The sequence below is a fragment of the Vibrio breoganii genome (genome assembly GCF_024346795.1).
In the GTDB taxonomy this organism is placed as follows: Bacteria; Pseudomonadota; Gammaproteobacteria; order Enterobacterales; family Vibrionaceae; genus Vibrio; species Vibrio breoganii.
In genome coordinates this window covers 1,498,281-1,555,951 of the sequence record NZ_AP024864.1, presented here as the reverse complement: position 1 = coordinate 1,555,951, position 57,671 = coordinate 1,498,281, and the positions used below count along the sequence as shown (strand labels likewise).

General features: G+C 44.2%; 57 protein-coding genes (2 of these 57 cut by a window edge). 34 read left to right on the top strand and 23 right to left on the bottom strand.

All coding sequences use genetic code 11. The features are described from left to right. From OCU35_RS07270 to OCU35_RS07255, 4 genes are all read left to right on the top strand, one after another. A protein-coding gene (locus OCU35_RS07270) for a Cof-type HAD-IIB family hydrolase (RefSeq protein WP_261825083.1) crosses the window boundary here: on the top strand, positions 1 to 29 show its 3' end. The gene continues 775 nt to the left of window position 1, outside the view; 29 of the gene's 804 nt are visible here — the last part of the coding sequence; its start codon lies beyond the left edge, outside the window; its stop codon occupies positions 27 to 29. Positions 30 to 243: 214 nt separating this feature from the next. Further along, positions 244 to 642, top strand: a complete 399-nt coding sequence (locus OCU35_RS07265; RefSeq protein ID WP_065599495.1) for a helix-turn-helix domain-containing protein — start codon at positions 244 to 246, stop codon at positions 640 to 642. A gap of 103 nt (positions 643 to 745) precedes the next feature. Then, positions 746 to 1,132, top strand: coding sequence for a DUF4345 domain-containing protein (locus OCU35_RS07260; RefSeq protein ID WP_017030748.1), 387 nt, complete (start codon positions 746 to 748; stop codon positions 1,130 to 1,132). A gap of 9 nt (positions 1,133 to 1,141) precedes the next feature. After that, positions 1,142 to 2,644 carry an arylsulfatase gene (locus OCU35_RS07255; protein WP_261825082.1) on the top strand — a complete coding sequence of 501 codons (1,503 nt, stop codon included), beginning with the start codon at positions 1,142 to 1,144 and terminating at the stop codon, positions 2,642 to 2,644. A 90-nt stretch (positions 2,645 to 2,734) separates the two neighbouring features. Here OCU35_RS07255 and OCU35_RS07250 read toward each other — a convergent pair whose 3' ends face one another. After that, entirely contained in the window at positions 2,735 to 3,247 is a 513-nt protein-coding gene (locus tag OCU35_RS07250) for a glycine cleavage system protein R (protein WP_017030746.1), read from the bottom strand. A 270-nt stretch (positions 3,248 to 3,517) separates the two neighbouring features. Here OCU35_RS07250 and fabV point away from each other — a divergent pair, with 270 nt between their 5' ends. The 3 genes from fabV (at position 3,518) to OCU35_RS07235 (ending at position 6,190) form a co-directional block, all read left to right on the top strand. After that, positions 3,518 to 4,720 carry an enoyl-ACP reductase FabV gene (gene fabV, locus OCU35_RS07245; protein WP_017030745.1) on the top strand — a complete coding sequence of 401 codons (1,203 nt, stop codon included), beginning with the start codon at positions 3,518 to 3,520 and terminating at the stop codon, positions 4,718 to 4,720. 159 nt (positions 4,721 to 4,879) lie between these two features. After that, positions 4,880 to 5,833 carry a carbon-nitrogen hydrolase family protein gene (locus tag OCU35_RS07240; protein ID WP_102377029.1) on the top strand — a complete coding sequence of 318 codons (954 nt, stop codon included), beginning with the start codon at positions 4,880 to 4,882 and terminating at the stop codon, positions 5,831 to 5,833. A gap of 168 nt (positions 5,834 to 6,001) precedes the next feature. Continuing rightward, positions 6,002 to 6,190: a DUF1059 domain-containing protein gene (locus OCU35_RS07235; protein WP_261825081.1), complete on the top strand. Its 189-nt coding sequence runs from the start codon at positions 6,002 to 6,004 to the stop codon at positions 6,188 to 6,190. 152 nt (positions 6,191 to 6,342) lie between these two features. On the opposite strand, the gene OCU35_RS07230 is transcribed toward OCU35_RS07235, so the two are convergent. The 5 genes from OCU35_RS07230 to OCU35_RS07210 form a co-directional block, all read right to left on the bottom strand. Next, the gene (locus OCU35_RS07230) at positions 6,343 to 7,716 is read right to left on the bottom strand and encodes a YjiH family protein (protein ID WP_261825080.1); all 1,374 of its coding nucleotides are present in this window, start codon (positions 7,714 to 7,716) and stop codon (positions 6,343 to 6,345) included. A gap of 307 nt (positions 7,717 to 8,023) precedes the next feature. Then, positions 8,024 to 9,127 (bottom strand): phosphoribosylaminoimidazolesuccinocarboxamide synthase, encoded by a 1,104-nt coding sequence (locus OCU35_RS07225; RefSeq protein ID WP_017030741.1) that lies wholly within the window; start codon positions 9,125 to 9,127, stop codon positions 8,024 to 8,026. Between the two features lie 139 nt (positions 9,128 to 9,266). Further along, positions 9,267 to 9,641, bottom strand: a complete 375-nt coding sequence (locus tag OCU35_RS07220) for a hypothetical protein (protein ID WP_065209796.1) — start codon at positions 9,639 to 9,641, stop codon at positions 9,267 to 9,269. A 131-nt stretch (positions 9,642 to 9,772) separates the two neighbouring features. After that, positions 9,773 to 9,964 (bottom strand): hypothetical protein, encoded by a 192-nt coding sequence (locus OCU35_RS07215; RefSeq protein ID WP_017027543.1) that lies wholly within the window; start codon positions 9,962 to 9,964, stop codon positions 9,773 to 9,775. A gap of 173 nt (positions 9,965 to 10,137) precedes the next feature. Continuing rightward, on the bottom strand, positions 10,138 to 10,821 hold the full coding sequence (locus tag OCU35_RS07210; RefSeq protein ID WP_017030739.1) for a DUF2786 domain-containing protein: 684 nt from the start codon (positions 10,819 to 10,821) through the stop codon (positions 10,138 to 10,140). Between the two features lie 192 nt (positions 10,822 to 11,013). On the opposite strand from OCU35_RS07210, the gene ydiJ reads away from it, so the two are divergent. Then, positions 11,014 to 14,043 (top strand): D-2-hydroxyglutarate dehydrogenase YdiJ, encoded by a 3,030-nt coding sequence (ydiJ, locus tag OCU35_RS07205; protein WP_198589008.1) that lies wholly within the window; start codon positions 11,014 to 11,016, stop codon positions 14,041 to 14,043. 264 nt (positions 14,044 to 14,307) lie between these two features. Next, positions 14,308 to 14,691, top strand: coding sequence for a hypothetical protein (locus OCU35_RS07200; protein ID WP_017030737.1), 384 nt, complete (start codon positions 14,308 to 14,310; stop codon positions 14,689 to 14,691). Between the two features lie 32 nt (positions 14,692 to 14,723). Here OCU35_RS07200 and OCU35_RS07195 read toward each other — a convergent pair whose 3' ends face one another. After that, positions 14,724 to 15,725 (bottom strand): metal-dependent hydrolase, encoded by a 1,002-nt coding sequence (locus OCU35_RS07195; protein WP_261825079.1) that lies wholly within the window; start codon positions 15,723 to 15,725, stop codon positions 14,724 to 14,726. Between the two features lie 256 nt (positions 15,726 to 15,981). After that, complete coding sequence (locus OCU35_RS07190) at positions 15,982 to 16,455, bottom strand: peroxiredoxin (RefSeq protein ID WP_102321938.1); 474 nt, start codon at positions 16,453 to 16,455, stop codon at positions 15,982 to 15,984. Between the two features lie 281 nt (positions 16,456 to 16,736). Between OCU35_RS07190 and OCU35_RS07185 the strand changes: the two genes are divergently transcribed. Next, positions 16,737 to 17,639: a homocysteine S-methyltransferase family protein gene (locus tag OCU35_RS07185; RefSeq protein ID WP_241908889.1), complete on the top strand. Its 903-nt coding sequence runs from the start codon at positions 16,737 to 16,739 to the stop codon at positions 17,637 to 17,639. 89 nt (positions 17,640 to 17,728) lie between these two features. On the opposite strand, the gene OCU35_RS07180 is transcribed toward OCU35_RS07185, so the two are convergent. Beyond that, positions 17,729 to 17,920, bottom strand: coding sequence for a hypothetical protein (locus tag OCU35_RS07180; RefSeq protein WP_017030734.1), 192 nt, complete (start codon positions 17,918 to 17,920; stop codon positions 17,729 to 17,731). A 217-nt stretch (positions 17,921 to 18,137) separates the two neighbouring features. Next, entirely contained in the window at positions 18,138 to 18,458 is a 321-nt protein-coding gene (locus OCU35_RS07175) for a DUF4144 family protein (RefSeq protein ID WP_065209799.1), read from the bottom strand. Positions 18,459 to 18,644: 186 nt separating this feature from the next. Here OCU35_RS07175 and OCU35_RS07170 point away from each other — a divergent pair, with 186 nt between their 5' ends. Further along, entirely contained in the window at positions 18,645 to 19,301 is a 657-nt protein-coding gene (locus OCU35_RS07170) for an HAD family hydrolase (protein ID WP_102382034.1), read from the top strand. Positions 19,302 to 19,413: 112 nt separating this feature from the next. Here OCU35_RS07170 and OCU35_RS07165 read toward each other — a convergent pair whose 3' ends face one another. Then, positions 19,414 to 20,727 carry a 6-phospho-beta-glucosidase gene (locus OCU35_RS07165; protein ID WP_261825910.1) on the bottom strand — a complete coding sequence of 438 codons (1,314 nt, stop codon included), beginning with the start codon at positions 20,725 to 20,727 and terminating at the stop codon, positions 19,414 to 19,416. A gap of 120 nt (positions 20,728 to 20,847) precedes the next feature. Here OCU35_RS07165 and OCU35_RS07160 point away from each other — a divergent pair, with 120 nt between their 5' ends. After that, positions 20,848 to 21,825 carry a LysR substrate-binding domain-containing protein gene (locus OCU35_RS07160; protein ID WP_261825078.1) on the top strand — a complete coding sequence of 326 codons (978 nt, stop codon included), beginning with the start codon at positions 20,848 to 20,850 and terminating at the stop codon, positions 21,823 to 21,825. 100 nt (positions 21,826 to 21,925) lie between these two features. On the opposite strand, the gene OCU35_RS07155 is transcribed toward OCU35_RS07160, so the two are convergent. Beyond that, positions 21,926 to 22,633 (bottom strand): DUF3581 family protein, encoded by a 708-nt coding sequence (locus tag OCU35_RS07155; protein ID WP_017030729.1) that lies wholly within the window; start codon positions 22,631 to 22,633, stop codon positions 21,926 to 21,928. A 337-nt stretch (positions 22,634 to 22,970) separates the two neighbouring features. On the opposite strand from OCU35_RS07155, the gene thrS reads away from it, so the two are divergent. The 4 genes from thrS to rplT all read left to right on the top strand — a co-directional run bounded on the left by thrS (position 22,971) and on the right by rplT (position 26,150). Then, on the top strand, positions 22,971 to 24,899 hold the full coding sequence (thrS, locus tag OCU35_RS07150; protein WP_017027532.1) for a threonine--tRNA ligase: 1,929 nt from the start codon (positions 22,971 to 22,973) through the stop codon (positions 24,897 to 24,899). A 3-nt stretch (positions 24,900 to 24,902) separates the two neighbouring features. Next, positions 24,903 to 25,457, top strand: a complete 555-nt coding sequence (infC, locus tag OCU35_RS07145) for a translation initiation factor IF-3 (protein WP_082961343.1) — start codon at positions 24,903 to 24,905, stop codon at positions 25,455 to 25,457. A gap of 103 nt (positions 25,458 to 25,560) precedes the next feature. Further along, complete coding sequence (gene rpmI / locus OCU35_RS07140) at positions 25,561 to 25,755, top strand: 50S ribosomal protein L35 (RefSeq protein ID WP_017027530.1); 195 nt, start codon at positions 25,561 to 25,563, stop codon at positions 25,753 to 25,755. Positions 25,756 to 25,796: 41 nt separating this feature from the next. Then, entirely contained in the window at positions 25,797 to 26,150 is a 354-nt protein-coding gene (rplT, locus tag OCU35_RS07135) for a 50S ribosomal protein L20 (protein ID WP_004401084.1), read from the top strand. 324 nt (positions 26,151 to 26,474) lie between these two features. Here the strand turns inward: rplT and OCU35_RS07130 are convergent, their stop codons facing one another. After that, on the bottom strand, positions 26,475 to 27,404 hold the full coding sequence (locus OCU35_RS07130) for a LysR family transcriptional regulator (protein ID WP_261825077.1): 930 nt from the start codon (positions 27,402 to 27,404) through the stop codon (positions 26,475 to 26,477). A gap of 46 nt (positions 27,405 to 27,450) precedes the next feature. Continuing rightward, positions 27,451 to 27,933, bottom strand: a complete 483-nt coding sequence (locus OCU35_RS07125) for a GNAT family N-acetyltransferase (RefSeq protein ID WP_102328604.1) — start codon at positions 27,931 to 27,933, stop codon at positions 27,451 to 27,453. A 221-nt stretch (positions 27,934 to 28,154) separates the two neighbouring features. On the opposite strand from OCU35_RS07125, the gene OCU35_RS07120 reads away from it, so the two are divergent. Continuing rightward, on the top strand, positions 28,155 to 28,991 hold the full coding sequence (locus tag OCU35_RS07120) for a sulfurtransferase (protein ID WP_261825076.1): 837 nt from the start codon (positions 28,155 to 28,157) through the stop codon (positions 28,989 to 28,991). Positions 28,992 to 29,041: 50 nt separating this feature from the next. Here the strand turns inward: OCU35_RS07120 and OCU35_RS07115 are convergent, their stop codons facing one another. The 4 genes from OCU35_RS07115 to OCU35_RS07100 all read right to left on the bottom strand — a co-directional run bounded on the left by OCU35_RS07115 (position 29,042) and on the right by OCU35_RS07100 (position 35,473). Next, entirely contained in the window at positions 29,042 to 30,265 is a 1,224-nt protein-coding gene (locus tag OCU35_RS07115; protein WP_261825075.1) for a YadA-like family protein, read from the bottom strand. A 403-nt stretch (positions 30,266 to 30,668) separates the two neighbouring features. Then, positions 30,669 to 31,754 (bottom strand): PQQ-dependent sugar dehydrogenase, encoded by a 1,086-nt coding sequence (locus OCU35_RS07110; protein WP_261825074.1) that lies wholly within the window; start codon positions 31,752 to 31,754, stop codon positions 30,669 to 30,671. Between the two features lie 12 nt (positions 31,755 to 31,766). Further along, entirely contained in the window at positions 31,767 to 32,810 is a 1,044-nt protein-coding gene (locus OCU35_RS07105; protein ID WP_261825073.1) for a DUF3080 domain-containing protein, read from the bottom strand. Between the two features lie 32 nt (positions 32,811 to 32,842). After that, the gene (locus OCU35_RS07100) at positions 32,843 to 35,473 is read right to left on the bottom strand and encodes a DUF2339 domain-containing protein (protein WP_261825072.1); all 2,631 of its coding nucleotides are present in this window, start codon (positions 35,471 to 35,473) and stop codon (positions 32,843 to 32,845) included. A 455-nt stretch (positions 35,474 to 35,928) separates the two neighbouring features. On the opposite strand from OCU35_RS07100, the gene pheS reads away from it, so the two are divergent. From pheS to OCU35_RS07080, 4 genes are all read left to right on the top strand, one after another. Beyond that, positions 35,929 to 36,912 carry a phenylalanine--tRNA ligase subunit alpha gene (gene pheS / locus OCU35_RS07095; protein ID WP_017030158.1) on the top strand — a complete coding sequence of 328 codons (984 nt, stop codon included), beginning with the start codon at positions 35,929 to 35,931 and terminating at the stop codon, positions 36,910 to 36,912. 17 nt (positions 36,913 to 36,929) lie between these two features. Further along, positions 36,930 to 39,317 carry a phenylalanine--tRNA ligase subunit beta gene (pheT, locus tag OCU35_RS07090; RefSeq protein WP_102377123.1) on the top strand — a complete coding sequence of 796 codons (2,388 nt, stop codon included), beginning with the start codon at positions 36,930 to 36,932 and terminating at the stop codon, positions 39,315 to 39,317. 189 nt (positions 39,318 to 39,506) lie between these two features. Beyond that, entirely contained in the window at positions 39,507 to 40,799 is a 1,293-nt protein-coding gene (locus OCU35_RS07085) for a DEAD/DEAH box helicase (protein ID WP_261825071.1), read from the top strand. Between the two features lie 75 nt (positions 40,800 to 40,874). Continuing rightward, the gene (locus OCU35_RS07080; protein ID WP_261825070.1) at positions 40,875 to 41,066 is read left to right on the top strand and encodes a YwbE family protein; all 192 of its coding nucleotides are present in this window, start codon (positions 40,875 to 40,877) and stop codon (positions 41,064 to 41,066) included. Positions 41,067 to 41,072: 6 nt separating this feature from the next. On the opposite strand, the gene OCU35_RS07075 is transcribed toward OCU35_RS07080, so the two are convergent. Then, positions 41,073 to 42,053 carry an integron integrase gene (locus tag OCU35_RS07075; RefSeq protein ID WP_290238448.1) on the bottom strand — a complete coding sequence of 327 codons (981 nt, stop codon included), beginning with the start codon at positions 42,051 to 42,053 and terminating at the stop codon, positions 41,073 to 41,075. Between the two features lie 346 nt (positions 42,054 to 42,399). Between OCU35_RS07075 and OCU35_RS07070 the strand changes: the two genes are divergently transcribed. The 11 genes from OCU35_RS07070 (at position 42,400) to OCU35_RS07020 (ending at position 49,449) form a co-directional block, all read left to right on the top strand. Further along, positions 42,400 to 42,930, top strand: coding sequence for a GNAT family N-acetyltransferase (locus OCU35_RS07070; protein WP_025633766.1), 531 nt, complete (start codon positions 42,400 to 42,402; stop codon positions 42,928 to 42,930). A 108-nt stretch (positions 42,931 to 43,038) separates the two neighbouring features. Continuing rightward, positions 43,039 to 43,773 carry a DUF2971 domain-containing protein gene (locus OCU35_RS07065; protein WP_261825069.1) on the top strand — a complete coding sequence of 245 codons (735 nt, stop codon included), beginning with the start codon at positions 43,039 to 43,041 and terminating at the stop codon, positions 43,771 to 43,773. Between the two features lie 104 nt (positions 43,774 to 43,877). Then, complete coding sequence (locus OCU35_RS07060) at positions 43,878 to 44,672, top strand: hypothetical protein (protein WP_261825068.1); 795 nt, start codon at positions 43,878 to 43,880, stop codon at positions 44,670 to 44,672. A 94-nt stretch (positions 44,673 to 44,766) separates the two neighbouring features. Then, entirely contained in the window at positions 44,767 to 45,372 is a 606-nt protein-coding gene (locus OCU35_RS07055) for a hypothetical protein (RefSeq protein WP_261825067.1), read from the top strand. 214 nt (positions 45,373 to 45,586) lie between these two features. Continuing rightward, the gene (locus tag OCU35_RS07050; protein ID WP_261825066.1) at positions 45,587 to 45,748 is read left to right on the top strand and encodes a hypothetical protein; all 162 of its coding nucleotides are present in this window, start codon (positions 45,587 to 45,589) and stop codon (positions 45,746 to 45,748) included. 37 nt (positions 45,749 to 45,785) lie between these two features. Continuing rightward, positions 45,786 to 46,259 carry a GNAT family N-acetyltransferase gene (locus OCU35_RS07045; RefSeq protein WP_261825065.1) on the top strand — a complete coding sequence of 158 codons (474 nt, stop codon included), beginning with the start codon at positions 45,786 to 45,788 and terminating at the stop codon, positions 46,257 to 46,259. A gap of 79 nt (positions 46,260 to 46,338) precedes the next feature. Beyond that, on the top strand, positions 46,339 to 46,941 hold the full coding sequence (locus OCU35_RS07040) for a flavin reductase family protein (protein ID WP_261825064.1): 603 nt from the start codon (positions 46,339 to 46,341) through the stop codon (positions 46,939 to 46,941). A gap of 60 nt (positions 46,942 to 47,001) precedes the next feature. Beyond that, positions 47,002 to 47,787: a PhzF family phenazine biosynthesis protein gene (locus OCU35_RS07035; RefSeq protein WP_261825063.1), complete on the top strand. Its 786-nt coding sequence runs from the start codon at positions 47,002 to 47,004 to the stop codon at positions 47,785 to 47,787. 33 nt (positions 47,788 to 47,820) lie between these two features. Then, the gene (locus OCU35_RS07030; protein WP_261825062.1) at positions 47,821 to 48,291 is read left to right on the top strand and encodes an ASCH domain-containing protein; all 471 of its coding nucleotides are present in this window, start codon (positions 47,821 to 47,823) and stop codon (positions 48,289 to 48,291) included. Continuing rightward, the gene (locus OCU35_RS07025) at positions 48,281 to 48,976 is read left to right on the top strand and encodes a pseudouridine synthase (RefSeq protein WP_261825061.1); all 696 of its coding nucleotides are present in this window, start codon (positions 48,281 to 48,283) and stop codon (positions 48,974 to 48,976) included. The genes OCU35_RS07030 and OCU35_RS07025 overlap by 11 nt, the downstream gene beginning before the upstream one ends. Positions 48,977 to 48,990: 14 nt before the next feature. Continuing rightward, on the top strand, positions 48,991 to 49,449 hold the full coding sequence (locus tag OCU35_RS07020; RefSeq protein WP_261825908.1) for an NUDIX hydrolase: 459 nt from the start codon (positions 48,991 to 48,993) through the stop codon (positions 49,447 to 49,449). Positions 49,450 to 49,594: 145 nt separating this feature from the next. On the opposite strand, the gene OCU35_RS07015 is transcribed toward OCU35_RS07020, so the two are convergent. Continuing rightward, on the bottom strand, positions 49,595 to 50,020 hold the full coding sequence (locus OCU35_RS07015; RefSeq protein WP_261825060.1) for a hypothetical protein: 426 nt from the start codon (positions 50,018 to 50,020) through the stop codon (positions 49,595 to 49,597). 407 nt (positions 50,021 to 50,427) lie between these two features. Here OCU35_RS07015 and OCU35_RS07010 point away from each other — a divergent pair. Continuing rightward, a protein-coding gene (locus OCU35_RS07010) for an IS3 family transposase (RefSeq protein ID WP_261825059.1) occupies positions 50,428 to 51,599 on the top strand; the annotation gives its coding sequence in 2 pieces (ribosomal slippage) (positions 50,428 to 50,698 and positions 50,698 to 51,599; 1,173 coding nt in all). 71 nt (positions 51,600 to 51,670) lie between these two features. Here OCU35_RS07010 and pulA read toward each other — a convergent pair. Then, positions 51,671 to 54,865, bottom strand: a complete 3,195-nt coding sequence (gene pulA, locus OCU35_RS07005; RefSeq protein ID WP_261825058.1) for a pullulanase-type alpha-1,6-glucosidase — start codon at positions 54,863 to 54,865, stop codon at positions 51,671 to 51,673. A gap of 412 nt (positions 54,866 to 55,277) precedes the next feature. On the opposite strand from pulA, the gene ihfA reads away from it, so the two are divergent. Beyond that, positions 55,278 to 55,580 carry an integration host factor subunit alpha gene (ihfA, locus tag OCU35_RS07000; RefSeq protein ID WP_017027221.1) on the top strand — a complete coding sequence of 101 codons (303 nt, stop codon included), beginning with the start codon at positions 55,278 to 55,280 and terminating at the stop codon, positions 55,578 to 55,580. Positions 55,581 to 55,683: 103 nt separating this feature from the next. On the opposite strand, the gene purT is transcribed toward ihfA, so the two are convergent. Then, the gene (gene purT, locus OCU35_RS06995; protein WP_261825057.1) at positions 55,684 to 56,859 is read right to left on the bottom strand and encodes a formate-dependent phosphoribosylglycinamide formyltransferase; all 1,176 of its coding nucleotides are present in this window, start codon (positions 56,857 to 56,859) and stop codon (positions 55,684 to 55,686) included. Between the two features lie 150 nt (positions 56,860 to 57,009). Beyond that, positions 57,010 to 57,671, bottom strand: the 3' portion of a protein-coding gene (cdd, locus tag OCU35_RS06990) for a cytidine deaminase (protein WP_102322263.1). It continues 232 nt past the right edge of the window; only the last 662 of its 894 coding nucleotides appear in the window; its start codon lies off the right edge, out of view; it ends in the stop codon at positions 57,010 to 57,012.

The window sequence follows — 57,671 nt, the reverse complement described above, 5'->3', positions numbered from 1 at the left end:
CCATTAAAGAAAAAGTGTTAAGAGCCTAGTTTTATCTTTGCTGAGTCATCAATTCTTTTATAAAGAGCAGTTTATCTGCTCTTTTTTGATCTGATAGCATCTGAAAACCGTGATCAGGAATTACGTTTATTTCTGTTTGTATGTCATATGCAAACGCGGATCTCGAAACAACATAGTTATGCCCGTTTAATTTCGCTACGGTGGATTTATACATAAGAGGGAATAACTAAGTGTTTATAAACAATGAGTAAAATCACCAGAGCTTTAGAGTACGTGAACGAACACTACACACAACGCATTACCGCTGATGAAGTGGCGAACTACTGTGGCTGTTCAGTGTTCTATCTACCAAAGCTATTTAGAAACCATATGGACATGTCCTATCAAGACTACCTAACCTTCAAGCGCATTGAGCACGCCAAAAAGCTCTTGGCAAAACCTGGTCATTGCAAGATTGCGGGAGTAGCGTATGACTCTGGCTTTGTTGATGACACCTATTTTTGTCGCATATTTAAGAAGAAGACCAGCCTAACGCCGACCCAATATCGAAGGCAGTATCTTGAAATACAAAAGCGCGAGCAAGAGATGTATACGGGGCGAGATATGGCTGTGCAGCAGTCGTTCTTACTGGAAGAGGCCTAGAGGTACTAATTCAAAAAAAACAAAGCCTTAATCATAAAATTCTGGAAAAAGAGTCATTCTCTCCTAGGCTATGAATACGACTTAGCTAAAGAAGTGAGGGGAAATGAAGGCTCAATCTATTTTCTTATTAGTTGCCTCGGCAGGCCTGCTACCAATCGCGCTTTCCTATGGCTTAATGCCAACACAATCTCTCTCTTTCCTGTTCAGCATTGATGCTGAACCGGTCAACGTTCGTCATATTTTCCGAGCAGTGATGGGGCTTTACTTAGCCCTGCTGTCATTTTGGATTATAGGGGCGCTGTATGAAAAGGTTCGCTTACCCGCATTGTATAGCCTGACGGTTTTCATGCTTGGGTTGGCCTCGGGTCGTCTACTCAGTTTAATTGTTGATGGGACACCTCATTGGCTATTGGTGGTGTATTTGATCTTGGAAGTTGGTTTTGGCGTTGTGGGTATCGCAATGATCAAGAAAAGTGAAAACAAAGCATAAGGAATCACTATGAAAAGGACGCTTCGCTGTTTGTCTTATCTTCTGCTCGGGTCGCTGTCTTCAGCGGTCTATGCTGCCCAAGACAAGCCCAATATCTTTGTTATTTTTACCGACGATATTGGCATCTCAAATCTAAGTGCTTATCACAATGGCGTGATGAGTAGTGACACCCCCAATATTGATAGTATTGCTGAAAAGGGGATGTTGCTCACTGACTACTACGCTCAGCCCTCTTGTACGGCAGGACGCTCCGCCTTTTTGACAGGGCAATTTCCGGTCAGAACTGGGATGCACTCTGTTGGGCTTCCTGGCGGACCAGTAGGACTGCATCAAGATACTCCAACACTGCCTGAAATTTTGAAAACCATGGGGTATGCAACAGGTCAATTTGGTAAAAATCACTTAGGTGATAGAGACGAGTTTTTGCCAACGATGCACGGTTTTGATGAATACTGGGGCTGGCTATATCACCTCAATGCCATGGAATACACTGAAGATCCGGATTGGCCTAAAGATCCGGCTTTTCAAAAGTTTGCCCCACGTAACGTTATTCACGCAACATCAGATGGTAAGGGTAATCAAACTATCAAAGATGATGGGCCGTTGACGATTGAACGAATGCGAACCTTAGATGATGAAGTAAACAAGCATGCTATTAACTTCATTGAGCGAGCAGTGGAAGCCGACAAGCCATTCTTTACTTGGTACTGCCCGTCAAGGGGACATGTGTGGACTCATCTTTCACCTAAGTATGAAGCCATGCTTGGGCAAAATGGTTGGGGATTGCAAGAAGTAGTCATGAAGGACTTGGATGATCATGTGGGAGAGATGCTCGCTAAGCTTGAAGAGTTAGGAGTAGCGGACAATACCATTGTGATGTTCACCGCGGATAACGGCCCTGAGATCATGACTTGGCCTGATGGTGGTATGACGCCATTTAAGAGTGAGAAGGGTACGACTTGGGAAGGGGGCGTTCGCGCGCCAGCACTGGTCAGTTGGCCTGGTAAGATCCCGGCAGGAACCGTGAATAACGGCATATTTGATGGCATGGATTGGTTGCCAACCTTTGTTGCCGCTGCTGGTGGCCCGCAAGATCTGAAAGAGAAGATGCTAACGGGGCATGAAGGCTTTAAGGCGCACCTTGATGGTTACAATCAAATAGAAATGTTGACCAAAGATGGTGAATCAAGTCGTAAGGAGATCATCTACTACGAGCGAGACAATCTACAAGCGGTACGTTACCAAGATTGGAAGGCACACTTTGTCGTGCAAAATGAGGGATGGAGCGGTCCTAAAGAAGAGTTGAACGCACCTTTGTTATTTAACTTAAGACGCGACCCTTACGAAAGAGCAGCAGAAGAATCTGGAATGTATCTGAAGTGGATGGGAGAAAAAATGTGGGCCTTTGGACCAGTGCAAGCCGCGGTTGCGCAGCACAAAGCGACATTTAAAGAATGGCCAGCCTTAACACCAGAATCACCAGCGCAGAGAAACGGTGGAGTTGGTAACTAACGCCGTTAAAACTATAAAAGCTCGCTTTCATAAGCGAGCTTTTTCGTTTTATCTAGCTAAACTAATGTTCTAATAAGCTAGGGTTGCCTTTCAAGCCTCGACAACAACTCGAGTGTCTTCGCTAAGTGATTCTAGTTCTCGTGTTACATCATCAACATTAAGTTCTGCTGGCAACTTCAACGCCAATTCAGCTGTGAACAGGCTGGAACTTACACCGCCACCACCGGCGATAAACACACGATGACAGTCCATATCTAAGATACTGATACCTTGACCATCAAGGACTTGGGTTATTTCATTGACGATACCAGCTCGATCGGTAGAGTCGACTCTGAGGCTAAATATCTCCTCTTTGTCGTGCAAAGAGGCATCAGCATCAGTGAACTGACAGACAATATTCTCTGTGCTACTGAACGCGCTCTTAACGGTTTCTGCGTTGTTCGCTGGTAAATCAACCTTGATCACCCCAGCAACTTGTTGGTCGATGAAGTTAACCTTACTGATCAGCCACTTGCCGCCGTTTTCGTGGGTGATTGCGGAGAGGCGCTTAATCGTCGATGGCGATGCAGTGCCGATGAAGTTCACGATAAATGTAGTATGCATGGTGGTTCCCCCCACAGTTTTGATAAGTCTATGAAATTCAAAACTAAATAATTGATATCTCTAGTTTAGAAAACATTACCAAGGCTTGCATGATATTGGTCAAGAATTCACTCAACACATTGATTTTAATGTGAGAACTTAGATCTCAGATGTGTCTAATTTGCTTATAAGTGCTCCAACCACTGGCTATTAAGGGCAGATCTTCTATAAATAGGGTGAGATTTTGTGGAGAACCTTTTATGCTACGCAAGTTTATTTAAGGAAGTGAATATGATTATAAAACCTCGAATTCGTGGATTTATTTGTACCACAACACACCCAGTGGGCTGTGAAGCTAATGTAAAAGAACAAATCGCTTACACTAAAGCGCAAGGCCCAATTGCGAACGCACCTAAACGTGTTCTAGTAGTGGGTTCTTCAAGTGGCTATGGTCTATCTTCTCGTATTGCTGCTGCTTTCGGCGGTGGTGCTGCGACAATCGGTGTATTCTTCGAGAAGCCGGCAACAGAAAAGAAACCAGGCACAGCGGGCTACTACAACGCTGCGGCTTTCGACAAGCTAGCTCATGAAGAAGGCTTGTACGCAAAAAGCTTAAATGGTGATGCGTTCTCAAACGAAGCAAAACAAAAAACGATCGACCTTATCAAGGAAGACCTTGGTCAGATTGATATGGTGGTGTACTCACTGGCTTCTCCAGTGCGTAAGTTGCCAGAAACTGGCGAGTTGATCCGTTCATCTCTTAAGCCAATCGGCGACACTTACACCTCTACTGCGGTCGACACCAACAAAGACCAAATCATCGAAGCAAGCATTGAGCCTGCGACCGAAGAAGAAATTGCAGATACCGTTACTGTAATGGGTGGTGAAGATTGGGAATTGTGGATCAATGCTCTTTCTGAAGCGGGTGTATTAGCTGACGGTTGTAAGACTGTGGCGTACAGCTACATCGGTACTGAGCTGACATGGCCAATCTATTGGGACGGTGCTCTAGGCCGCGCTAAGATGGACCTAGATCGTGCTTCAACAGCATTGAACGAAAAGCTATCTGCTACTGGCGGTACAGCAAACGTTGCAGTACTTAAGTCTGTTGTGACGCAAGCAAGCTCGGCTATTCCAGTGATGCCTCTGTACATTGCAATGGTATTTAAGAAGATGCGTGAAGAAGGTGTACACGAAGGTTGTATGCAGCAGATCTACCGCATGTTTAGCCAACGCTTGTACAAAGCAGATGGCACTGCCGCTGAAGTCGATGAGAGCAATCGTCTACGTCTAGATGATTGGGAACTTCGTGAAGACATCCAGCAGCACTGTCGTGATCTATGGCCTCAAATTACCTCTGAGAACATCAGAGAGTTGACTGATTACCAAGAGTATAAAGACGAGTTTTTGAGCTTGTTTGGTTTTGGTGTTGAAGGCGTGGATTATGAAGCTGACGTTGATACGCTAGTAGACTTTGACGTTATCGATATCTAATTAGCGGTACCTAAAATACAGTGAAGCCCCAGTTGTTCTTTGAACGACTGGGGCTTTTTTTGTGTCTAGCCAACTCGTTTTAATTCTAACGAAGCACCAATTTGCTGGTTATTTTATGAGCTATCCTTGTGGTGGGCTGATACAAAGCAGGTGCAGAGTATGAAAGTCAAAGTAGCGATATCGCAAAAGCCACCAGTACTGTTGGAATTGGAAAATAGTATTGAGGTTGCTTTAAACATTATTGAAGAGGCTGCCGAGAAGGGCACCCAGTTATTGGTTTTTCCCGAAACCTTTTTACCCGGTTATCCGACGTGGATATGGCGGTTAAAACCAGGTGGAGACATGGCGTTGGGAAATGAAATTCACAGCAGATTGCGCAGTAATGCCGTTGATTTGCATCATGGAGGATTGAATAAGATTTGTGGTGCTGCGAAAGCGCACAATATGGTCATTGTTATAGGGTTCACTGAACTTGATTCCGAACATAGTGGTAGTACCTTATATAATTCCGTCGCGGTTATTGATGCTGATGGCACTATAGTGAATCGTCACAGAAAACTCATGCCGACCAATCCGGAAAGAATGATTTGGGGTATGGGTGATGCGTCCGGATTGCATGTTGTTGAAACAGCAGTGGGTCGAGTAGGCACTCTTATTTGTTGGGAGAATTATATGCCTATGGCGAGATACGCACTGTACGCTCAAAACATCGACATTTATGTGGCGCCAACATGGGATAGTGGCGAGACTTGGTTAGCGTCAATGAATCATATAGCTCGAGAAGGGGGGTGTTGGGTATTGGCAACCGCGACAGCGCTTCATGGCCGAGATATACCTGAGAATTTCCCTAGTGGTAGTGAGCTGTTCAGTAAAGAAGAGTGGATTAATCCTGGAGATGCAGTTGTTGTTAAACCTTTCGGTGGAGTAGTAGCAGGCCCTTTGCATGAAGAGCAAGAGTTATTGTATGCCGAAATTGAAACAGAAGAGTCAGCGAAGTCACGAAAAACTCTTGATGTTTCAGGTCATTATAACAGACCGGATATATTCCACTTTGAAGTTGATAGGCGTTCTATGGCTCCTGTAACCTTTTGGGATGATGGGGACTTTGAATAGACTATAATTACTTGGATAAGAATACGTTTCTTAGAAGCAGAATAAAGGTTAAGAAAGGACTTCTCAATAGACCGCGTATTTGTGTTATTGCAGACGATTTAAGAAGCGCAAGATAGATTTGGGTACCTTGCCTTGTCGTATAAATCTCTTCGACTTAGGAAATTGACTATGTCTAGTATCGATTGTCGAGATTACCCTGGAGAAATAAACTGTTCTGTAGCTTTAGCCGCAGACTACAAAGAAGAGTTACTGTTAGCGGTGGTTGAGCACGGTAGTAAAGTGCATGGATATGAAGACACCCCAGAGTTTCGTGAGCAGATAGTGAAAGAATTTAAAGAAGGCACACCTCCAGTGTAAAAATTCTGAAGTTTAGTTTTGCCGTCTCAGTGAGACGGCTTTTTTGTGAATTAGCAAAGTCAACAAAGCCCCTGTACAGGCGACAGTGTATGATGCTGGAGAGAATAGACCCCGCAATTCTCTGTATTATGGGGTCTATTATAAGTAATAACTTAGAAAATAAGGTGCCCGCACAAGGCAATAATCGGTAGTGTGATTAGTGTTCTCAACACAAAAATGGCCATTAGTTCGAATACATTTACCGGAATCTTACTTGATAGAATCACAGAGCCGGTTTCTGACATGAAAATTAACTGTGTGATAGATAGCGCAGCAATGACAAACTTTGTAAGGTCGCTGTCAATGCTAGAAGCCGCAATAATCGAAGGGACATACATATCGGTGAAACCCACTAGAACCGTTTCCGCAGCGGCTGTTGCTTCAGGAAGGTTTAGCATTTCCAATACTGGTACAAAAGGAGCACCCAACCAAGTGAATATCGGAGTGGCTTCTGCAATGATCAAACCTACAGTACCGACAGCCATAACCACAGGTAAAACGCCAAACATCATATCCAGTGCGCTGTGTAATCCCTCTTTTGCCACTGACGATAAGCTCTTCACTTTACTCGCTCTTTCAAGAGCGAGTTGGTAACCAAACTTAACCGCAGATTGTCCTTCAGGGATTAGTTCATCATTGCTGTTTGGCTCAGTGCCATCAATATAGGTATCTTTTTTGTAGCTCAGTGGTGGCAAGAACTGAATAATCATTGCCGCTACCACACCTGACAAACAGATAGTGGCATAAAAAGGCACAAAGTAATTTTCCAAGCCTACTTGTGTCAGCACAACCAGTGAGAAAGAGATACCAACAGGTGAGAACATAGTTGCGACAACGGCAGCTTCACGAGTAGTGTATTTTTTCTGCTCATACTGTTTGCTCGTAAGAAGAACGCCCACGGTGCCGTCACCAAGCCAAGAAGAAATGCAGTCGATAGCCGCTCTACCAGGAAGACGGAACACCGGGCGCATGACTTTACTTAGTAGAGTGCCAAGAAGTTCAAGTAAACCAAAGTTTAACAATAGCGGTAGTAGCAAGCCTGCAAAAAAGAAGGTAACAAATAATGAGGGCAGGAGATCATGCAATACCAATCCACCAGTATTACCATTCCATATTAACTCAGGACCAACTTGATGCAGTGCAGCTAGCGTGAACAAAGCGCCTAGCACTCTTACTGCAACCCAAGACGGAGAAAGAACAAAAAGGCGGCTGAGCAGAGTTGATTGGACAATAAAGTTAGGCTTAAGGACGTTCGCAACTAAAGTGGCAAAAGCGGAGAAGCAAATTACTGCGGTAACAGTAGGTAAAATGGCATCTCCAAGTACACTCTTCACACCTTTCGCCATCAATGCCAACGGGAAAGTGAAGCTATCCGCTACGTTCAGCGGTGCCAAAAAGAAAAACAAACCCAATAGGGAAGGGATAGCAAACATCAATACGTTTCTTTTGTTATTAACCGTATTGTTCGCTACTAAAATATCGCTCATCTACAACCTCATGATGACTATTTATTCACTTAATGTGAATCTTAAAACGTTGGTTGCGATTCTACACAGTAAGGTTAAGTGCGCAAGAAATTATTTATATAAATATGCATTTTAACTGAATTTAAAGTCACTAGATGTTGGTTGTGTCTGTGGTGTTACTGGAGTGTTTCGGCTTGGTTTTGGTTATGTTTGTTTGATGGGTTGGTTTTGGTGTTCTAATGGTAAATAAAAAGACCCTCAATAATTAGTATCTAATTACTGAGGGTCTCTGTTTATTGTTTATGACAAAGCCATAAAAATGCAACTTCTAATCAATCAAGCCATATTCTTTGCTTAAGATTTCAACAATCTCAGACTTTGGATTGGAGCTTAGTTTGATGGCATTGCCTGTGATCTTTTCGGCAATATTGGTATACGTTTTTGATAGATCCATCATCGCTGAAAGTGGCAGTTCATTATCGTTTGCCAATGCTTCACGCTCGTTCATGCGGTCTTTGTTTAAGAGGATATCTGGATCTGGGAAGTGGTTAAGCAAAAACTGACGGAAACCTTCTTTAGAGTTTTCCACAACTTCACCATTCTTATAAGCTTGCTCATCCCAAATACGAGAAGAATCAGGCGTACCTACTTCATCCATGTAGATAAGCTTTTCATTTCCTTTGCTATCCGTTACGTAACCAAACTCAAATTTGGTGTCGACAAAGATCTGTCCAATCTTGGCAAGTTCGTTGTCGATAACGTTGAAGCCTTCTTTGAGTAGCACTTCGTATTGATCGACATCTTCTTTAGCTAGGAAGTTGAACGAGGCATAGTTGTCCAGCAGATCTTGGCGTGTGATATTGACGTCATCAACTTCAGGAACATTAGGTATGCCCTTTAAAATGCCTTTAGTCGATGGAGTAATCAGTAGGTCTTGTAACAAGCCATCTTTAATTAGGCTTTCAGGTAAATCAATACCACAGAAATTACGTTCGCCTTTCTCATAAGCACGCCACATAGAGCCTGTGATGTATTTTCTGCAAATGGCTTCAACCATCACCGGTTTAGCTTTTTGTACAATCCAAACTAGGGGGTGGGGGATATCGAGAATGTGGCTATCTGCTAGGCCATTGTCTTTAAACAGCTTGAACCAGTGATTTGAAATTGCGTTCAAAGCTGCGCCCTTACCAGGAACACCTTTTAGGTTCTCTTCACCATGCCAAATACAATCAAATGCTGAGATACGATCGCTAATAACCATGATAGCCAAAGGTGCATCATCAGACACATCATAGTTTTTTTCTTTGATTAAGCGACGGCTATCTTCATCAGTTAGCCAATATACAGAACGCACCTTACCACTGTGAACAGGCTTGTCCGTGCGGATAGGCAGGTCATCGTTAACGTCTAATACTTGGTCAGCAAGATTCATAATTTATACCTAATAGGGCAAATACTGATGCGAATAATACACAGATCATTTTCACTATTCCAATAGAAAAGCAAACGATTGCGCCTAAGGTATTTGCAAAGGGGAGATTTCCCCTTTGGTATCTTAAATTATTGTTAACTTAGTGAAGGTATTGAGTATTTGACGTTGAGAAAAACACATCACAATCATGATCTTTACCTAATTGCTGTAATTGTTTCTGAGCGACAGCGTCAATGTTACCACTAGCAACGACGGCACTCGCGTTACCTGAGGTGATGGCTTTGATGACAACTTCCATCTCGTTGCTTTTGTTCGAAGGCTTTAACTGAATAATTTTTTCGCAATCTACACTGTATGTTTGAAGGTCTTTAAGTTCAGGCAAATGGGTCTGCGCTGTAAACAGAATCCACTTACGGGCAGAGGATGCTTTAGCCAATCGCTCGAGGTTACAAGGCTGATAAGCGCTAGGTGTAAGACTTAAAGTATTGCTGTTATTCAGGTTTTGAAAGTGCATTTACTGTATCTCCATACATACTGTATGAATAAACAGTAATACTGATTCGGTTAAAGATCAAGCTCAACAATTAAAATTTGTGCATAAAAAAACCCAGCGCTAGGCTGGGTCGTTGATCTTGCTTGAGGAGCTTAAGCTCTGTGTCCGCTTAGAGATTCTTTTTGCGGAGTGACTCGTTCTTCATGATTGTAGCGTTTCACATCGATTAGCGCGGTTTGCTTACAGGAGCCACAGCTAGAGTTGACGAAGCCGTCCATGTAAGTCAGTTTTTCGACAAAGGCTAATTTTTTACACCAATCGCAATGTGAGAAGGTTTTTTGCATACCGTTAATTACTCCATAAGTATTTGCATGTGATACTACCTTGTTTAATTTCGAGACAAGCTAGCATCGTTATTTCGATCCTCGCTACAAGGTTAGGTACCTAATATTACACTACGAAAGCATAAATGTTAAATATTTGTTTAATTTCGTAACATTTAGTTGTTATTGAGCGTCTATTTAAGCAATTTTTTTGCTTGCGCCCCTTCTACCGGACGACTTACCGACAGGGTTCTACCTTTCTTTAGTCCCACTTCGTAGTCAGCAGTGAGATTCTTCATTGCTTCTTGAAGTTGCTTTTTAAAGGTTTCACGATCGATATTCTTAAATTCTTTATCGATATAGTTTTTAATCTTTTTATCTGATTCGTCATCGGGAGCGATAAGAGGCAGTTTTTCTAGAGCGCCTTCTATCCAACCGGATAAAAATGAGTTTACGCGCTTGGTCACCTCAGAAGCAGGAGTGCCAGAACCTGCAAAGCTGTTTCTGAATTTACCCGTATGTTCATTCATCTCTCGATAAACGACATCGAATGCAAATGCCGCGAATATAGCGCGATCAGCCTCGCCGATGAACTCTACTCGTTTTAGACCTTTGTGGTTAAGTAGCACAGCTTCAACACCAAATCTGGTATTAATCCCACGTATGATTCGTAGAATATTACTGCCTACGTTTGCAGGAAGCAGATGAGAGGATTGGGTTTTACCCATTTTGATGAACTCAATATCGTCTTTTTCAAGACCGTATTTGAGCATAAGGTTGTGTGCCATCTTGATGGCATTAGCCGCCTCATTAACATTGGCTGAATTTCCCAACTCAAGACACTTTGCTATTTTTTTCAACGCTTTTTGCTTGTTCATGCTTTCTCGGTACTGCCAAAAGGGGGACACATTTTACTCCTTTTTTAACGACTCTGAAAGCCCAATTTGTGACCATAGTCTCAAGTGGTTTTTATGCAGGAATAAATCATGTAAAGTGTTAGAAAATCGAACGAATTACTAAAGATCATGCCGAGCACAATGGAGTAGAGCGTGATTATCGCAGGAAGCAATATGTTACCAAGACTCAACCAAGACTCTTCTATCAATTCAATTGTCGAACGCTATCTATCTGAGCTGCAACAAAAAGGCTTTCAGGGTGATATCGAAACTCAGTATGCTAGCAGGTTAGCTGTTGCTACTGACAACAGCGTTTATCAACAACTGCCACAAGCGGTAGTACACCCTAAAACCCAGCATGATGTCGAGTTGCTAGCACAGCTTGGTAATGAGCCTGACTTTCATACTGTTCGATTTTCTCCTCGTGGCGGCGGTACGGGTACAAACGGTCAGTCCTTAACTGAAGATATTGTGGTAGACCTTTCTAGGCATTTGAATCAACTGATTGAAATCAATGTAGAAGAAGGGTGGGTAATTGTAGAAACAGGCATGGTCAAAGATAAGCTGAACGACCTTGTTAGACCGCACGGCTTTTTCTTCTCTCCAGAACTTTCTACCAGCAACCGCGCTACCGTTGGTGGCATGATAAATACCGACGCCTCAGGACAAGGTTCATTACGCTACGGAAAAACCTCCGATCATGTACTGGGGCTCACCGCTGTTTTGGCTGATGGTTCAGTACTGGATACCGAGCAATGGAAGAGTGTTAAAGAGAGCACCTTCGCTGAAGCTGCTGTAAATGAAACCCAAAGGATCTGTCGAGAGCATCGCGCTGCTATTGAAGAACGCTTCCCACCGTTAAACCGCTTTCTAACGGGCTACGACTTAAAAAATTCGCTACAAGATGACGAGTTTCTGCCAGAACGAGTGCTGTGTGGATCTGAGGGTTCTCTCGGTTTTATCACTCGAGCTAAGCTTAATCTAACGCCGATTCCTAAGTCTCGCGTATTGGTGAACGTTAAGTACGACAGTTTTGATTCAGCGCTGCGCTCGGCAACCATGATGGTGGAAGCCAATGCACTGTCTGTTGAGACTATAGATTCAATTGTTCTCAACTTGGCAAAGCAAGACATTGTTTGGCACACGGTGAGCGACCTATTGACCGAGGTACCTGGACAAGAGTTATTGGGCGTTAATATTGTTGAGTATGCAGGTAATGATGTTGCCGAAATAGACCAGCAAGTCAGTGCGCTTTGTTCAAGGCTCGATTCGATGATAGAGAGCGAAGAAGCAGGAATAATTGGCTATCAAGTCTGCCGTGACTTAGGCAGTATCAACAAGATCTATGGCATGCGCAAAAAAGCGGTAGGTTTGCTAGGGGCGACAAAGGGCGCTGCTAAGCCGGTTGCTTTTGCCGAAGATACCTGTGTGCCCCCTGAAAATCTAGCGGATTTCATTGTCGAGTTTCGCGCACTGTTAGACGCTCATAATCTGCGCTATGGCATGTTTGGTCACGTAGATGCTGGCGTACTTCACGTTAGGCCAGCACTGGATATGTGCGATCCAAAGCAAGAAGAGTTAATGCATCAAATCTCCGATCAAGTGGTTGCCTTAGTTGCCAAATATGGCGGATTGATGTGGGGTGAACACGGCAAAGGCTTCCGCTCAGAATACGGCCCGGAATTCTTTGGTGAACACCTTTTTGAGCAATTACGCCGTGTTAAGGGATCCTTTGATCCACTCAACAAGATGAACCCAGGCAAGATTTGTACCCCGCTAGAGTCTGATGATGAACTGGTAAAAGTGAAAGGCGTCAAGCGTGCGCATTTTGATCGTCAGATCCCTGTTACCGTCCGCGATAGCTTTAATGGTGCAATGGAGTGTAATGGTAACGGCTTGTGCTTTAACTACGATGTTGCATCGCCAATGTGTCCATCAATGAAGGTACTTGCCGACAGACGTCATTCGCCTAAGGGTAGGGCGGGTATCGTTCGAGAATGGCTACGCCAGTTGTCGGAACAAGGCGTTGATATACTCGATCTAGAAAGTAAAACTCTGAAAGGCTCATTGTCTTTAAAGAGCATGCTAGATCGAATGACTAACCGCTTTAATAAGCGACACCATTATGATTTCTCTCATGAAGTGTATGAGGCGATGCAAGGCTGTTTAGCGTGTAAAGCCTGTGCCACTCAGTGTCCTATCAAAGTCGATGTGCCAAACTTTAGGGCGCGCTTCCTCAACTTGTATCACTCTCGTTATCAAAGGCCTCTTAAGGACTACTTTGTCGCTAATATTGAGTCCTTGCTTCCGGTAATGGCACTGTCGCCAAAGATTGTGAATACAGTGCTTGATGCGGGTTGGGTTCAGTCGTTAGTGTCTTCAACGGTCGGTTATGTGGATGCGCCATTGCTGTCTTCTCCGACATTGAAGCAACGTCTGAAGAGCCAACACGTTGAAAAATACGATCATCAAAAGCTTTCAAGCTTAAGCGATGAGCAAAAACAGCGTCATGTGATTGTGGTACAAGACCCGTTTACCAGCTACTACGATGCCCAAGTGGTGGATGATTTTGTGTCTTTGTTGGTGAAGCTTGGATTTATTCCAGTAATGCTACCGTTTAAGCCCAATGGCAAGGCACAGCACATCAAAGGCTTCTTGAAGCAATTCACTGATACAGCGCAAAATACCTCACAATTCCTTGCTGAGGCTGCCAAGCTCAAAATGCCGATGGTGGGAGTAGATCCTGCGTTGGTGCTTTGCTATCGCGATGAATACAGAGAAACCCTGAAAAAAGATTGCCCTGATTTTTCCGTAAATACAGTGCATGAATGGCTACTTCCACAGTTGGAGACGCTTCCTTCTCGCGACAGTAACAATCAAGAACCTTGGTACTTGCTAGCGCACTGTACTGAGAAAACCATGCTACCCAACGCGGAAAAAGAGTGGGGAGCAATCTTCAATCACTTCGGCGCTTCACTTGCGGCTGTGCCTGTTGGCTGTTGTGGTATGGCAGGTACCTTTGGCCATGAGGCCGATAAATTGCAATGGTCAAAAGACATCTATGGATTAAGTTGGAAGCCAAGCTTCGAGCGCTTACCTATAGAGCGCTGTTTGGTTACGGGATACTCGTGCCGAAGTCAGGTGAAACGCTTTGAAGGTACAGTGGTTAAGCACCCACTCCAAGCGCTGTTAGAAGTGCTTTAAATAATAGAAAAGCGGGGTTTTACCTCGCTTTTTTCTTTTCCCCTAGATATACCCCTGCTCGAATTTTCTGCCGTTTCTCTATCCATAATTACACTCAAAAACTCATTAATCTTCACCTATGATGGGCATGGTTTTTTAGTGTAATTACCTTCAAAAGAGGAAGTAAATAGTGGAAAAGTTTACCTCAATCTACATTACTACCTGTGGTTACAATATTAAGGCGTTTGATTCTACTTAGTCATTCAACCTTAAAGCAAAGCCACTATGAACCAGAAAGCAAAACAACTTTTACAGCACTTGTGCGCTGAATACGATAGATTATCCGAAGAATTCAAATCTCGTTCGTTCCCTGAATTTTCAGAAACCATTACCCACTCATTGGGACATTGCTTTGTTCGATGCCCCGTTGGTAGTCAGCGTTTTTCAATCGTGTCGATTAACTTTGATCCTTGTGTGAGAGGGCAAGGGGTTCTAACCGAGTTTATCGATTATGTGAAACAGCACCCTTACCATTACCAAGGGGTTGAAGTGGCAACTATCGAGAATAAAAGCTTGGCAAAGCGGCTACGATCTCATGGGTGGAAGTACAAATCTCTGTTTGGCAAAGTTTTCTTTTCTAACACGCCGACGCTCATCCAGGATTTTTAGTGAGTCTATTGCTTTCATACCCAATGATTCGTTTAAAAGTCCGTTAGCATACGTAAAAAGCCTTTCCTAGACTCTGGGGTGTTGTCTCTGTGGGTTGCGTACTCAACATGCGCGTTTGCATCTGCCGTCGGTGATAGATTGATACTCCACAGGGCTCTAATTTCGTTGGGCACCATAGAGTAACGCACATCTATAATTCTAAATTTATCGGTAGGATCTTGCGCTAGAAAACCCTTTGAAAATTGACTGAATCGCTCGATGTCTTTCGCTTGTTGAGAGTGAGGGTCTAGCCAAGGAAAGTCTTTAGTCACGTTTAGCTTGTCGATGGATTCGCCAGAATACGTTTTTACCGATGTCCCCAATCTGACCGCGTCCACATAATATTTATCTTCTGTTTCGTAGATGACCTTCCACAATAAGATATTAGCGAATGTAGGTTTTGCTTCTAAGCGCAGCGGGGCATGTTGTCGCTCTTTAGCTAATTGCCATCCTCGCGCTTCTGCTCTGTCTCGCTGGATCACCCCAAGAGTTAGATAGATTAAACCCCATAGAAGGGCAATGCGTGCTAATAAAGGGTTTTTCTTAAGCGTTGCAAATATCAGCAAGATTAATATAGGCAGAGTAAAAGCAGGGTCAATAACGGAGATAGTATTCCATGCAAAACGTTCATTGGTTAGTGGCCAAAATAACTGAGTGCCATAGGAGGTACAGGAATCAAGTAGCCCATGTGTGCCATAACCTAACGCGCAAAACCCCCAGCTTTGCTTAAACGAGAGGCCACGCTTGTTCGCTATTAGCCAATGTAAAACCAATGCACAAATAAAACTGCCAATGGGGATAAACAGCAGTGAATGCGTAAACTGTCGATGAAATTCCAAAAACAATAGTGGATCGCTCGATGAACGAATAAGCACATCCAAATCTGGCGCCATCCCAGCAAGCAGGCCTAATACACCAGCAACAACGACATGCTGTTTCTTACTCAACGACTGAGGCACAGAAGCCCCGAGCAATCCTTGCGTTAATGGGTCCATTAATTTCTCTTCGGTAGGTGTTGCTTGATACACGCAGTGCAACTCGTTTTAAAACTGAATCTAGTTTAGAAACAAGGTTACTCTTTAGCATAGATTAATCGTATTGGGTTGAGATGGAATAGAGTCCTAAATTGACAAAAGGGTTTAGGTTGTGGATGTCTCTTAAGACATGCTGGGACAAGACCACCAACTTGCTATGCTAAAACAAAAATCGGAAGCCATTGCCTCCGATTTGTCTATCTACAGGTCAAGCCATCTACAATGTGGCTAATATGGTTTCAGCCGTACTCGCTTCAAACTCACCTTGCTTTTCAACGTTCAGAGTTGTCACTACGCCATTATCGATCACCATTGCATAGCGTTGTGAGCGAACGCCACCAAAACCAGCGGTATCCATTTCGAGTCCTAACGCTTTGGTGAACGAGGCATTACCGTCCGCCAGCATAGTGATTTCTGATGCATTTTGAGACTTCGCCCAAGCGTCTAGTACAAAAGCGTCATTGACCGAGATACAGGCAATCAAATCAACGCCTTTGGCTTGCAGCTGGTCTGCTAACACAATATAGCCAGGCAGATGTGCTTCGGAGCAAGTAGGTGTAAAGGCCCCCGGTACTGCAAACAGAACCACTTTCTTATTAGCAAACAGCTCGTTAGTCGAGTGTTGCTGCATTCCATCGGTAGTGAGTTGGCTCAAGGTGCCTGTTGGTAGGGTTTGGCCTTGTTTAATCATGACATTACCATCCTTTGTATGAGTGAAGGATCAGTGTAACCGTGATTACTAAGATTCGCTAACGGTGCTGGGTAACTGGATCCCTAGAGCCAACAGTTCGTAAACATCAGTTGCTACTTGTGTGCAACCATGCAGGGAGCTCACGTTGCTGGGGACTCCTTAGACGTTGTTTCAAACTCTAAACTACAAATGAGCCTACCGCTTATGAACTAGTCTTATGCACACAATACTATTTAGGAACGCACACTATGGTGAATCATCGGCGGCATTTAATTGCAGACATGACAATACCTACTCTTTGTTACACTGGAATAGATACGGAGCTGCTCTTCACTCACAACCAACCTCTTCCTGGATATGCGTCTTACCCGCTTCTCGCCAAGTCATCGACTCGTGCAATAATAGAAAAGATGTATATCGACCTTATAGCGCTGGCAAAACGTTATCAAACAGCCGTTATCTTGGATGCGATGACATGGATAGCCAGTTCACAACGAGGAGCAATGATTGGTCTTAATGAACATCAGCTACGAGATTTCAATTTAGATGCCATCGACCTAATGGCGCAAGTGCGAGATAGATGTGGTGATTTACCTACACTGCTCTCTGCACAAATCGGCCCCCGAGAGGACGGGTATCAAGCAAATAATCAGATGTCTGCAAACGAATCTCTAGGCTATCACTCAGCACAGATAGACACCTATAAGTTGACTAAAGCTGACTTTATTACAGCCTCTACACTGAGTTACCCCGAAGAAGCAGCAGGGATAGTCTTAGCAGCAAAAAGCGCTAACATACCTGTTGTTGTCTCTTTTACCGTCGAACTCGATGGAAACCTACCGAATGGAGAATCGCTTGAAGACGCGATAGCCAAGGTTGATGGATTAACTAAGCGTTACGCGTCTTACTTTATGATTAACTGCGCCCATCCATCGCACTTTTCACATAGTTTCACCCAGCAACCATGGGAGCAACGCATTAAAGGTATCGTGGTTAATGCTTCAAAATGCAGCCATGCAGAATTGGATAGGTGTGAAACATTGGATTCAGGTGATCCCTTCTCATTAGGCAAGGAAGTTGCAGAGATTTGCCGTCAAAATACTCAGATATCAGTAGTGGGTGGATGCTGTGGGACGAACCTTGATCATCTAGAACAGATCATGAAAAATCTACGCGAGAGTTGATGGTCAATAAGACGAAGAAATATCGAAAATGATACCTACAAAGGACTTGTTAGAAGTTTCTGCTTTGAGCTTAGTTGCTGTAAGGGCTTTTAATCAGAAGTCTTGCTCTTTTTGATGTACTTATACACCGCCCAAATAAGATAACCCGTAACGCCGACGATAAGTGCTGAGCGAATGAGAATAGGGGCGTCATGCTCTAGTTCATTAACGTGTGGGACTATGCTCGCGTACAGTCGTGTGGTGAAAAGCAATCCCATTATTAGCATAAAAACTTTGTTCATGTGACCGGCCTTTATATCAATGCTTTGTACAGAACAATGTAATCGTGAATGCTTTCTTATTGAGAGCAGGTATTGTCCTGTTTGGATATAGAAGCATGCGCCTCTTAAGTAGGCTCGTCAACGCGACATGCGTTTATAACAGGTAAGCTAATTTTCCAGATTTGGAAATGCTCTATGCTTGGCTGGGCTAACTCGCTCGGAAATGAAGGTTCATACACTATCCTTCAAACTGAAGTGATTGTATGGCTTCTTCTACGGACAGGAACTGTATTTTCGTCAGGCACATTTCTGCTTTGGAAAATTCATGTTCTTGAATCAATTGAGTAACCGATTGCAGCGATAGCGGTGCTTCAATCGATTCAAATAGATATTCGTCGCCTCTTTGTTTGATGGTGTAACTTTGACCTGTGCTATCAATCAGACAATCGGCACTACCCCAAATGAGCCCTTCTAATTCTTGATTTAACGTTAACATTGAGTCGATAAATAGTAGCTCAGAGTCACCGTCCAACTTTAAAATACATGGCCATTGAATCATCGTCTTCCTCACGAACAAAACCTACAATCCTGTTTTTCTACCGTAACATTAACCATCTAGGTGTTCTACTTATCGCAGTCTGTAGATTCATTCTCAAGGTCATTCTGAAGAGGATAGGCAGTTTGATGATTTGCTATATGAGATAATTTTAGTAGTATCTCGTTTCCTGATTTTCGAGATAACACTATGACCTTTAAAGCCGCAATTTTTGATATGGATGGATTGCTTCTTGATACTGAGCGAGTGTGTATGAATGCGTTTGAAAAAGCATGCCATACATTGGATCTCGAATTTTTGAAGCCGGAGTACCTTGCAATCATTGGGCAAAACGCCCAGGGCGTGGAGCGTACTATCCGTGACGGTTATCCTGATGATTTGGATTACCCAGCACTGCGTAAAGTGTGGATGGAGTACTACCACGATGTCACGCATCATCAGGCTATTCCCATTAAAGAGGGAGTGCTTGAGCTTCTTGATTGGCTAAAGGGCAATAACATACCGATAGCAGTCGCTACATCTACAGAGTTAAGCTTGGCGAAAACAAAGCTTAAACTGGCTGGACTAGAGAGTTACTTCGATGTTCTGGCTTGTGGGTGTGAGGTGACTCATGGCAAGCCCGATCCAGAGATCTATTTATTAGCCGCAAGCAGGCTCAATATAGCTCCACAGCAATGCTTAGGCTTTGAGGATTCAAATAATGGCGTGCGCTCTGGTATTGCCGCAAATCTGCAAATGTATCAAGTCCCAGACCTTGTTTCCCCAACTGACGAGATAGTCGCGCTAGAACATCAAATTCTTCCTTCAATGCTTGATGTACTGCAGCATCTAAAACAAGTGGGTTGAGTTTCCAATTAGCGGTAATCTAGGCCGTTTAAAATAATGAAATGCATTGCGAAGGTAAGACCTTCTGCAATGCATTTATCAACGGCTTGCTTATTGATTTACGCTTTAAAATTTAGCGAAACTGAGGCATGTAGTCCAAGTTTGCTTGGATAGTTTCCTCTAGCGCATTCTCCAAGATTGAACCTGTAGTCACCAGTGGATTCAATATCAAGGCTCTATGCGCCGCGTTACGATTGCCAGTTACAGCAGCTTCAACCGTTAATGATTCAAACTCTTTTAGTACCTGAATGAGACGCAAGGTATCACTAGGGAAGGGCGCCACACTGAGAGGTACAGGACCTGATTTTGTGATCATGCTGCTAACTTCTACGGTGCAGTCATCAGGCAGGCCTTGGATAGTGCCGTTATTGCGTGTATTAACATGCATGATGGTACGCTTGTCGTTGTAAATTGAGCTCATCAGTTCGCAGGCCGCTTCTGAATAGTATTGACCACCACGCTTTTCTAGCTCTTTTGGTTTTTCGTTTAGCTCAGGGTTTTGATAGATATCGAACAGGCGTCTTTCCATGGCTTTCACCACTTCCCCACGAGTACCTTCACCGCTGGCTTCTTGTTGTTCTTGCTCCATGATGTCTTCGCTAGTGTAGTAGTAGCGTAAGTAAGCGCATGGAATCATGCCCATGTTGCGCAGTAATTCTGGTGGCCACTCAAACTTAGGGATGTTTTGTGGAACCAAAGGATCGTTTCCAGATAGCATGGCATCTACCACATCTTGAAGCTTATCTTGACCGTTATGTAAAACTTGGCGAGCCCAGATAAAGTGGTTAAGCCCTGCAACTTGCAATACGAAGTCTTGCTCATCCGCTCCTAATATTTGAGCGATGCCTTTTTGCATGATGACAGGTACATTACACAGACCAACGGCTTTTACCTTGGTGTGCTTTAAAATAGCCTCAGTAACCATGCCCGATGGGTTGGTAAAGTTAAGCAGCCATGCATCAGGGCACAACTCTTCCATTTCACGACATATTTCTAAGGCGATAGGGATAGTGCGGCACGCATTGGCAAACCCACCCAGACCATTGGTTTCTTGACCAATCATTCCATATTTAAGCGCAATACGTTCATCACGAATACGACCCTCTAAACAGCCAGCGCGGAATTGAGAACAAACAAAATCAGCATCTTTAAGTGCAGGTTTACGATCTAGGCTGACATGGACATTGATGTGCGACATGCCGTTCTTCGCCAACATGCGACGAGTGAGCTCTCCAATAATCCTTACTTTCTCTGCACCATCTTCAATATCAACCAACCACAACTCACCAATGGGTAGCTCGTGGTTACGCTTGATCAGACCTTCAATAAGCTCTGGTGTGTAACTAGAGCCTGCGCCAATAATAGTGATTTTTAGGTTCTTGTTCATCGTGATGATTCTCGCTATGGATAAGATGATGTAATTTAAAAGCATTAGGCGAGCCTTTACAAACCAGTAATAAAAAGCTATGAATTAGCAAGGCTAATCCATGGGTAATATCAAAGCACTATGAATAAAAATCAACAAATGCTATCCAATATGTACACCTTCGCCATTGCAGGAAAATCACTTAGCTTTACCAAAGCAGGAGAAGAACTGTTTATAACGCAAGGCGCGGTAAGCCAGAGAATAAAATCCCTCGAAGCGCAATTGGGCTTTAGTTTGTTTGTCAGAATGACGCGCCGTTTGGAGCTTACGAAAGAGGGAGAGCGATTACTTCATGCATTGAATCAATCATTCGAGGTCATCTTTTCTGAGTTAGAAGACATTAAGTTTGATGAGTTACGTGGTGAGCTATACATAGGTGTTGCGCCCACTTTTGGACAAAAATGGTTGCTGCCAAGGCTTAAGAGTTTCCAAAACAAGTATCCAAATTTGAATGTGAAGCTGAGGGTAAAAGCCAGTCGATTGGACTTCCAGCATGAGCCTGTCGATATCGCGATCTATTACAGTAAAGAAGACCATCATGGCTTTCATCATCAAAAACTCTATGATGAAGCGCTTGTTCCAGTGTGTAGCCAAGAGTACTTCAATGCGCACTTTGTCAATGAGGTGCCAAGCGTAGAACAATTTTCACAAGCGACATTGCTGCACTGCACCGAGTCGTTGGAAGGTGGCGAGCCGGGAAAAGAATGGTCAATCTGGCTTGAGAAGCAATCGCAACATGAGCTTAAGTCAATTGATGCAATGCAGCGCACCTATCACTTTAACCACTCAGATATGGCGATGATCGCCGCTAAAAACAGCATGGGAATAGCAATAGCGAGGGCATCACTAATACAAGAGTATTTAGATAGGGGTGAGTTAATTGCACCATTTGAGCGAGTAAGTGCAGGGCGCGCCTACGATCTGATCTGTCTAAAGGGCCAACAAGACAGACCAAGGATTTCAGCATTCATTGCATGGTTGACGACCCAAGTAGCACAAGAACAAGAATTGCAGGAAGAGAGAAAGGGAAGGAAAGTTTTTCTGACGGCTGACGGCTGACGGCTGACGGCTGACGGCTGACGGCTTTAAGCCAGAAGTTAAAAAGGGCCTAATAGCCTTAAGCTTTAGACCCTTTCTCAATTGTTAACGGTAACGCCTGTTACTTATTAAAGTTTGTTTTCGCTGCGTTGAACTTGTCTACGTAAGCCATCATGTCTTCTTCAACCCAAGGGATAAGACCGCTAGCAATCATTCGTTTGCTACCTGTACCGATAACTTGACCGTCTCCCTTAAACTCGAAGTTCAGGGTGACTACACCGCGTTTACCATTCACATCAAAGGTGGCGCTAGACAGTTCTACTGTCGGCTCTTTGATATCAAAGCGATTAAACTCAAGCTTCATGCTTTCATAAATGATAAGGGGGCGTTTAGTGTTGAACATCATTTGCTCTTCTTTCATAAGAGGAACCATGATGTGAGGGAAGTTCATGCCTGAAAATTGTACATAGCCACGAATTACATTCTCAATGAGCTCAGCATCGGTGCAGATGTCACCACGACGCTCCATGCTCAGATATTCTTTGCCTTTTTTATCTACCACCGCGCTGTTTTCATCACAGGCGTGATCTAACTGTAATTCAACGCTATCACCCACCATTCCAGAGAAGGTGAATTTCATGTTCTGGCTTAGTCCCTCATTCTGCAGTAATACCGCGAATAATAGGTCACCGGGTACGCAGAAACGCTTGTTGTCTTCATCATGTATAGGGTTGAAGTCACCCGCAACACCTTTAGCAAAATCGCTAGCTTGCTTGCGAGTAAAATGAATTGATGAATTATCACTTACGAAGTACGGGGATAGAAACATAGTTACAGCTTAAATCTTTGTTATTAGTAGATATGTGAATGGAGTATATCAAAGTGTAAAAACTTAATGGTCTATCCAGTATATAAATGTGTGCATAACTGTGTAACTTAACGTGTTGAATTACGGGATTAAAGCCGTGTAATCCGGCATTTTGGTTGTTATTTGAGTGATTTTGGTTACAATGCTCAGCTTGCTGTTATTTGAATCCAATCACATCAGTAATTGTGAAGGACTTAACGGCCATTTCTTTGGCTCTTGTATTCTAGGCATTGAACGCAAGAGATTAACTTAAAACATGTGTTGCTTCGTATGTAACACCACTGGAATAGGACTTAAAATGCCTGTAATTACTCTTCCTGACGGCAGTCAGCGTCAATTTGACAACCCTGTATCAACTCTAGATATCGCAGCTTCTATCGGCCCTGGTCTTGCAAAAGCAACCATCGCTGGTCGTGTTGATGGCGAGCGCGTTGATGCTTGTGATCTTATCGAACAAGATGCAAGCCTAGAAATCATTACTGCAAAAGATGAAGTTGATGGTCTTGAGATCGTGCGCCACTCATGTGCTCACCTTCTTGGTCATGCTATCAAACAACTTTACCCTGATGCGAAAATGGCTATCGGTCCAACGATCGATAACGGCTTCTACTACGACATCGATATGGAGCATCACCTTACGCAAGAAGATTTAGAAAAAATCGAAAAGCGTATGAAAGAGCTTGCTAAGACCAAGTATCAAGTTGTTAAGAAAAAAGTCAGCTGGCAGGAAGCTCGCGATGCATTTGAAGCACGCGGAGAAACCTACAAGATTGAAATCTTGGATGAGAACGTTTCTAAAGACGATCGTCCAGGTCTTTACCACCACGAAGAATACATCGACATGTGTCGTGGTCCACACGTACCGCACATGGGCTTCTGCCAACACTTTACGCTACTTAACGTAGCAGGTGCATACTGGCGTGGTAACAGCGACAACAAGATGCTACAGCGTATCTACGGTACTGCATTCCACGACAAGAAAGCTCTTAAGGCGCACCTAACACGCCTTGAAGAAGCGGCTAAGCGTGACCACCGTAAGATTGGTAAGCATCTAGACCTGTTCCACATGCAGCAAGAAGCACCGGGTATGGTGTTCTGGCACCACAATGGTTGGTCTATCTTCCGTGATCTAGAAGTATTCATTCGTCAAAAACTGACTGAATACGATTACCAAGAAGTAAAAGGTCCTCTAATGATGGATCGTGTTCTTTGGGAACGCTCTGGTCACTGGGACAAATACGCTGACGCGATGTTCACAACGAACTCAGAAAACCGTGAATACGCGATTAAGCCAATGAACTGCCCAGGTCACGTTCAGATCTTTAACCAAGGTCTAAAATCGTACCGCGATCTACCGCTACGTATGGCTGAGTTCGGCTCATGTCACCGTAACGAACCGTCAGGTGCGCTACACGGCATCATGCGTGTTCGTGGCTTTACTCAGGATGATGCACACATCTTCTGTACTGAAAGCCAGATCCAAGATGAAGTGATTAGCTGCATCAAGATGGTCTACGATACGTACCAAACATTCGGCTTCGACAACATCGTAGTTAAGCTGTCTACACGCCCTGAAAAGCGCGTAGGTTCTGATGAAATCTGGGATGAATCAGAAAAAGCACTAGAGCAAGCTCTGCAATCTTTGGATATCGCTTATGAGATCCAAGAAGGCGAGGGTGCGTTCTACGGACCGAAAATTGAATTTACTTTGTATGATTGTCTGGATCGTGCGTGGCAATGTGGTACAGTGCAACTCGATTTCAACTTACCAGGCCGTTTAGGTGCAACTTATGTCGGTGAAAACAACGAACGTTTAGTTCCTGTTATGATTCACCGTGCAATTTTGGGTTCACTTGAGCGTTTCATCGGTATCTTAATCGAAGAATACGCTGGTTTCTTCCCAACGTGGTTGGCGCCAGAACAAGCGGTAATTTTGAATATTACTGACAAACAGTCAGAATATGTACAAGAAATCGTACAAAAATTGCAAAAAAGTGGAATTAGAGCCAAAGCGGACTTGAGAAATGAGAAGATTGGCTTTAAAATCCGCGAACATACTTTAAAACGTGTACCGTACATGTTGGTTGTCGGCGACCAAGAAATGGAAGCTGGCGAGATTGCAGTACGTACTCGTAAGGGTAAGGACCTAGGCAAGTTCAAAGTGGATGATTTTATCTCTTACATCCAAGCCGAGGTTTCAAACCGTAAGCTCAATCTGGAGGAATAAGCTATTAAAGGCGGAAGACGTGGTCAACAACAACCGGCCAAACAAAACCAGCATCGTTTAAACGATGAAATCCGAAGCGTTCGTGAAGTTCGTTTAAGTGACGCCGAAGGCGAACCAGTAGGTATCGTTACTTATCAAGAAGCGCAGACTATAGCAGACGAAGCTGGTATGGATCTCGTAGAGATCAGCCCTAACGCCGAGCCACCAGTTTGTCGTGTGATGGACTATGGTAAATTCCTCTTTGAAAAGAGCAAAGCTCTTAAAGAGCAAAAGAAGAAGCAAAAGCAGATTCAGATTAAGGAAGTAAAATTCCGTCCTGGAACTGATATTGGAGACTATCAGGTAAAACTACGCAACCTGACGCGTTTCCTAGAAGACGGCAACAAAGTGAAGGTAACAATTCGCTTCCGTGGCCGCGAAATGGCACACCAAGACATCGGTGTAGACGTTCTGAAGCGACTGAAAGAAGATACAGTAGAATTTGCTGTTGTTGAATCTTTCCCTAGCCGAATTGAAGGTCGTCAGATGATCATGGTGCTAGCCCCTAAGAAGAAGTAATTACAGGCCTGCAAGTAATGTAACCTCGCTGCTGTATGCGGCGGGGTTTTATTCGCCCTAATTACTATTGTTTAATTAACTCAACAATGCGGAGTTATTCATCATGACTAAGATGAAAACCAACAAAGGTGCTGCTAAGCGTTTCAAGAAAACTGCTGGTGGTATCAAATTTAAGCACGCTGGTAAACGTCACATTCTGACTAAGCGTACTACTAAGAACAAGCGTCAGCTACGTCCAAATGCAATCCTTCCTAAGTGTGAAGTGGCTGCAGTTATTCGTATGATGCCATACGCTTAATTCTTTTTAGTTTATAATTCGTTTAGTTTAGGAGAAGCATAATGCCTCGCGTAAAACGTGGTGTACAAGCTCGTGCACGTCATAAGAAAGTTCTAAAACAAGCTAAAGGTTACTACGGAGCACGTTCACGTGTTTACCGCGTAGCTTTCCAAGCAGTTACTAAAGCTGGTCAATACGCATACCGTGACCGTCGCAACAAAAAGCGTCAGTTCCGTCAGCTATGGATCGCTCGTATCAATGCTGCATCTCGCCAGAATGGTCTATCTTACAGCCGTTTCATCAACGGTCTTAAGAAAGCATCTATCGAGATCGACCGTAAGATCCTTGCGGATATCGCGGTATTCGACAAAGCTGCATTCGCAGTTCTAGTTGAAAAAGCAAAAGCTGCTCTATAATTTTTAGAACACCAAAGCTTTATTTAAAGGAGACCTTAGGGTCTCCTTTTTTATTGCTTATAATTCCTAGCTGATAGCTGATAGCTGATAGCTGATGGCTGATTGCCTGACTTTCATACACAAGTATTAATCATCGATCTAACAGAGTGTATTTTTTATTAGATCACTAGTTTAATGTTCATGCGATTAATAAACGTCGTCCCCGAGGGTTTTTATCGGGGACCTTTTATAGAAACAGATGCCCGATAAGAGCACTCGGGCATGACGGATCCCCCAAAGTCCGAGTTGTGATCATGAGACAGGCTGATAGCTGATAGCTGCTATTCATTCCGACTGAAAGTGTTGCTTTCCAAGCTCAATGGATTTGCTTAGGTCGTCTTTAATCAGTGGTAAACAAAGCTCTCTAAACCACTGATGCTCTGGATCGTTGTTATAACGAGCGTGCCAAAGTAGGTAATAGCTGTGTTCGTCGGTATCAAAGGGGACGGGCTTAACAACCAAGTCTCTATCGGCAAAGCCTGCGGCAATGTGCAGGGGAACCGTCATCAATGTTTGGGTGAGTAGTAAGGCTTCGACACCAGAATCAAACGAGGGGACAGTGGCAAATATGCGTCTCTTTTGTCCGGCATCAGCGATCAACCGATCCACTTCTCTTTGCTTATCAACGACGCCATTCACCAAAATGTGTTTAGCATCGGCGTAGCGCTTTGTGGTCATCGACATATCGGCTAGGGGATGTGAGGCCGACATCAGCACGACGTACTTATCGCCTCCAAGACGTTTGCCGTACAGATTATCTGGGATCTCTTCTGCCATGGTCGCCACCACATCAACACTTCCCTTATGCAGTTCACTAAGGTCTTCACTTTGCCAAAGCTGCGTCGTTAAACTGGATAAAGGGGACTGCTCCTCAAGCTGCTGGCAAATAACCGGCAGTATTTTAGGGGCAATGAAGGCGTTAAAGGCGAGGGTAAACCGGCGAGTGATTTCTTTAGGGATGATTTCTTCAGGGGAATAGAGTCGGTTTAGCCTTTGTAAGAGTTCAGGTAACTCTTTTTGTAAGTGGGTAGCACGCTGACTCAATGAGAATTGATTGCCTTCACGGATCAAGATGGGATCACCGAAGGCATCTCGGATCTGCACGAGTGTTTTGCTCATTGCCGACTGACTGACATTTAACTCTTGGGCAGAGAGCGTAAGGTTTCGGGTTTTGAGCAATGAATCCAGCGCGATTAACAGCTTATAATTGTGCATCTTTTCATCCTTGATAAGATTCAAACCATCCAATAGGCGGTAATTACTACAACGTTTTTAACATCCACACGTCACACATATTGTGTAGTGTCCCTTCTAACGGCGCAGATAGATGCTCAAAACCGAGCTTTTCATAAAGACGCACTGCAGAATTCATATTAGATAGAGTATCTAAATAGCACTGAGTGAAACCTTGCTCTTTGGCAAACTCTAAACAGTGGTTAGACAGGGCTTTGCCTAGACCTAGTCCTCTTGCTCCCTCTAGCAGAAACAATTTTTTTAATTCACAAGTCGATGAGCCTTCAGTAAACGGTGCAACGCCACAACCGCCCACCACTACACCATCTTTAAGCGCGACAAAGTAACGGCTCTTGTTCTCTAGCGTGTAGTATCGACTCATATTCTCTACTTCAGGATCTGAAGGGCCATAGCCTTCACCAACGGCGCCAAATTCCTCGCCTACTTTCTTGATGACCTCTTTTACAACAGGATCAAACTCTGGGCTTATGCTTACGATTTTTAAAGACATAGGATTTCCTCATTCTCTATTATTCTTGGTCTGTAGTAACAAGTTACCGTTATTTATCGCTATAGAGAAATGGATAAAATGACTACTTAGTATGAATTTTTATCAAGTCTAGCAGAAATGGGAGAATTATTATCATGCTAATTTACTGAGCATTGTACTTGTCACAAGAGTAGCTTTGATAAATACTGAGTTGTTATGAATCAGTATTTTAGGGATAAGAGATGAGCAATGTGTTGGTTGATTGTGCTTGGTTACACGAGCATTTAGATGATAAAGATCTGGTACTGCTTGATGCCTTTATGCTGAAAGTAGTGGGCAAAGAACCTATTGAGTACCCAGAGTTCGTCACCATTGCTGGCGCGTTGCCCTTTGATATTGAAAATGATTTTTGTAATAACGAATCGACGCAGCTGCACGCACTTCCTACCTCACAACAATTTACTGAACAGGTTCAGAAGCTAGGAATTAACAAGCAAAGTAAGCTTGTGATCTTCGACAATCAAGGCATTTATAGCGCTCCTCGCGCATGGTGGACGTTTAAAGTGATGGGCTTTGACAATGTGAAAGTGTTAGATGGCGGACTACCTGCGTGGATTGAGAAAGGGTACCCAACCACTTCCGCTTATGCAGAAGCTTCTGGCAAAGGCGATTTTGTCGCTAGCTACGATTCAAATAAAGTGACTGACTATCAAACGGTACTATCAGAGCTAAACAATCCTCAACAATTGGTTGTCGATGCCAGAGGCAGCGCGAGGTTTAATGCCGAAGTAGCAGAGCCGAGACCAGGCGTTAGAGCGGGGCGAATCCCTAATTCTGTGAATCTTCCTTTTGCATCGCTGATGGAAGGGAATGGGTTTAAATCGAAACAGGTGCTATCACAGCTGTTCTCAAATATTGATAGTGCAGACTCTGAGCGTATGGTGTTTTCCTGTGGTTCGGGGATTACCGCTTGTATTCTGATCTTAGCCGCTCATGAAGTGGGTCTATCCAACACCATTTTATACGATGGCTCTTGGGCAGAATGGGGCTCTAATGAGGCACTTCCTCTGGGAGAGTAAACACAAAAAACGAGGAGCCATAAAGGCTCCTTTTTTCGCGAACTTATTTGTTAGAACTCATAACCAACACCAGCGTATGCACTCATTGATTCTGTTGCTGTGTCATAAGCACCGCCGAGTTTTGCAGTAAAATTCTCGGTGAATCGTTCACCGACACCCACCGCAATCGCTTGTGCATCACCGTGATAACCCACTGCGGCAGTAACCGCGAATTTACCTACACCATATGGGTCAACTAGACCTGCAAAAGCAGCAGATTCGGCATACGCACCATCTACGTTTTTAGCCATTTGTTCCATATCTTCACGTAGGCCTTTGATAGCATCTTGGTTCTGGCTAATAGCATCTGCATTCTGAGTACTCATCTTACGCGCATACGTAGCATCATTTTCTGCATTTCTAGCGTGTGTGTTGGCATCTGCAATCTGCTTATCATGTGCTGTGATCTGGGCTTTGTTTTGCTCGATCCCTGCTCGGTTCTCTAGTGCTTTATTGCCAACTTCAGTGACACCATGGCTATTTGCTTGTACTTGAGCATGATCTTGCGCGACATGAGCTCTTGTTTGTTCAATATCGTTGTGATTTTGCGCGATATTAGTACGTTGTTGATCAAGCTCAGTTGCGTGTTTCATAAGCATCGATGCTTGTGCATTGTTTGCTCTAGTGTTTGCTGATGCTTGACCTTGTACATGATGTAGAACTGCAGTATGGCTGTCGATTTGTTGTTTGTTATCGGTAATTCTTTGAGTGTTCTCCATGACTAAATGGCTATGAGCATCCAAACGCTGAGCATTGTTATTAACTTGTGCTTTCTGTTGGTTCAATTGGCTTTCGTGTTTCATAAGCATTGATGCTTGTGCGTTATTAGCTTGAGTGTTCGCTGATGCCTCACTTTGAACGTTGTGCAGGGCAGCGGTGTTGCTAGCGACTTGTTGTTTGTTGGCCGATACCTGCTGGGTATTGTGCACAATTAAGTGACTGTATCCATCGAGACGTTGGCTATTTTTGTTGATCTCTACTTGTTGTCGGTCGTTGGTGTGGTGGTCGATGGACACTTCGTTCCACATAGCGTGTTCCTGTTGCCCATGCTCATTGATGCGTCGCTCTAGTTCTCGTGTTTTTCGACTTGTATCGCCGTTATAACTGTACTGATCTCGTGATTGTGATTCTAGATTTTGTAGGCGCTGTTCAAGGGTTGTTGCTGGTGCCGCAAATGCTTGGCCTGCCACTGATAGTATTGCAAAAGTAATAAGCGTTTTAGATAGGTTTTTCATAAGGTCCCCCTAGGGTACTTAATTGATGAATGTTATAACCTCCTTGTGAGGTGCCTAATTAATTTACTGCCGAATGGGTCTTATAATAAAATGACTTGTTAGACTGACTATGATGAAATTTTTTCATGTCAATTAGTGAATGGTTAGACTGTGGAGGGCAATCTCTGGAATAAGAGATCATTTGACACGAGAGAACGAGGGTAATTTATTAATTAATTACAATTGCTTATGCTTTATCTAGAGTGGTGCTTGGGTAGTTTTTAGTGAGAGTATCAAAGGTAAGGGGTTAGAAAGGCCTCAGTATAGAATTGACCTTCTCGATACTAGGAAAATCCCCGTACTTCTAGCATCGAGAGGTTATTAGTGATTTTCCATAATTGCGATTTTGAATTGACGAGCAAGACTAGGGAACGAGTCGCATCACCTTGCCACTGTCTGTGGTGATATACAGGTAATCATCAGGTGAGACTTGTATATCACGAATCCTTTCGCCTAAGTCTTCAAATAGGCGCTTCTCTTCGATCAGTTCCTTACCGTCTATCTTGATAACGTTGATGTGAGTGAGCTTTAAGGCGCCTGCGAGTAGCTTTCCATTAAGTTCTGGATAGCGTTCGCCTCGATACATAATGAGAGAAGAAGGCGCAATTGATGGGGTGTAAACAAGTGAAGGCGGGGTAACCCCTTCTTGGTACTCAGAGTCACCGACCATTAAAGGACCCCAGTATTCTTTGCCGTGAGAGGTCATGGGCCAGCCGTAGTTGTGTCCTTTCTCAATCCTGTTTATCTCATCTCCTCCACGAGGACCATGCTCGATTGCCCATAGTGTTTTTGTTACCGGGTCAAAGGTTATCCCTTGCGTATTTCTATGCCCATAGCTCCATATCTCAGGTAGGGCATTGTCACTGCTTACATAGGGATTGTCTTTTGGTACTGAACCGTCAGCGTTAATACGTAGAATGGTGGCAGCATGATTAGAGATGTCTTGACCGTTATCCCTATCGCCTCTATCTCCAATGGAAAAATAGAGCATGCCCTCATCATCAAACACAATGCGGCTACCAAAATGTCTTCCGGTATCTGAGTGAGATTGGGTAGGCAGCACTTCCTTGAAATTACTGAGTGAACCCTTGGCATAGGTTGCTGAGGCTAGGGTAGTGCTCGGGCCTTTTTTATTATTCTGGCTGTAGGTGATGAACAACTGGCTGTTGTCTTTCGGGTTAAAGGCGAGGTCTAACAATCCGCCTTGACCGCCAGCGTACACATCCTTAGGTTTGTACAGAGCCTTGATCTTTCCGGATGGTATGTCCAGCTCCACGATAGAACCATTACGCTCGCTAATGACAGCGGTTTTGCTATCTGCAAACTCGATTGACCAAGGCACTTTTAATCCAGTTGCTACGGTTTGCAAACTGTAGGCGTGGCTGAGGTTTACACAACCCAATGTTCCCAACACGACTGCGAGTAAATGACTTTTTTTCAACCTAAGCATGCCTGTTTCCTTTTAGCCTGACTGTCCAGCTTTGTCGCCACAACGCTTGAATAGTGACATCCAGTATTGCGCGTGATTGATTGTGGCTTGTTTGTATTCAGTATATGCACTTTGTACAGGATGATGGTATTGCTTGTCGAGATTGACAGTATAAAGAATGTCGATGTGTGGAGATAACGTATGGTAGGCGGAGTTGAGGTCTGCCAGGTAGGGCTGGATCTCCCCAACATAGTATTTCTGAAATACGTTTTTTAGTCTGCGATACTTGGTTGTGTCTCGGTTTTTTCCGCAAAATATCACGCTATCGTGCTGCTTAAGTTGTTGTGTACTCGCGTGCAAATAGACGGTCGCAGATTGCAAGGAATAGCTTATTCGGCCGAGTTGATCGTACTTTTCTATCTCTTCTTGATAACTAAGGATATCGAAGTATTCAGGCAGTTCCCCCTCACGGTATTGGGCGTGCAGAGAAGACAATGCTTGAAGCGCGCTTTGCAGGCTATATAACCCTTGGTTAGTCTCTTCTGTGTACCAGCTTGTTGAGAAGGCATTGGCGTAAAGAGCGTCGCTGCTGTAGAGAGTATTGGTGATATGTAACGGCAACTCTTGCCATTTAACGGCATAGATCCTCTGCAGATCTTGGTTGAGATCTCCGTTCAATTCATTCGTGGCTAGACACGATTTTAATCCACTTAAAAGCGCTATTTCGTACTCTAAGCTTCGGAACTGATCTTGCACCTTACCCAGTACCGTGTTTCTTTGTGCGACCAACTCCATGAGATGACATTTAGAAAGCTGAAGGGCATCAACAAGCCCAACGGTTTGCCTAGAAGGTTGCTGAAAGAGGTCGCGCTTTCTTGGATATTCAGGGGGTGAAATTGCCACTTCCATCGCGTCTTTTTCTTGTACGTTGGCAAGGCGCTCAAGATAGTTCTCAAATTTAGCTTCAACGCTCGATGATCGATCACAACCCAACAAGGCAAGGCATGCAGCCATAGTAACAGTGATGGCGGTTGCGCTTTTTGCTCCCTTCACAAACAGCCCTCGAATATTATTCATAACCACGTATACGCATTGGAAGGACAGATAGTCTAAGTGGATTTGCTCATCCCCTTGCTCATTGAACTGTCATCATGCTTCAAGCGTTGGAATAGCCAACCTATAGCCACTAAGCACAGCCCTAAACCTAAGAAAGACAATGCGCGATATAAGCCCGTTAGCTGAGACATATCGATGACAAAGGCCTTAAAAATAACGATAAAGAGAATGCCAAAGCCAATGTGGTGCGCCAATTGATTGACCTGTTTTTGAGACCAGACAATAGCGACAACCGACAACAGTAGCCAAACAACGGAGTAGGTATAGAGTTCTAGTTCTTTAATGCCAAGCACTACGCCAATCGAACCATCATGAAAGTAATGTCGAATTAACGCATTGATGCCTAGGGCGATAAATGCACCTGAAGCGGCTAGCGCGTAAACAGAAAACTGGGTTGGTATCAGCTTGAATAACCAACCAATAGCAACAATACAACCAGGAATGACCCATAGCGGGAGCAACCAATTTAAAAGGAAGTAATCCCCAAGGAATTGGTTAGTAAATAGTGGGTTTAATGTGGTGAACAGATGTACGTGAAGCAAGGCAGAGCCGCCGATTAACGCGCAGGCAAAGTATTGATAAACGATCTTTGTATTTCCTGTGCTGACTCTCAAACGGTATAGATAAATGAGAGAAAGCGCCAACCAGTTCATGGCTAATAGCGCAGACTCCTTGAAGGTAAGTGCAAATACCGAAGGATAGTCGCCAACAAGAAAGTAACTTGTTTCAGTGGTGACGAATAACGCAATCAGATGAAGGCGAGATCCTGCTAACCAAGGCTCTATGGACGAGCGTTGTAATTGAGTGCTGGTGGCAAATAACAGAGCAAAGCAGACAGGGTAAATGATCAGTGTCCAATGAATGCCCAAGATGGTTTCGGACTGATACTCAGGTAGCCATGGCGCTAATGTGAGGCGAATTATGACCACCGCGACCATCACTTTAATCAACCAATCTGGAGCGCTGAAGTTGAAGCGACGACTCCAAAAGGCAAGAGCAAATAATTGAACTGTCAATGCTACGGTGAGCGTGCCGGCCTCAAGAAGCATGGTAAATATCAAACACAGGTTAGCGTTAGCGAGTAGCCAGCCGGAAACCAAAATATGCGGCTCTTGATACTTCTTTGTAATGAGCACCGCAACAATGGCTAAAATGACCAACTCTACAGACCACAAAGAGTAGAGCATTTGGCTCGCCTCAGTGCTGGTTAAACTATAGCTTGTAGCAAACAGCAAAGGCGTTGCACTGGCAAACAGCAGTGAGAACGCAGGGCGGTTGGGGTAACGGCGGTGCATCATTGCGGCAAACATCAAAAACGCGATGGCGCAGAATTGGGTGAATTGATGTGCGCCCGTGTACATGAATAGCATGTCGCTGAAGTCAGACGTCGGCACATGAAGCACCAAGGTCATTATGGTGAGCGCCAGTGCCAGCATTGGCCATGTATCAAAAGCGGAATGTCGGACAGACGCAGCGCAAAGGACAGCGGCATAGATCAAGGTGCAGGTGATGAGCTCCGCTTGAAATCCATAGAGAATATAAAAGGCGATAAGTGGCGCCAATGAACAGATCAACCCTGCTTGCTCTTTACGTGGCATGAGCAAGACTTTAACAGGAATAGCTATAGTGTTTTGTTGTAATAAACGCCATCCCAAAACAGGGACGAGAGTAAACAAATAAAGGGATAGCAGGCTAAAGGCAAGAAGCACGTAGATCTCAAATGAGGTGCTAGATATTAGCGTCGTAATGAGAAGCCATGCGAAGTTCCCCGCAAAGCAGAGTCGCCACAACCACTCGCTAGCCACTTTTTCAGAGATATAAACAGCAGACGCACTGATAAACACCACAAATAGGGCGAGCTGCAACGTATTGGGCTGCAGCTCCCAAAACAATGCGGGTATCGCATAACTGCCAATAACACCAATGAAAGCAACAATAGGGCCAAACCTAAGCGCCATAAAGGTGGCCAGTGAGGTGACGATGATGGTAAGAATCAACGCCGGAGTCGAGGAGATAAACTGATAGTAATGTGTTGAAACCACTATCATGGCAAAACTGGTGATGACACCCGCCGAGGCTAATGCGGCGCTCACTTGACTGGTTTGAATATTAAACCGCTTGGGGTATCGAACAAGGTATTCAGCACCAACCAACAGCGCAATGCCAAATGCAAAGCCTAGTGCGACACGAGCATGAGCTGAAATTAACCCAGCTTCCACCGCGTATTTTGCAAGAAATACGCCGCCAAGTGCTAACACAAAGCCACCCAGCCACAGCAGACTATTGCTGCTGAGATGCTCAAGCCACTGCTTGAACTTGATTTGTCCAGCCTCCCACGAAGGAGCGCTTTTACTCTGTGGTTCTGATTTCGGCTGATAAAGCTCTAAAGTCGGCGTTGCTCTTGCTAGGTTAGGACTGTGAGCGTCCTGCACCGCGACTTCGGGTTCTTGATCGCGTCTTTCAACATTGTGCTTTTCTACATTTTGCAGCGCGACTTGAAGTTGTAGCTGTTCTAATTCACCTTGAAGCTTGGAAATTCTTTTGTGAGCGTAACGCGCCATCACCAAACCAACAATGATGGCGACGAGGAGGGCGAATTGTAGCAGGAGCATTATTTCAAACATGTATGCCAAGTAATCCAAGGTTTTCGTTTCTTAAGCATAGCACCTTGAAACGTGTTGAATTACTTGGTTTTTCTTTGCGCTTCTACAAACTTCCTTTGACAAAACCCTTAGTAAAATAGACCCACTTACTGAGCACTATCCTTACGATACGTATTGTAAGGTTTCAGTTTTTTTAAAGACGAACCCAATCTGTTTCTTATCGCCTGTAAACTAGTGATCTCGGTGGTGAACCCTAATGCGGTAACGGCGCTGGTAAGTAAGCTCATTTTAGGGATATAGCGTTTAATTTGTCGGCAATATGTGTGCAGTTGCGTCCGATCTTGGCAAAGTTTTAATTAATCTTGAATTTCCTCCCAATTAGGTTTGGCTTTGTGTCTGCCTTTTATTACTATGTGTAGCTATTCAAAATACCCGAAGTCCCGAAGGATACTGCCAGCTAGGCAGATGAGGAAACAATGCAACATCTACAAGAGATTATTGCTAACGCGACTGCTGCTATTGAAGAAGCACAATCGCTAGTCGCACTGGATGAAGTGCGCGTTCAGTTTCTAGGTAAGAAAGGTGAGCTAACGCTTCAACTTCAAAGCCTAGGTAAACTACCACCAGAAGAGCGCCGCAGTGCTGGTCAAGAGATCAACAAAGCGAAAGGCGCAGTTCAGCAAGCTATTGCTGCTCGCAAAGACGGCCTGCAAAAAGCAGAGCTAGAAGCGAAGCTAGCGGCTGAAACTATCGATGTGACCCTACCAGGTCGTCGCATTGAAAACGGTGGTCTGCACCCAGTTACTCGTACAATCGAGCGTATGGAACAGTTCTTTGGTGAGCTTGGTTTTGCAACAGAATCAGGCCCTGAAATCGAAGATGCATTCCATAACTTCGATGCGCTGAACATTGCAGAAGATCATCCGGCTCGTACTGACCACGATACTTTCTTCTTCAACCCTGACTTGATGCTACGTACGCACACCTCTGGTGTTCAGATCCGTACAATGGAAAACGGTAAACCACCGTTCCGTTTCATCGCACCAGGCCGTGTTTACCGTAACGATTACGACCAAACTCACACTCCAATGTTCCATCAAATTGAAGGTCTGTTGGTTGACGAGAACGTAAACTTTGCACAGCTTAAAGGCATCATCTCTGACTTCCTAGTTGCCTTCTTTGAAGAAGAAGTTGAAGTACGTTTCCGTCCTTCTTACTTCCCGTTCACAGAGCCTTCTGCAGAAGTTGACGTTAAGCGTAAAGACGGCAAATGGCTAGAAGTTCTTGGTTGTGGCATGGTTCACCCGAACGTACTTCGCTCTGTAGGCATCGACCCTGAACAATACCAAGGCTTCGCATTTGGTATGGGTGTTGAGCGCTTGACTATGCTTCGTTACGGCGTAACGGACTTGCGTGCGTTCTTCGAGAACGATCTTCGTTTCCTTAAACAGTTCAAGTAATCCAGGGGCACAATTAGATGAAATTCAGTGAATCATGGCTTCGTCAGTGGGTTAGCCCTGCGGTTACTACTGACGAACTAACACACCAAATCACAATGGCTGGCCTAGAGGTAGACGACGTTCTTCCTGTTGCTGGCGAATTTACCGGCGTTAAAGTAGGTAAAGTTGTTGAGTGTGGTCAGCACCCTGATGCTGACAAACTGCGCGTAACTAAAATAGATGTTGGCGCTGAAGAATTGCTAGATATCGTATGTGGCGCTTCAAACTGCCGCGAAGGTATCCTAGTTGCTGTAGCAACTGTGGGTGCTGTTCTACCTGGCGATTTCAAAATTAAAAAAGCAAAACTGCGTGGCCAACCGTCACACGGCATGCTGTGTTCATTTACTGAGCTAGGTATCGACATCGAGTCTGATGGCATCATGGAACTACCTGAAACCGCGGTAATCGGTACTGATTTCCGTGAGTTCCTAGACCTAAACGACGTAACAGTCGATGTTGACCTAACGGCGAACCGTGCGGATTGCTTTAGCATCCGTGGTCTAGCTCGTGAAGTGGGCGTTCTAAACCGTGAAACGGTTAAAGAGCCTGAGTTCGCAGCAGTCGCTGAAAGCATTCAAGACACAGTTTCTGTTGAAGTAAAAGCTTCAGAAGCGTGTCCACGTTACCTTGGCCGTGTGGTTAAGAACGTAAACGTTAAAGCTTCTTCTCCTATCTGGATGCAAGAGAAGCTGCGTCGCTGTGGCATTCGCTCTATCGACCCAATCGTTGATATCACTAACTACGTGATGCTAGAGCAAGGCCAACCAATGCACGCATTCGATCTGAGCAAGATTGAAGGTGGCATCGTGGTTCGTATGGCTGAGCAAGACGAGAAATTGACTCTTCTTGATGGCAACGAAGCGAAGCTAAACGCAGATACACTGGTTATTGCTGACCACAACCAAGCGCTAGCGATTGCAGGCGTATTTGGTGGTGAAGGTTCTGGCGTAACGACAGAAACGACAGACGTATTGCTTGAGAGCGCATTCTTTGCACCGGATCATATCCGTGGCCGTGCACGCGCTTACGGTTTGCACACTGATTCTTCTATGCGTTTTGAACGTGGTGTGGATTACGCACTACAGCACAAGGCAATGGAGCGTGCGACTCAGCTTCTCGTTGAGATCTGTGGCGGTGACGTTGCACCTATCGCTGGCGTTGAATCTGAAGCAGATCTTCCAAAAGCAAACACCGTTGCTCTGCGTCGCTCTAAGCTAGACAGCCTACTAGGTCACTCTATCTCTGATGCAGACGTGGTTGAGATCCTTGAGCGTCTTGGCTGCACAGTTGAAACTACTGATGCTGGCTGGAACGCTGTTGCTCCAACATGGCGCTTTGATATCGCTATCGAAGAAGACTTGATTGAAGAAGTTGGCCGTATCTTTGGCTACAACAACATTCCAAATCAAGCGCCAATGGCGGCTCTTACAATGAACGACCACAAAGAGGCAAACCAGCCACTTAAACGTGTTCGTGATTTGCTAGTAGACCGTGGCTACCACGAAGCAGTCACTTATAGCTTTGTAGAGCCTGAGCAGCAAAAGCTTATCGAACCAAACATTGAACCTTTGATTCTGCCATTCCCAATCTCTGCCGATATGTCAGCGATGCGTGTGCAGCTTATCCAAGGTCTATTGAACACTGTTGTTCACAACCAAAAGCGTCAACAACCACGCGTACGTCTATTTGAATCAGGTCTTCGTTTTATTCCTGATGCAAATGCTGAAAACGGCATGCGTCAAGAGTCGATGCTAGCGGGCGTTCTTGCGGGTACTCGCAGCGAAGAGCACTGGGACATTGAAACCAACACTGTTGATTTCTTCGACCTTAAAGGCGACCTAGAAGCGGTTCTTGAGCTAACGTGTGATGACAAAGCGTACAGCTTTGCGGCAACTAAGCACCCAGCACTTCACCCAGGACAAGCTGCGGCTATCATCCTAGACGGTAAAGAAGTGGGCGTGATTGGTACGGTTCACCCAGAGCTTGAGCGCAAGTTTGGTCTTAACGGCCGTACTGTTGTGTTTGAACTTGAGTGGTCTGCAATTGCGACTCGCGTATTGCCTGAAGCAGTAGCGGTATCTAAGTTCCCTGCAAACCGTCGCGACATCGCGCTAGTTGTTGATGAAGCAGTCGCTTCTGGCGACGTAGTAGCAGCATGTCTTGCAAACGGTGGCGAGCTAATGACAGATGCGAAACTGTTCGACGTTTACCAAGGTAAAGGCGTTGAAGAAGGTAAGAAGAGTCTTGCGATTGCTCTTACTCTACAATCAGTTGAGCGTACTCTGGAAGAAGCAGACATCTCTGGCGCTGTAGAAGCAACTGTGAAGGCTGTATCTGAGAAGTTTGACGCTGTATTGCGTGACTAGTTCTTATTAACTAGTACAAAAAATCTCAATATGAAATGGGGAGCCTGATGGCTCCCCATTTTTTTTGGCTAACTTCCGTGAAACTGAATGTAATTGCACTGAAAACTGGCAGAAGGCTGTTAGTACTACTTCAATTAGTCGAAATACGCTAGAATGCGCCTCACAATTTAAGTCTGAGCCAAATTATCTATGACCAATGCCACAACCCCTAACAGCTTTGCTGATCTTGCCTTAATTAAACCTCTTTTAGCACGACTAGAAGAGCTGGAGTATCAACAACCTACGCCTATTCAAGCGCAAATCATTCCTAGTGTATTAGAGGGTCGTGACGTCATTGCCGGTGCAAATACTGGCTCAGGTAAGACAGCGGCATTTGCGCTGCCAATGCTGCAGGAACTGTTTACTAAGCATGATCTCGTTAAATCTAGCTCAAGCAAAGGCAACTATGTATCTGGCTTGATCTTGGTTCCAACGCGTGAGTTGGCAAAGCAGGTTGCTGATAATATTAAGTCTTACGCGGTGCACTTTAACGGTGAGATCAAAACCGTAGCCGTATTCGGCGGTGTATCGACCAACGCGCAAATGCAAGCATTGCGTGGCGGCACGGATATCTTAGTAGCAACCCCAGGTCGTCTAATTGATCTTATCTCTAGCAACGCCATTAAGCTTGATAGAGTGAAGACCTTAGTGCTTGATGAAGCAGATCGCATGTTGAGCCTTGGCTTTACCGAAGAGCTGTCTGATCTTTTGGCGAAACTGCCTAAGCAAAAGCAGACGCTACTGTTCTCAGCGACTTTCCCAGAACAAGTACAAGCGCTAACTCAAGAGCTGCTAAACGATCCAGTTGAAGTGCAGCTGCAGAGCGATGATGAGAGCACCGTGGTTCAGCGTGTATTCAACGTCAACAAAGGCGAGAAGACAGCTGTACTTGCGCACCTCATCAAAAAGCACCAATGGCGTCAAGCGTTAGTGTTCGTGAATGCGAAAAACAGCTGTGAGCACCTAGCAGACAAACTTTATAAGCGCGGTATTGAAGCTGACGTATTTCACGGTGATAAAGGCCAAGGTTATCGTACCCGTATCCTTGATGCGTTCAAATCAGGTGAGATTGAAGTGCTGATCGCAACGGATATCGCAGCGCGTGGCCTAGACATTGAAAAACTGCCAGTAGTGATCAACTTTGACCTTCCAAGAAGCCCATCAGATTACATGCACCGCATTGGCCGAAGCGGTCGTGCAGGTGAAGTCGGTTTGGCTTTGTCATTGATTGATTACGAAGACCTACATCACTTCAAGGTTATCGAGAAGAAGAACAAGATCCGTCTTGAGCGCGAGCAAGTTGCAGGCTTTGAAGTAGATGAAGCCATCACTCAAGAAATGATCGAAGCCAACAAGCCAAAGGCCGCTCCAGCTGGCACTGGCAAGAAGAAGCGCAAGAAAAAAGGGCAGGGCAGCTCTGACATCTGGTTAAGAAACTCTTAATCAATAAACAGTAAATGCCAACCCATCAAGGTTGGCATTTTTTATAATTCATACTCCAACGATAAGGAATAAACCATGAGCGGAACTCAAAGATCGGACATCCACCCTGGCCTAGAAGTCAAAATTGTTCTTAAGAAAGACCAACGCACCGGAACACTCACCTCAGGTGTCGTGAAAGACATCCTAACAAAGTCGCCCAACCATCCACATGGAATTAAGGTTCGTCTTGAAAGTGGCGATGTTGGTCGTGTGAAAGAGATCGTTTAAACCCCGTTACTCGGAATTTCCTTTCAGCCCATCTAGCCTGTCTAGAGGACTGATGGTTCCAGCAAAATGCTCTCCAATGACATGGGTATATATTTGGGTAGTAGCGAGATCGCTGTGCCCCAGTAACTCTTGAACTGTTCTAATATCTTGTCCTGCCCTTAGTAATTCTGTAGCAAAACTATGCCTGAAAGTATGGCAACTGATTTGCTTGTTATGCATTTGATTTTTCATCAATGCCACTCGTAATGCTTTACGAGCAGCAGAATCACTAAGGTGGTGTCGACATAATGTATTGGTATACGGATGACGGCATAAGTTCACAGATGGGAATAGATACATCCATCCAAGTTCGCGATAAGCGTTGGGGTATTTTTTACCCAAAGCGTAAGGCAACGAAGGACCAATACCTAGTTGATTATCTTTGTTTTGAATGATGGTCGCCTTTGCCATGAATTGCTCTATTTGCGGTCTTAACTGAACACTTAGAAGTGTAGTGCGGTCTTTGCCACCCTTTCTATTATGTACAACGAGAGTACGATTAGAAAAATCAAAATCCTTGATTCGTAATTGAAGGCACTCCGTTATCCTCAATCCAGAGCCGTAGAGTAGTGAAAAAATAAGCGAAAACTTGTCATTTAATGATTCAAGGATGACCTCTACTTCTTCGGGGGATATCACCGAAGGTAGTTTTCTCTTCGGAGGAGCATGCTTGAAAGTAAGTTGACCCATTGGCATCTTTAAGTGTTGGTTATATAAATATGCGAGGGCGTTCAACGCGACTTTTTGTGTATTGGGTGATACGCCCCGCTGATTGGCAAGAAAAGATAGGAAACGCTCGATATCTGGTGTGGACATATCAAGAGGATGACTTAAATTATGATATCGAATATAAAGCTTTATCCAATATATGTACGCTTTTTCCGTTTTTAGGCTGTAGCCTCTAGTCCGGATGCCTTGGCGGACTTCAGATAAGAATAAACTGGGCATAATCACACCTCAATCTCGCGGTATGTCTATAGAGCTTATCGTTGAGATTACTTTTACAAGTGTGAAAAAAGTTGTAATTAGCGTATAGCATTCCCGCTTGTTCTAGTGCGACTCAATAAAACCTGACTAATTTCAGATGATTGCGGATGTAGACTCCTTTGATAATGGGAAACCTATTATCTGGTTTATTGAGACTTCCCATTAACCGGTTGTAGATTACCGATGTAATGATATATTAGGTATTAATATCAGATAGTTACTATTAGGGATTGTCATGCTTAACGGTTTCGAAGCAGGACTTCTCACTAATAAGCTGTTAGTTTGCTTCAAAGAATAGGGTAGTATCGTGGAAGAAAAACGAATAAGTATTAGACCAGCGAAATCAAATGAATTGGAGTCAATCCATGCGTTGGTAACTTCAAACGATGCATGGACTCAGTTTAATGGTCCATATTTTCCGTACTCTCACCCTTCATTAAAGCAGTTTGAAAAGTCTTCGTTTCAACGGTTGTTAGCCGGCTCAGATTTACAGTTAATCACTGTCGATGATACACCGATAGGGACAGTCAGCTGTTATTGGGAATGTGAAGAAACTCGTTGGCTTGAAGCAGGTGTGGTGATCTACGATTCCAAATTCTGGGGGCAAGGTATCGCTGCGTTGGCTCTTCCTCAATGGATATCATACTTGTTCAAAAATAACACAATCGAAAGGGTCGGTTTGACAACATGGTCAGGCAATCCGCGCATGATGTCTCTGGCGCTAAAGTTGGGTTTTCAACAAGAAGCAAGGCTAAGAAAAGTACGTTATTATGAAGGCGAGTATTACGATTCAGTGAAATATGGGGTGTTGCGTTCGGAGTGGCAAGAACGCAACTAACAAAGCATTTAAGAGTGATTCGCAACGCTTGGCAGTTTCGCTTCGCTCAAGTATAGCCAAGCGCCGCTCACACCTTAATGCGGCGTTATATTTTTGGGAGTACATCAAGTGGCAATAGCTACATCTATATTTAAGTATCGAGAGTTCAACAAGTCCTCTATTGAGTTGTTGTTGAACAAAGAATTGTGGTTTGCTCCACCGAAAATATTAAATGATCCTTTTGAGTGTCAAATGATCATGCCTGAAATGCTCGATTCTATTTGGCGGCATCACACTATTTCACAAAGCGAACGTAATGAGATAGAAAAGTATTTGAAGGTTCGCTTGAATGAGGTTGGTATATGTTCCTTTAGTCGAACACGCCAAAATCAACTAATGTGGGCTCACTATGCTGACGAGCACAAAGGGTTTTGTATTGGGTTTAATGAAGAAAAATTAATAAAAAACACAAAACCAGTTCACGCTCAGGATGTCGTTTATCAAGATGAGTTGCCATATGAAGGTGTCATAGAGAGAATTAAATATTTTGCGTCTAACCCTCCGGCACAAGCAAGGTTTCAAAACTCAACTAACTCAATAGTGGGCGATATCTTGAGCTCTTCGATTGGTGTCAAATATACGAACTGGAAATATGAAAAAGAAGTTCGCTTACTCAAAGCAAGATATGGTGCCTATGAGTTCGACTCGTCTTCCGTAAAATCAATCGCATTTGGATTAAGGATGGAAGACAGAGATAAAAGAACACTAAGAGCGCTGTTGTCCGGAGATGAGTGGGCGCACCTATTGTGGTTCGAAGCTCGTAAGTTACCGGACAAATTTGGCTTGGAGTTCATAAAAATATAACAAAGCAATTAAGTCGGATTCCATACGCGTGCCGACTCGCTAACGCTCAAACATAGCACGCGTATGTCACCGTTTATTGCGGCGTTAGGTGGCTAGAGGTAAATATGATTCAACCTTGGAATCCAAGCACTTTTAATAGCGAAATCATTCGTGTATTAAACGATAACTCTCATTTAATCTACGATTTTTTCAGTGAAGATAGCAAGTTGATGGATGAGCACCTGAACAGCGATCCATATGAGAGTTTAAAGCCCAATAGGTTTCACTCATCCTACACAGACCTTTTAGAGAATATTTTAACCCCAGTCCTTGCAAAGAATCGCATCATTGTATGGCATTATACGAGATTGACAGATTTTGAAGTCAATCTGATGCAAGAGAACATTACTCCGTCTTCTCTTTCATATTTACAAAAAAGGCTTGATGCTCTTGTGGCTGAAGGGATATTAAGCAAGGAAGAGTCTAAGTTAATATTTGAACTAAGCCCTTACCATACGCAGGCAAAAAGCCGAGAGAATATGCTTTGGACGGTTACTGTCCCTCTTCCTAGCGACGATTATGGCGTTGCTCCTCTTCTTGGGCACTGGGGTGGGGAGTCTGCATATTTCAGACTTGCGAATGAATCCTTAAAAAACAAGCTCAAAGAAATTGGCCAATCTAGAATAATTGAGATTGAAGCAGGCCTGAAAGACGGCTTAAACGCTTATTCCGTCTCAAAAACCATAATGGAATCTTGGGCAAAAAAACTTGGGGCTAACATTCATCCTTCTGGAAGTGATCTAGCAATCAAAGAGTGCCTTGATGAAGCTACAGTAGTTAAAGTTCACACTCAAGGTCAAGAAAACTTCTGTACAATAGCAATAAACTATCCAGAGAATGCAAAAGAGCTATTAACTTAATAACCTCTAGATAGTGCAACCGCAACCTAACAAGAAAATCCAGGTGACGCCTACGGCGTACCTGATTTAGGCGTTATGCAAATGGAGATAAGTTATGATTGAGCTTAACCATATTGGTGAAAAGCTTATCTGTGAAATGATTAACAGTTCAGATTCAGTGAAATCTGTTCTTATGTGTGCGATGGGTATTGAATCCTCGGCTTTTATTGCAGTGCCAGAAATTAGGTTAGATGCATGTTCTGGATTGATATTTGATGGCGTTCATAAAGTAGATGTCTGCATTCTAGATACCCAGAATAATACGTGTTTCCCTATCGAGGCAAAACTTGGTTTAGATCGATTATCTAAAAACGAGTTTGCGAAACGTTTTATGAAACCTTGTAAAACTTCTCATAATGATACTCGCGTAGCGGGGAGTATGATTTCCATACTGGAGCGTCAACTTCCTTCCCAATGCACAAATCAAGACCTTACAGTTTCATATCAAGGCCAAAAATATGTGTTAACGAAAGAGTGGGGGCTTATTTCGAGGTCAGCGATACATAATAAATGGCATTCAAATGGTTTTCCTAGTCTAACTGAAAAATGCAAGCATGTAGCTTTTGAAAGTTTAGCTCGCACATATGGCGATAAAGGTGCTTTCAATAATTTGGTCACTAATTTGCTGAATGTAGACTTTCATGCACAATGGGTAAAATAGGCATAACAAATGCTTTAGATGGAATTTGCGAACGAGTGTTGAACTCGCTTCGCTTAAACATGGCACACGTTCTCTCTCTGTTTAAGGGGGCGTTATTGACCCCGTTTCGATTACCAAGCAACCCATCTTTTAAACACCCAAAAAATCAATCCCCAACACCCATCAATATTCCATTATAATTCTACGTATTATCAAAACCTTAATAAGATAGAACATGAGAAAATACTACACCGTTGAAGGTGACACCTCGTCTAAAAAGCAAAAGGTAGTCTATCCAAAAATGGCACTGTGTGAGAAATGCGTGAATGATTTCATCGTCATTAGTGAAGGTGAGAGAACTTACGAACCGTGTCAAAAATGCGGTGCTGACGACTGACTAGTGCGTAACTCATTTCAAATAACAAGGATGCTTTATGATTGAAATTGAGCGACTGAATTCCTCGTATGTCCCTTCTATAAAAGATATTCAACTCTCTGATGAAAGCGTTAGGTTCGCTTCTACTGCCGATGACTTCCTGCTTGATGGGAGTGATATCACACACCTTCATGTGATCAAGCACCATGGGTTGGTTGTTGGCTTTTTTAAGCTAGATATTGCTTATGCCTCTACTTACTGTTTTTGTCCTGAAAACAGCATTGGTTTGCGAACCTTAGCGTTAGACCAAAGACAGCAAGGGAAGGGGCTAGGCACTAAAACTGTAGAGGCTTTGGGGGATTATCTTGCTAATCGCTATCAGAGTTATGACTTTGTCTATTTGACGGTGAATTGCAAGAATCCTGCGGCGGTTGCGTGTTATCGAAAGGGTGGTTTTGAAGATACGGGTGAGCTTTATCTTGGTGGCGAAGCGGGCCCGCAGCATGTTATGCGTCGCAAAATCACTGGGTGATTATTTAATATCCCTCAAAACGAACAGAACTTGCTAGGATTACGGTTCACATGGATGAGTGCCAGTTAAAGGATGAACGATGGACTTTGATATTTCTGAGTTAGAAAGCCAAGATAAATATCGGCTTCTCAATGGCGGCGTGACCCCAAGGCCCATTGCCTGGATCAGCACATGCTCAGCTGAGGGTATTGATAATCTTGCGCCATATTCCTTTTTTACCGTCGCCAGTTGTAACCCGCCTGTACTTCTCTATACCCAAGTGACCCAAAGAAGTGGCATAGACAAAGACACACTACAAAACCTAAAAGAAACGGGCGAATGCGTCGTTAATATCGTTGGCTCAAGCTTGTTAGAAAAGATGAATAGCACCAGTGCTGCTCTGGATGCGGATGTGAGTGAGTTCGATCACGCAGATATAGAACATACCGCCAGTAATGGGGTGAGGCCTTTGTCAGTAAAAGACTCGCCAATTCGTTATGAGTGCCGTTTAAGAGAGATTATTTCATTAAGTGATCTTCCAGCGGGTGGAACAATCGTTCTGTTAGATGTTAAGTCTGTTTATGTGCGTGATGATTTGTATGTTGATGGGGTGATCAATCAGCAGCTGGTCGATACTGTGGGTAAGATGGGTGGTAATGACTTTCATGTTAATGCCAATATTGTTGAGTGCATTCGACCTTAAGTGATAAAAATCAATTGGTTAATCAAAACACATTTTAATTGCAAGGGAGCGCAATAGAGCATGGAAATCAATATTTATCAGGTGGATGCTTTTGCAGATAAGGTATTTGAAGGCAATCCCGCAGCAGTGTGCCCCCTTGATGAGTGGCTTTCAGATGAGCTACTGCAGAACATTGCCCAAGAGAACAACCTGTCTGAAACGGCATTTTTTGTTGCCGAGGATAATGGTTATTCACTGCGATGGTTCACGCCGGGCGGAGAGGTAGACTTGTGCGGTCATGCTACCTTAGCCTCCGCTCATGTGTTGTTCCAGCACCTTGGTTATTCTGAAGAAGTCATTGCGTTTCATACCATCAGTGGCGCATTGCTTGTGGGGAAATCAGGCACTGGGTATAGCATGAGCTTTCCTGCAAGCGACATTAAGCCTATTGAAGCACCCAACGAGTTACACGCAGCGTTGGGCGTGGCGCCGGTTGAGACACTTTCGGATTTTGATTATGTGGTCATCTTAGACAATGAATCGCAAGTGGCGTCTTTGACACCTGATTTTACCAAGCTTTCAAATCTAGGCTTACGCGGCGTTGTAGTATCCGCACCAGGGGAGAATGTTGATTTTGTGAGTCGTTGTTTCTTTCCAAAGTTTAACGTGGACGAAGACCCCGTCACTGGCTCAGCACATTGTGAATTGGCTCCTTATTGGGCGAAAAAGCTTGGTCGTACTCAGCTAGTGGCAAAACAGCTATCGAAAAGAACCGGAGTGGTTCAGTGTGAGGTAGTTGATGACAGAGTGTTCCTCTCTGGCAATGCAGTCGATTACATGTCAGGAACAATTACTATCAACGCCTAAAGAGGTGGGTTTTACCTATGAGAATGACGATACATGGATGAGAAAAGCCAATCCTATTTAAATGAATATCTAGAGTCCTTACCTAGCGACATCGCTAACAAATACACCTCTTTCAGCGCCGATTATTTTTGTGCAGATGAGTACAACGCCAACCTGTGCGCGCAGCTGATTTTACGCGGCGAGAAGCGAGCCTCGTGCAGTATGGAGTATTGGTACAGTCACGAGGGTGAGGCTATGCCCGCTGTGGGTCACTTGCAAGTTGTTACCGATTGGCAGGGTGAGCCTATTTGCATTATCGAAATTACCTCCGTGGATACCTGCAAATATTGTGACGTTAGCGCTGAGTTTGCAGCTCTTGAGGGGGAAGGCGATAAATCCTTAGATTGGTGGCGAGAAGCCCACTGGAAGTTCTTTAGTTTAGAGTGCCAAGAGTTGGGGATTACACCTACTCAAGAGATGCTACTCGTTTTAGAGCGCTTTAAGGTTGTCTACAGTGCGTCTTGATAGGTTTGTATGCAAAAGTACCGAACTCTCTAAAGCTGAAGCCATCGAGCAGATCCACCAAGGAGCGGTCAGCGTAAATGGCGAGGCGATTACCAGTGAAGCGACTCAAGTTCATGAAAACAATGAAATAACCCTGAATGGTGAAAAGCTGATTGCTCGAAGTTTCCGATATATCCTGATGCACAAGGCCGCAGGCACTATCTGTTCCAATAAAGATGAAGTCTACCCATCGCTATTTAATCAAATCGCTGTTGATAGGGTTTCCGAGCTTCATATCGCTGGGCGTTTGGATGCGGATACTACCGGCATGGTATTAATCACCGACGATGGGCGCTGGTCATTTAACATCACCACGCCAACCCAAAAGTGTGAAAAGGTGTATCGAGTTGGGTTAAGTCGTCCTATTGCTGATGATGCGGCTACTAAATTTAGTCGTGGCGTTAGCTTGCAAGGCGAGGACAAATTAACCTTACCTGCGGTGCTGGAGGTGATAAGCCCGAAAGAGGTGCTGCTAACGATCACTGAAGGCAAGTTTCATCAGGTAAAGCGCATGTTTGCTGCTATTGGCAATAAAGTGGTGTCACTACATCGTGAGGAAATTGGAGCGGTGTCACTTGATGTGGAAGTCGGGCAGTGGCGATATCTGACACTTGAGGAAATACAGTCGTTTACTAACGACGAATGAATTTAAGGATGAGTATGATCCCCGTTAATACCTCTATTGTTTCTGGCGTGGCGCTATCAAAGATTGATGGCGAGACGAAGATGTTGCTCATGAAAAGGGTAAAAGGGGACTTTTGGTGTCATGTTGCTGGCTCTATTGAGGGTAACGAAACCGCAGTAGAGGCCATCATCCGCGAGTTTGATGAAGAAACTCAGATACAAGTAACCGATCTTTATAACGCGCAGTTTCTAGAGCAGTTCTTCGAGGCTACTGTGAACGTGATTGAGCTGATCCCTGTGTTTGTTGTGCTGTGTCCTGCCAATCAAGAAGTCGAGCTTAATGATGAGCATACGGAATATAAGTGGTGCAGTTTAAGCGAGGCGCTAGAGTTGGCACCGTTTCCCAATCAACATGCAGTTTATAGGCATGTGTGGTCATACTTTGTTGATAAGCCAATCAATCCGCTTTATCGAGTGGAGCTTGCAAAACAGTAGGGTTTTGAATTTGCCAAAAACAAAAACAAAAACAAAAACAAAAACAAAAACAAAAACAAAAACAAAAACAAAAACAAAAACGAGAGCCAATGGGCTCTCGTTTTTTTTTAAAGGCGAACTTTCTAAATTAATCCTAGCTTGAGGATTAACGGTATTCAATCACTCGTGCAACGTAACGGAATACGCCAGAGTCACCGTAGTAATCTTTGTACAGATCTACAGAGAAGAAGTCAGGCTGGTCTTTTTCGATGTGTTTAGCGATATCTGCGCTCAACTTGTCGATGTCGTGTTGGTTATATACGTGGAATGTATGAACCTTTTCTAGACCCATTTTCTTCGCGTCGTGGTGAGTCACGTAGATGTCTTTGTATTCAGAGATAACGAAACCTTTGTACTCAATTTGTTGAGCATTGGTGTCGATGTCTTTTTCAATCTGAACCATTACCGGAACAGATGTTTCTAGTGAAGCCATATCAGCGTCAATTTTTTGCTGCTCTTGGCCGATGTTGTTTGCCATCGCGCCAGTAGATAGAAGAGTTAGAAGGCCTACTGCAATTAATGTTTTTTTCATGATGATATCCTATTGATACGGTGCGTTTGTGTCCGTACTGTTGTGTTGATGTGGGTAATTTAAGGCAGTTTTTGCCAATCACCAACACGGTTATGTAGGATGAGGTCCGTCGAAGAAATACAATAAAAGAAGTTGAAAGGTTCGAGTTTATCTCTTGATCAAAAGCCAGGCTGTAGGGGAGTTGTCATGTTCGAGTGCTTTTCTAGGCCAGTACTCTGGTCGGACATTTGTTTCTTAGAACGGTTGCTGAAGAGGTCCCCGATAGAGGCGCTCGGGGACGACGTTTATTTCGGCCTATGTTTGTTTAATGTAAACCTAGAACCAACTATTGAAGCTAATCAAATTTGTGTATAACAGACTGATACGACCTCGATAAAGTAGACACCTAATTTAAGGTATTAGGTGTCATGCAAATAAAGCCAAGAAGAATATTTTCAGACGAGTTTAAAAGAAACGCTGTTCAAAAATCCCTGAGGTCTCCAGATACAGTAAAATCTGTCGCAATATCGCTAGGAATTCATCCCGCTGTTTTAAGTAAATGGAGACAAGAATTGACATCATCTAAGAAAACTTCAAACCCTTTAAGAAACGAAGGTCCAGAGCACTCTTTGGTTGAGTTAGAACGAGAAATCGCTCGTCTTAAACAACAACTTGAAAGGGCTGAAATGGAGAATGATATGTTAAAAAAGGCGAAGGCTTACTTCGACAGTCGAAAAGAATAAAGTTTGAGTTTATCGCTAAGCACCATAGTGCTAAACGGCCAATTAAATGGCTGTGTGAACTCTTTGAGGTGTCTCGTGCAGGCTACTATAAATGGCTGAACAGTGAGCCTAGCGAACGCTCTGTAAAGAACCGCTCTCTGTCTGAGTTCCTTAAGGTTACTAGTGACAAGCAACACTGCATTCCCGGCTACAGGAAGTTGTGGAAGTTGGCGGTAGAGAATAGTTTTGTGTGTAGCAAAGCTAAGGTTCAGCGCTTGCTACAAGCTATGGGATACCGCTCTACGGCTTGTAAACGCAGTTTTGGTCGCGCAGCTAATAGGTCGAGTAAGATTACTGCCCTTAATATACTTAACAGAAAGTTCAAAGTCGCAGAGCCCAATCGTGTTTGGACATCTGATATCACTCAAGTTAGGTGCCGAGATGGTTGGCAGTATTTATGTGTAGTTCTCGATTTGTATTCAAGAAAGGTGGTTGGTTGGGGAACAAGCAAAATTAATAATGCTGACTTGGTCATAAAGACACTAAATCGAGCATGGGAAGCGAGGAAACCAAATGGTGAAAAGCTATTGTTTCACTCGGATCAAGGAACACAATATACCGCTGAATGCACCTTACTTTGGCACTATAGACGCAACATTACCGTTAGTATGTCAAGAAAAGGAAACTGCTGGGATAATGCGTGTACAGAGAGCTTCTTCGCCCAGTACAAAAAAGAGTGGATGAGTAACCTTGGAGAGATATCTCGCCAGCAAATGATCACTCAAAGTCGACTTTATATTGTTAATTATTATAATTCAGTGAGAAAACATGGGACACTCGATGGAGTTAGTCCCAATGATTTCGAGCTAGTAAAGTAAAGCCCCGTGTCTACTTTTACGGGGTCATATCAGGCTGATAGCTGATAGCTGATAGCTGACAGCTAAAGGCTTCATCTTTCCTCAAACACCACCGCACTCCACGGTGGCACGATCGCGACATCATCGACCATTTCCGTACCGTTCGCTAACGAGAAGGGGCCAAGTTGAGAGTGGAAGCGATGAGGCTTAAAACTGCTCATGTTCAATTGATCAATAGTTTGAATGTCGTTGCGGGCGTTGATCACTACCACAATTCGTTTGCGCTGCGGATCTAGGTTTTCAAACGGCGCTCGGTCATCAATGCTCATGACAATTAAGCCTGGAAGCTGATTTGACCCAGTATTGTGGAATTTAATGCGCTGACTGATTTCTCTGCCGTCACCTAACGTAAAGAGTGGGCTACTGGTTCTGATTTCCATCATCTCCTTAAAGTAGCGCTCCATAGTGGCGATATCACGCGGAGAGACATCTAACTTGCCCTCTGTATTCTTATAGATGTTCTCAATTAACGGCCAGTTTTGCTCGTCTTCGTCTGCACTTGGTAGCCCAACATTCCAGTTGTTGGACTGCTTGGTAAAGTCGACGCGGTTGTACCAATCTCCAGAATCATACGAGTTTCTTTCCATTGATTTGGAGCGTAACAATTCGCTGCCCATGTGATGGAATACGACGTTTTGCCCATACATGACTGTGGCTAAGCTGGTGGCGTGCATTCGGATACGAGTATTAAGGTCGGCATCAAATGACGCTTTGTATTGGTGATTGTCCCATAGGGTTTGGTTATCGTGTTTCTCAACGTAGTTTATGATTTCCCAAGCATCCTTGGCGTAGCCTGCGGGTTCATCGTTGTACTCCAGTTCAGAGCCTTTGATGTTGCGATCTTGGCTATCGGTAAACGAAAAATCTCTCAAGTTGCCCGCCATTCCAAGACGCACAATATCGGCTAGGTGTTTTGCTTGGGCTTCGTCTACCTTGTTTAGTTCATTGGGATAGACAAACGCCCCATTGCCAAAGCCTTGCGAGGCTCTTATCTGCTCTTCTTTATCAAACGGAGAGCCGCCCCGCACTGCGTCGCGCATGCGATCCGAGAAGGTGCCTATGCCTGTGCCATAGAGATTGAGCTGAGACGCTTGTTGAAATTGACTGTCGCTTTTCACTTCGCCAAAGTCCCAGCCTTCGCCATAAAAATACACCTCAGGGTTTACTTCTTTTGCGGCATCAAGGGTGGCGAGTATTTGCGATTTTGGATGGTGACCCATCAAGTCCCAGCGAAATGCATCTACCTTGTAATCCTTAGCCCAAACAACCACAGAATCTGTGATCAGCTTTTCCATCATTTGTCGCTCTGGCGCTGTGTTTGAACAGCAGGTGCTTTCTTCTACTTCGCCAGTGACAGGATCTAAGCGGTGATAGTAGTTAGGTACAATTTTATCGAGTACCGACTTGTCCGCCATACCAGATTCATTGGTGTGGTTGTAAACCACATCCATAACGACATTCATCTTGATGTCTGACTTAATAGCCATAATCATCTTACGAAACTCGACAATGCGCTGCATGCCATTGGCTTCGGTGGCGTAGGAGCCTTCGGGGGTTGAATAGTGGTAGGGGTCGTAACCCCAGTTGTAGCTGTCGTTTTGACTAATAGCCCGGCTCAACTCTTGAACAACCGGCGCTTCAAGAGAGTCCTCGCGAGAGAATTGCTCTAACACCTTTTCGCCAGATAATCTGCCATCACAATACAAGCCAAATTTAGGGTGGCGTATTAAGTTGGGGTTCATCTGACACAGCTTTCTAAACGACTCATTAATATCTGCGCGCTCTGTAAGCTCTTCGTTGACCGTTGCGAAGTCAAATACAGGCATCAGGTGCAAGTGGGTCGCGCCACGTCTTGAGAGCGATTTCAGGTGCGTCACAGGCAATGAATCACCTTCGGTAAAGGCTAAGTACTTGCCTCGATAATGGTCCGTTGTGGATTCATCTAGCGCAGAAAAGTCGCGAACATGAGTCTCGTAGATCATGAAGCTTGCGGGATTTTCCTGAGATACAGGGGAAGAAAGCTCATCCCAACCAGTAGGTTTTAATTCAGCGCTGTTAAGATCGACGATTTGGCTGTGTTGAGAGTTGGTGGACAAGCTAAGAGAGTAGGGGTCGGTTACTTGCAGTGTTTCTACTCGACCGGTTTCTGGATGATACAGGGTGACTTCATAGCGATAAAAATCGCCATGGGTTAATTCAGTATACTCAGCAAGCCAACTACCAGAGGCGTTGTCTCGTCTCATTAAAATGGGTGTTAGAGCTCTTAAGTCTTCATCAAAGGGTATGAGCTTGACCTGCTGCGCGGTAGGTGCCCAAAGTCTAAATGTGGCGGTGTCCGATTCATGGTCAATAACCGCGCCGTATTCGAGCTTGGTTGCCTCATCTGCATACAAGCTGTCTAACAGCTCTGCGGTCTGCACTCGTGTTACTGAACTCAGTGCCCGTGCACCTTCCTCGTCAGCATAAGAAACTAACCAAATTTGGCCGCGGATCATATTGGCAATGGTATTGCTATCACCTTCCTTGATTTCAAACGCAGCAAACTCATCGGTGAGATGAGGATAGTCTTGTTGCCAAGCTGAGGCGCTAGACGGTGCCAGTGTTAACCTTGTCGCAGTACCTTCTATAAGGTTGTCTCTTTCATTGATGCTCATGCCACCGGTTGTAGACATGACCAGTTCCGCTTCAGTGGTGTTTTTGGGAACTAATATGAGCGAAAGTGATATCCAGTTAGAGTTGGCACCCTTTAGGCTAACCGCAGTTTCTGGGGGTGTGGTTGAGGGGGTATAAAAAACACGATTAGTATCTTTAAACACATAACCTACCTTAGCGCCTTCGTTTACATTATCTGAAAAACGCAGTTTTAAAGCGGATGTTTGATAATCGGGGTTGAAGCGGTGCGGAGTAAAATTGACACACTCAGCGTTGGGATCTATCTGTAGATCCCAATACACACCATAATCGGGGTCTTGACCACTAGGCTCTAAACCTGCCTTCCAATCGGTATTATCACCCATATAACCGTCACAGGTTTGATCATTCCACACATGAAGAACGTAATCGGGTTGAGCTTCTGTGGAGTTGAAATAGATTCGAGCGATATCAGGATTAATTAGCGCGGTATCTTGAACTTCGTCTTGCGTTGCGCATCCAATACTAGCGAGTGCGAGAGCAATTGAAATAGACAGCTTGCACCTTGATGCAGGCATTGGAAACAATGTAGGCATGAAATTCCTTTTCAAGCGGATGTTAATTAGACAAGTGTACTCAAAATTTTAAAAGCTCCGTGTGAGCCTGTTCACTTTGCTCAACTATTATTACTAGGATAGCAGAACAAGTGACTGAATTTGCTCGGTAAAACTCACTTTTTTGTAAACTTTACTTATTAAATAGTCGTATTTATTGACAAATTTTAACGTAAAAACACTTGAATTATCTAAGTGTCTAATTCTTATAAATATTATTTAGAAAAAAGTTGGCGAAACTGAAAACCTTGGCATACACTTTCGATCGAGTCATCAATATGTAGTTGATTGTAGAGACAAATTTTAGGAGCTATCGTTGGTTTCAATTTAAGTGAAGCCTAGGAGTGACAAACTCTAGCGTAGCAATGGTTCATCTAGCTTTGAGGAAAGTTTTATGGCGCTCACCAAGGCCGATTTGGCTGAAAACCTGTTTGAAAATCTTGGATACAGTAAACGGGATGCCAAGGAAACCGTGGAAGTGTTTTTTGAAGAAATTCGAAAATCACTTGAAAGTGGCGAACAGGTAAAACTGTCTGGTTTCGGCAACTTTGATCTAAGAGACAAGAAAGAACGACCTGGTCGTAACCCGAAAACAGGTGAAGATATACCTATTTCCGCACGTCGTGTGGTCACGTTTAGACCTGGGCAAAAGCTCAAAGCACGAGTGGAAGAGCTTAAGAAAGACGACGTTAAATAACACACCGTTTGAGCAAAACAAAAAAAGAGGTCCTAGGACCTCTTTTTTGATTTATGGAAACGTAGAAACTAACGTTTCTACATTTGTATCGAGCGTGATTCAATCAGTAATGAATCTTAACCTTCTTGGCTGCGTCGATAGCCGCATCAACGGCGCGCGTTGTGTCTTTAGCGCGGGTCAAAATCACACCTAAGCGGCGGCGACCATCAATATCAGGCTTACCAAACAGTCTGATCTGCGTATCAGGGTTGCCCACTGCATCTTCAATACCTGTGTAAGACAGGTTGCTTGAAGTCCCTTGACCTAAGATAACCGCAGACGCTGCAGGACCGGTTTGACGAACCTTGTTGATAGGGTTGCCCGTGAATGCGCGAACGTGCAAAGCAAACTCTGACATATCCTGAGAGATCATGGTGACCATGCCCGTATCATGCGGGCGAGGGGACACCTCGTTAAAGATAACCTTGTCGCCTTTGATGAATAGCTCAACACCAAACAGACCGTAACCACCCAGCGCGTTAACAATTTCTTCTGCAACGTACTCTGCCGCTTTCAGCGCAACTTCAGACATTTGTTGTGGCTGCCATGATTCGCGGTAGTCGCCATCTTCTTGACGGTGACCAATAGGAGCACAGAAGTGAACGCCATCGACAGCACGTACAGTTAGCAGGGTGATCTCGTAGTCAAAATCAATGAAGCCTTCAACAATAACGCGACCTTCACCACTGCGACCGCCCTCTTGAGAGTAGTCCCATGCTTTTTGTACATCTTCTTGCGTGCGGATAACGCTTTGACCTTTGCCTGATGAGCTCATTACTGGCTTAACCACACAAGGCATGCCCACTTCAGTCACCGCTGCGCTGAGGTCTTCAAACGTGTCAGCAAAGCGATAGTTAGAGGTGTTCAGGTTTAGCTCTTCTGCTGCTAGGCGGCGGATACCTTCGCGGTTCATCGTCAGTTGTGTAGCGCGTGCGTTAGGAACAACCGTTGTGCCTTTTTTCTCTAGCTCTACCAAGGTATCAGTAGCAATTGCTTCGATTTCAGGAACGATGTAGGTGGGTTTTTCTTTATCAACAATGCTTGCTAGTGCTTCACCGTCAAGCATGTCCAATACATAGCTTCGATGTGCCACTTGCATTGCTGGAGCATTTTCATAACGATCACAGGCAATCACTTCGATGCCTAAACGTTGACACTCGATGGCCACTTCTTTACCCAGTTCGCCAGAACCTAGCAATAAAACCTTAGTTGCACCTGATGCCGTAGCCGTACCCAACATAGTATTTCCTTTAAGAAGATGATTTTTTTCAGCAGATAATACTCAAATTTTCGCGTAGCGCAATCGTTTGCATGGCGATTTTGATGAATTTTTTGTGAGAACACCACAGACTAAGCTGTGGTGTTCAAATATGAAGATGTTCAGTAGAGACTATTCGCCAATCGCAACGTAAGCGACAGGGATATCTGGATTAATCGCCTCTATGGTGCTTTGCGTATCCGCAAGGTGTGAAATAGAGCCTTCGTTCATTTCAGCTAAACCTACTTCAGCTATCTCAGAGAAGGATATGCCAGCCATCTGCAGTTGCACTAATGCTACCTGCAATGGGGGTAGGCTTGGGTTGAAGGCGGCGTTTTCTGCGTAGCTTCCACAAAATAGACCGCCATCTTTGGTCTTGATCGACACGCCACTGTGATCTTTTGTATAAGGCGCATGGCTGCGATTGAGCGCGTAAATAGCCTTTTCAAGTAGCGGATCGTTTTCAGCAAAGCTGTAGCCATGATCAACCGGAGACATCAAGCCAGACTCGATACCTAGGTCTTTTGGACCAAAGGACTCTGGTAAATACTGCTGTAGCGTCATTTTATCGCGCTCTGGCAGTTGCACAGAAAGGTGCTCAGCGGTAGAGAGTTCATTCATGAACTGACGGCAATGACCGCAAGGGCTGAAGTTAATTGTGATATCAGAGATACCTTCTTCGCCTTTCATCCACGCATGGCTGATAGCAGATTGCTCAGCATGTACCGTTTGACCAAGTTGCGCACCGGCAAATTCAAGGTTTGCGCCAAAGTACAGCTTTCCTGACGTCCCTT

Coding starts and splice junctions, on each gene's coding strand:
- OCU35_RS07030 (WP_261825062.1), top strand. CDS start 47,821: ATGGATGAGAAAAGCCAATCCTATTTAAATGAATATCTAGAGTCCTTA.
- ihfA (WP_017027221.1), top strand. CDS start 55,278: ATGGCGCTCACCAAGGCCGATTTGGCTGAAAACCTGTTTGAAAATCTT.
- OCU35_RS07200 (WP_017030737.1), top strand. CDS start 14,308: ATGAACCAGAAAGCAAAACAACTTTTACAGCACTTGTGCGCTGAATAC.
- OCU35_RS07165 (WP_261825910.1), bottom strand. CDS start 20,727: ATGAACAAGAACCTAAAAATCACTATTATTGGCGCAGGCTCTAGTTAC.
- OCU35_RS07115 (WP_261825075.1), bottom strand. CDS start 30,265: ATGAAAAACCTATCTAAAACGCTTATTACTTTTGCAATACTATCAGTG.
- OCU35_RS07130 (WP_261825077.1), bottom strand. CDS start 27,404: ATGCACAATTATAAGCTGTTAATCGCGCTGGATTCATTGCTCAAAACC.
- OCU35_RS07260 (WP_017030748.1), top strand. CDS start 746: ATGAAGGCTCAATCTATTTTCTTATTAGTTGCCTCGGCAGGCCTGCTA.
- OCU35_RS07060 (WP_261825068.1), top strand. CDS start 43,878: ATGATTCAACCTTGGAATCCAAGCACTTTTAATAGCGAAATCATTCGT.
- rpmI (WP_017027530.1), top strand. CDS start 25,561: ATGACTAAGATGAAAACCAACAAAGGTGCTGCTAAGCGTTTCAAGAAA.
- OCU35_RS07195 (WP_261825079.1), bottom strand. CDS start 15,725: ATGGACCCATTAACGCAAGGATTGCTCGGGGCTTCTGTGCCTCAGTCG.
- OCU35_RS07100 (WP_261825072.1), bottom strand. CDS start 35,473: ATGTTTGAAATAATGCTCCTGCTACAATTCGCCCTCCTCGTCGCCATC.
- OCU35_RS07230 (WP_261825080.1), bottom strand. CDS start 7,716: ATGAGCGATATTTTAGTAGCGAACAATACGGTTAATAACAAAAGAAAC.
- OCU35_RS07235 (WP_261825081.1), top strand. CDS start 6,002: ATGTCTAGTATCGATTGTCGAGATTACCCTGGAGAAATAAACTGTTCT.
- OCU35_RS07155 (WP_017030729.1), bottom strand. CDS start 22,633: ATGTTTCTATCCCCGTACTTCGTAAGTGATAATTCATCAATTCATTTT.
- OCU35_RS07040 (WP_261825064.1), top strand. CDS start 46,339: ATGGACTTTGATATTTCTGAGTTAGAAAGCCAAGATAAATATCGGCTT.
- OCU35_RS07055 (WP_261825067.1), top strand. CDS start 44,767: ATGATTGAGCTTAACCATATTGGTGAAAAGCTTATCTGTGAAATGATT.
- OCU35_RS07210 (WP_017030739.1), bottom strand. CDS start 10,821: ATGAACAAGCAAAAAGCGTTGAAAAAAATAGCAAAGTGTCTTGAGTTG.
- OCU35_RS07240 (WP_102377029.1), top strand. CDS start 4,880: ATGAAAGTCAAAGTAGCGATATCGCAAAAGCCACCAGTACTGTTGGAA.
- OCU35_RS07035 (WP_261825063.1), top strand. CDS start 47,002: ATGGAAATCAATATTTATCAGGTGGATGCTTTTGCAGATAAGGTATTT.
- fabV (WP_017030745.1), top strand. CDS start 3,518: ATGATTATAAAACCTCGAATTCGTGGATTTATTTGTACCACAACACAC.
- purT (WP_261825057.1), bottom strand. CDS start 56,859: ATGTTGGGTACGGCTACGGCATCAGGTGCAACTAAGGTTTTATTGCTA.
- OCU35_RS07120 (WP_261825076.1), top strand. CDS start 28,155: ATGAGCAATGTGTTGGTTGATTGTGCTTGGTTACACGAGCATTTAGAT.
- OCU35_RS07255 (WP_261825082.1), top strand. CDS start 1,142: ATGAAAAGGACGCTTCGCTGTTTGTCTTATCTTCTGCTCGGGTCGCTG.
- OCU35_RS07265 (WP_065599495.1), top strand. CDS start 244: ATGAGTAAAATCACCAGAGCTTTAGAGTACGTGAACGAACACTACACA.
- OCU35_RS07175 (WP_065209799.1), bottom strand. CDS start 18,458: ATGATTCAATGGCCATGTATTTTAAAGTTGGACGGTGACTCTGAGCTA.
- OCU35_RS07225 (WP_017030741.1), bottom strand. CDS start 9,127: ATGAATCTTGCTGACCAAGTATTAGACGTTAACGATGACCTGCCTATC.
- pheS (WP_017030158.1), top strand. CDS start 35,929: ATGCAACATCTACAAGAGATTATTGCTAACGCGACTGCTGCTATTGAA.
- ydiJ (WP_198589008.1), top strand. CDS start 11,014: ATGTTACCAAGACTCAACCAAGACTCTTCTATCAATTCAATTGTCGAA.
- OCU35_RS07015 (WP_261825060.1), bottom strand. CDS start 50,020: ATGAAAAAAACATTAATTGCAGTAGGCCTTCTAACTCTTCTATCTACT.
- rplT (WP_004401084.1), top strand. CDS start 25,797: ATGCCTCGCGTAAAACGTGGTGTACAAGCTCGTGCACGTCATAAGAAA.
- OCU35_RS07050 (WP_261825066.1), top strand. CDS start 45,587: ATGAGAAAATACTACACCGTTGAAGGTGACACCTCGTCTAAAAAGCAA.
- OCU35_RS07220 (WP_065209796.1), bottom strand. CDS start 9,641: ATGCACTTTCAAAACCTGAATAACAGCAATACTTTAAGTCTTACACCT.
- OCU35_RS07170 (WP_102382034.1), top strand. CDS start 18,645: ATGACCTTTAAAGCCGCAATTTTTGATATGGATGGATTGCTTCTTGAT.
- OCU35_RS07185 (WP_241908889.1), top strand. CDS start 16,737: ATGACAATACCTACTCTTTGTTACACTGGAATAGATACGGAGCTGCTC.
- pulA (WP_261825058.1), bottom strand. CDS start 54,865: ATGCCTACATTGTTTCCAATGCCTGCATCAAGGTGCAAGCTGTCTATT.
- OCU35_RS07110 (WP_261825074.1), bottom strand. CDS start 31,754: ATGCTTAGGTTGAAAAAAAGTCATTTACTCGCAGTCGTGTTGGGAACA.
- OCU35_RS07045 (WP_261825065.1), top strand. CDS start 45,786: ATGATTGAAATTGAGCGACTGAATTCCTCGTATGTCCCTTCTATAAAA.
- OCU35_RS07215 (WP_017027543.1), bottom strand. CDS start 9,964: ATGCAAAAAACCTTCTCACATTGCGATTGGTGTAAAAAATTAGCCTTT.
- OCU35_RS07125 (WP_102328604.1), bottom strand. CDS start 27,933: ATGTCTTTAAAAATCGTAAGCATAAGCCCAGAGTTTGATCCTGTTGTA.
- pheT (WP_102377123.1), top strand. CDS start 36,930: ATGAAATTCAGTGAATCATGGCTTCGTCAGTGGGTTAGCCCTGCGGTT.
- OCU35_RS07085 (WP_261825071.1), top strand. CDS start 39,507: ATGACCAATGCCACAACCCCTAACAGCTTTGCTGATCTTGCCTTAATT.
- OCU35_RS07075 (WP_290238448.1), bottom strand. CDS start 42,053: ATGCCCAGTTTATTCTTATCTGAAGTCCGCCAAGGCATCCGGACTAGA.
- thrS (WP_017027532.1), top strand. CDS start 22,971: ATGCCTGTAATTACTCTTCCTGACGGCAGTCAGCGTCAATTTGACAAC.
- OCU35_RS07080 (WP_261825070.1), top strand. CDS start 40,875: ATGAGCGGAACTCAAAGATCGGACATCCACCCTGGCCTAGAAGTCAAA.
- OCU35_RS07190 (WP_102321938.1), bottom strand. CDS start 16,455: ATGATTAAACAAGGCCAAACCCTACCAACAGGCACCTTGAGCCAACTC.
- OCU35_RS07160 (WP_261825078.1), top strand. CDS start 20,848: ATGAATAAAAATCAACAAATGCTATCCAATATGTACACCTTCGCCATT.
- OCU35_RS07250 (WP_017030746.1), bottom strand. CDS start 3,247: ATGCATACTACATTTATCGTGAACTTCATCGGCACTGCATCGCCATCG.
- OCU35_RS07180 (WP_017030734.1), bottom strand. CDS start 17,920: ATGAACAAAGTTTTTATGCTAATAATGGGATTGCTTTTCACCACACGA.
- OCU35_RS07105 (WP_261825073.1), bottom strand. CDS start 32,810: ATGAATAATATTCGAGGGCTGTTTGTGAAGGGAGCAAAAAGCGCAACC.
- OCU35_RS07020 (WP_261825908.1), top strand. CDS start 48,991: ATGATCCCCGTTAATACCTCTATTGTTTCTGGCGTGGCGCTATCAAAG.